Origin of the sequence: Staphylococcus sp. EG-SA-10, assembly GCF_017151945.1 — a bacterium.
Taxonomy (GTDB): domain Bacteria; phylum Bacillota; class Bacilli; order Staphylococcales; family Staphylococcaceae; genus Staphylococcus; species Staphylococcus aureus.
Genome location: NZ_JACVZJ010000015.1, coordinates 1 through 46,544 on the forward strand (window position 1 = coordinate 1; position 46,544 = coordinate 46,544).

41 protein-coding genes, 1 tRNA gene and 3 pseudogenes are annotated in these 46,544 nt (G+C 32.8%); 37 read left to right on the forward strand and 8 right to left on the reverse strand.

All coding sequences use genetic code 11. From position 1 onward, the window contains the following. Positions 1-614: 614 nt before the first annotated feature. From IDG45_RS10065 to IDG45_RS10075, 3 genes are all read right to left on the reverse strand, one after another. Positions 615-1,331: a superantigen-like protein SSL12 gene (locus IDG45_RS10065; protein WP_001038852.1), complete on the reverse strand. Its 717-nt coding sequence runs from the start codon at positions 1,329-1,331 to the stop codon at positions 615-617. Positions 1,332-1,438: 107 nt separating this feature from the next. Beyond that, positions 1,439-2,164 (reverse strand): superantigen-like protein SSL13, encoded by a 726-nt coding sequence (locus IDG45_RS10070; protein WP_001063562.1) that lies wholly within the window; start codon positions 2,162-2,164, stop codon positions 1,439-1,441. 95 nt (positions 2,165-2,259) lie between these two features. Next, positions 2,260-2,985 carry a superantigen-like protein SSL14 gene (locus IDG45_RS10075; protein ID WP_000739531.1) on the reverse strand — a complete coding sequence of 242 codons (726 nt, stop codon included), beginning with the start codon at positions 2,983-2,985 and terminating at the stop codon, positions 2,260-2,262. A gap of 437 nt (positions 2,986-3,422) precedes the next feature. Here IDG45_RS10075 and argF point away from each other — a divergent pair, with 437 nt between their 5' ends. The 4 genes and pseudogenes from argF to elxI1 all read left to right on the forward strand — a co-directional run bounded on the left by argF (position 3,423) and on the right by elxI1 (position 7,642). Continuing rightward, the gene (argF, locus tag IDG45_RS10080; RefSeq protein WP_000793607.1) at positions 3,423-4,424 is read left to right on the forward strand and encodes an ornithine carbamoyltransferase; all 1,002 of its coding nucleotides are present in this window, start codon (positions 3,423-3,425) and stop codon (positions 4,422-4,424) included. A gap of 22 nt (positions 4,425-4,446) precedes the next feature. Continuing rightward, positions 4,447-5,379, forward strand: coding sequence for a carbamate kinase (gene arcC, locus IDG45_RS10085; RefSeq protein ID WP_001074342.1), 933 nt, complete (start codon positions 4,447-4,449; stop codon positions 5,377-5,379). A 170-nt stretch (positions 5,380-5,549) separates the two neighbouring features. Beyond that, entirely contained in the window at positions 5,550-7,106 is a 1,557-nt protein-coding gene (locus IDG45_RS10090; protein ID WP_000432070.1) for a YfcC family protein, read from the forward strand. Positions 7,107-7,414: 308 nt separating this feature from the next. Then, positions 7,415-7,642, forward strand: a pseudogene (elxI1, locus tag IDG45_RS10095) (epilancin biosynthesis-related protein ElxI1). A 315-nt stretch (positions 7,643-7,957) separates the two neighbouring features. Here elxI1 and IDG45_RS10100 read toward each other — a convergent pair. Next, positions 7,958-8,905, reverse strand: coding sequence for a TDT family transporter (locus IDG45_RS10100; protein ID WP_001239290.1), 948 nt, complete (start codon positions 8,903-8,905; stop codon positions 7,958-7,960). A 247-nt stretch (positions 8,906-9,152) separates the two neighbouring features. Here IDG45_RS10100 and IDG45_RS10105 point away from each other — a divergent pair, with 247 nt between their 5' ends. After that, the gene (locus IDG45_RS10105) at positions 9,153-9,341 is read left to right on the forward strand and encodes a DNA-binding protein (RefSeq protein ID WP_001245805.1); all 189 of its coding nucleotides are present in this window, start codon (positions 9,153-9,155) and stop codon (positions 9,339-9,341) included. A 472-nt stretch (positions 9,342-9,813) separates the two neighbouring features. Here the strand turns inward: IDG45_RS10105 and IDG45_RS10110 are convergent. Beyond that, positions 9,814-9,887, reverse strand: a tRNA-Arg gene (locus IDG45_RS10110). 363 nt (positions 9,888-10,250) lie between these two features. Between IDG45_RS10110 and IDG45_RS10115 the strand changes: the two genes are divergently transcribed. The 3 genes from IDG45_RS10115 (at position 10,251) to IDG45_RS10125 (ending at position 11,393) form a co-directional block, all read left to right on the forward strand. Further along, positions 10,251-10,385: a beta-class phenol-soluble modulin gene (locus IDG45_RS10115; RefSeq protein ID WP_000398672.1), complete on the forward strand. Its 135-nt coding sequence runs from the start codon at positions 10,251-10,253 to the stop codon at positions 10,383-10,385. Positions 10,386-10,441: 56 nt separating this feature from the next. Continuing rightward, complete coding sequence (locus IDG45_RS10120) at positions 10,442-10,576, forward strand: beta-class phenol-soluble modulin (protein ID WP_000579635.1); 135 nt, start codon at positions 10,442-10,444, stop codon at positions 10,574-10,576. A gap of 121 nt (positions 10,577-10,697) precedes the next feature. Further along, positions 10,698-11,393: a YjjG family noncanonical pyrimidine nucleotidase gene (locus IDG45_RS10125; RefSeq protein ID WP_072357871.1), complete on the forward strand. Its 696-nt coding sequence runs from the start codon at positions 10,698-10,700 to the stop codon at positions 11,391-11,393. Between the two features lie 107 nt (positions 11,394-11,500). Here the strand turns inward: IDG45_RS10125 and IDG45_RS10130 are convergent, their stop codons facing one another. Then, a complete protein-coding gene (locus IDG45_RS10130; RefSeq protein WP_001289711.1) occupies positions 11,501-11,941 on the reverse strand; it encodes an N-acetyltransferase in 441 nt (146 codons plus the stop codon). A 194-nt stretch (positions 11,942-12,135) separates the two neighbouring features. On the opposite strand from IDG45_RS10130, the gene bshC reads away from it, so the two are divergent. The 18 genes from bshC to IDG45_RS10220 all read left to right on the forward strand — a co-directional run bounded on the left by bshC (position 12,136) and on the right by IDG45_RS10220 (position 32,761). Then, positions 12,136-13,749, forward strand: coding sequence for a bacillithiol biosynthesis cysteine-adding enzyme BshC (gene bshC, locus IDG45_RS10135; protein ID WP_000340484.1), 1,614 nt, complete (start codon positions 12,136-12,138; stop codon positions 13,747-13,749). Positions 13,750-13,892: 143 nt separating this feature from the next. Beyond that, positions 13,893-14,324, forward strand: coding sequence for a division/cell wall cluster transcriptional repressor MraZ (mraZ, locus tag IDG45_RS10140; protein ID WP_000480800.1), 432 nt, complete (start codon positions 13,893-13,895; stop codon positions 14,322-14,324). A gap of 15 nt (positions 14,325-14,339) precedes the next feature. Then, positions 14,340-15,275, forward strand: coding sequence for a 16S rRNA (cytosine(1402)-N(4))-methyltransferase RsmH (rsmH, locus tag IDG45_RS10145; RefSeq protein WP_000468384.1), 936 nt, complete (start codon positions 14,340-14,342; stop codon positions 15,273-15,275). A 13-nt stretch (positions 15,276-15,288) separates the two neighbouring features. Then, positions 15,289-15,690, forward strand: coding sequence for a cell division protein FtsL (ftsL, locus tag IDG45_RS10150; RefSeq protein WP_000257598.1), 402 nt, complete (start codon positions 15,289-15,291; stop codon positions 15,688-15,690). Beyond that, a complete protein-coding gene (locus IDG45_RS10155) occupies positions 15,671-17,905 on the forward strand; it encodes a penicillin-binding protein (RefSeq protein WP_206171615.1) in 2,235 nt (744 codons plus the stop codon). The genes ftsL and IDG45_RS10155 overlap by 20 nt, the downstream gene beginning before the upstream one ends. Before the next feature lie 291 nt (positions 17,906-18,196). Then, positions 18,197-19,162 (forward strand): phospho-N-acetylmuramoyl-pentapeptide-transferase, encoded by a 966-nt coding sequence (gene mraY, locus IDG45_RS10160; protein ID WP_000578466.1) that lies wholly within the window; start codon positions 18,197-18,199, stop codon positions 19,160-19,162. A gap of 1 nt (position 19,163) precedes the next feature. After that, positions 19,164-20,513, forward strand: a complete 1,350-nt coding sequence (gene murD, locus IDG45_RS10165; protein WP_000935988.1) for a UDP-N-acetylmuramoyl-L-alanine--D-glutamate ligase — start codon at positions 19,164-19,166, stop codon at positions 20,511-20,513. 15 nt (positions 20,514-20,528) lie between these two features. Beyond that, positions 20,529-21,848 (forward strand): cell division protein FtsQ/DivIB, encoded by a 1,320-nt coding sequence (locus IDG45_RS10170; protein ID WP_000342196.1) that lies wholly within the window; start codon positions 20,529-20,531, stop codon positions 21,846-21,848. Between the two features lie 104 nt (positions 21,849-21,952). After that, positions 21,953-23,359, forward strand: a complete 1,407-nt coding sequence (gene ftsA, locus IDG45_RS10175; protein ID WP_000391032.1) for a cell division protein FtsA — start codon at positions 21,953-21,955, stop codon at positions 23,357-23,359. Positions 23,360-23,391: 32 nt separating this feature from the next. Further along, entirely contained in the window at positions 23,392-24,564 is a 1,173-nt protein-coding gene (gene ftsZ, locus IDG45_RS10180) for a cell division protein FtsZ (RefSeq protein WP_000888997.1), read from the forward strand. Between the two features lie 259 nt (positions 24,565-24,823). Next, positions 24,824-25,615 (forward strand): peptidoglycan editing factor PgeF, encoded by a 792-nt coding sequence (gene pgeF / locus IDG45_RS10185; RefSeq protein WP_000999337.1) that lies wholly within the window; start codon positions 24,824-24,826, stop codon positions 25,613-25,615. A gap of 23 nt (positions 25,616-25,638) precedes the next feature. After that, a complete protein-coding gene (locus tag IDG45_RS10190; protein WP_014937021.1) occupies positions 25,639-26,307 on the forward strand; it encodes a YggS family pyridoxal phosphate-dependent enzyme in 669 nt (222 codons plus the stop codon). Beyond that, positions 26,304-26,867: a cell division protein SepF gene (locus IDG45_RS10195; RefSeq protein ID WP_000018608.1), complete on the forward strand. Its 564-nt coding sequence runs from the start codon at positions 26,304-26,306 to the stop codon at positions 26,865-26,867. The genes IDG45_RS10190 and IDG45_RS10195 overlap by 4 nt, the downstream gene beginning before the upstream one ends. An 11-nt stretch (positions 26,868-26,878) precedes the next feature. Beyond that, entirely contained in the window at positions 26,879-27,169 is a 291-nt protein-coding gene (locus IDG45_RS10200) for a YggT family protein (RefSeq protein WP_000354112.1), read from the forward strand. A gap of 82 nt (positions 27,170-27,251) precedes the next feature. After that, positions 27,252-28,058: a YlmH family RNA-binding protein gene (locus tag IDG45_RS10205; RefSeq protein WP_000232497.1), complete on the forward strand. Its 807-nt coding sequence runs from the start codon at positions 27,252-27,254 to the stop codon at positions 28,056-28,058. A 23-nt stretch (positions 28,059-28,081) separates the two neighbouring features. Beyond that, entirely contained in the window at positions 28,082-28,699 is a 618-nt protein-coding gene (locus IDG45_RS10210) for a DivIVA domain-containing protein (protein WP_001117066.1), read from the forward strand. 220 nt (positions 28,700-28,919) lie between these two features. Beyond that, on the forward strand, positions 28,920-31,673 hold the full coding sequence (gene ileS, locus IDG45_RS10215) for an isoleucine--tRNA ligase (RefSeq protein ID WP_000384695.1): 2,754 nt from the start codon (positions 28,920-28,922) through the stop codon (positions 31,671-31,673). A 290-nt stretch (positions 31,674-31,963) separates the two neighbouring features. Then, positions 31,964-32,761, forward strand: coding sequence for a VOC family protein (locus IDG45_RS10220; protein WP_000274850.1), 798 nt, complete (start codon positions 31,964-31,966; stop codon positions 32,759-32,761). Between the two features lie 60 nt (positions 32,762-32,821). Here the strand turns inward: IDG45_RS10220 and IDG45_RS10225 are convergent. Both IDG45_RS10225 and IDG45_RS10235 read right to left on the reverse strand, forming a co-directional pair. Further along, positions 32,822-33,531: pseudogene (locus IDG45_RS10225) on the reverse strand (transposase); the annotation flags it as partial. A gap of 2 nt (positions 33,532-33,533) precedes the next feature. After that, positions 33,534-33,785: pseudogene (locus tag IDG45_RS10235) on the reverse strand (IS3 family transposase); the annotation flags it as partial. 558 nt (positions 33,786-34,343) lie between these two features. On the opposite strand from IDG45_RS10235, the gene lspA reads away from it, so the two are divergent. The 11 genes from lspA (at position 34,344) to IDG45_RS10290 (ending at position 46,329) form a co-directional block, all read left to right on the forward strand. Continuing rightward, complete coding sequence (lspA, locus tag IDG45_RS10240; protein ID WP_000549208.1) at positions 34,344-34,835, forward strand: signal peptidase II; 492 nt, start codon at positions 34,344-34,346, stop codon at positions 34,833-34,835. Next, the gene (locus IDG45_RS10245; protein ID WP_000451299.1) at positions 34,835-35,752 is read left to right on the forward strand and encodes an RluA family pseudouridine synthase; all 918 of its coding nucleotides are present in this window, start codon (positions 34,835-34,837) and stop codon (positions 35,750-35,752) included. The genes lspA and IDG45_RS10245 overlap by 1 nt, the downstream gene beginning before the upstream one ends. A gap of 400 nt (positions 35,753-36,152) precedes the next feature. Beyond that, positions 36,153-36,680 carry a bifunctional pyr operon transcriptional regulator/uracil phosphoribosyltransferase PyrR gene (gene pyrR, locus IDG45_RS10250; RefSeq protein WP_000003870.1) on the forward strand — a complete coding sequence of 176 codons (528 nt, stop codon included), beginning with the start codon at positions 36,153-36,155 and terminating at the stop codon, positions 36,678-36,680. Between the two features lie 217 nt (positions 36,681-36,897). Further along, on the forward strand, positions 36,898-38,205 hold the full coding sequence (locus tag IDG45_RS10255; RefSeq protein WP_001178613.1) for a uracil-xanthine permease family protein: 1,308 nt from the start codon (positions 36,898-36,900) through the stop codon (positions 38,203-38,205). A gap of 27 nt (positions 38,206-38,232) precedes the next feature. Continuing rightward, positions 38,233-39,114 carry an aspartate carbamoyltransferase catalytic subunit gene (locus tag IDG45_RS10260; protein WP_001016169.1) on the forward strand — a complete coding sequence of 294 codons (882 nt, stop codon included), beginning with the start codon at positions 38,233-38,235 and terminating at the stop codon, positions 39,112-39,114. Positions 39,115-39,131: 17 nt separating this feature from the next. Beyond that, on the forward strand, positions 39,132-40,406 hold the full coding sequence (gene pyrC / locus IDG45_RS10265; RefSeq protein ID WP_000767035.1) for a dihydroorotase: 1,275 nt from the start codon (positions 39,132-39,134) through the stop codon (positions 40,404-40,406). A gap of 1 nt (position 40,407) precedes the next feature. Then, the gene (locus IDG45_RS10270; RefSeq protein ID WP_001190913.1) at positions 40,408-41,508 is read left to right on the forward strand and encodes a carbamoyl phosphate synthase small subunit; all 1,101 of its coding nucleotides are present in this window, start codon (positions 40,408-40,410) and stop codon (positions 41,506-41,508) included. Continuing rightward, positions 41,501-44,674 carry a carbamoyl-phosphate synthase large subunit gene (carB, locus tag IDG45_RS10275; RefSeq protein ID WP_001126255.1) on the forward strand — a complete coding sequence of 1,058 codons (3,174 nt, stop codon included), beginning with the start codon at positions 41,501-41,503 and terminating at the stop codon, positions 44,672-44,674. Before IDG45_RS10270 ends, carB begins: the two co-directional genes overlap by 8 nt. 109 nt (positions 44,675-44,783) lie before the next feature. Next, positions 44,784-45,476, forward strand: coding sequence for an orotidine-5'-phosphate decarboxylase (pyrF, locus tag IDG45_RS10280; protein WP_000654063.1), 693 nt, complete (start codon positions 44,784-44,786; stop codon positions 45,474-45,476). Then, positions 45,476-46,087 (forward strand): orotate phosphoribosyltransferase, encoded by a 612-nt coding sequence (pyrE, locus tag IDG45_RS10285; RefSeq protein WP_001040248.1) that lies wholly within the window; start codon positions 45,476-45,478, stop codon positions 46,085-46,087. Before pyrF ends, pyrE begins: the two co-directional genes overlap by 1 nt. 29 nt (positions 46,088-46,116) lie before the next feature. After that, positions 46,117-46,329: a hypothetical protein gene (locus IDG45_RS10290; protein ID WP_000998559.1), complete on the forward strand. Its 213-nt coding sequence runs from the start codon at positions 46,117-46,119 to the stop codon at positions 46,327-46,329. Positions 46,330-46,544 lie beyond the last annotated feature (215 nt).

A 46,544-nucleotide genomic window follows, 5' to 3' on the forward strand; every position in this document is an offset into this window, starting at 1 on the left:
CGCCTTTTTCATATTCTTGAAACATATATAGCAGTACATCTATGTCTACTTTAGGTTTTATTGACATAAATAAAGCTCCCTTCAAAGTTTTCATTTTTTCAATGTCTACTTTGAAGGGAGCATTTCACAATGTCTTAGGCTCTACAATATTATATTGATAGTAGTTGACCGAATGAAAATGCCCATGTAACAAGCATTTTTCAATTATAGGCGGGGCCCCCAACATAGAGAATTTCAAAAAGAAATTCTACAGACAAAGCAAGTTGGGGTGGGGCCCCAACACAGAAGCTGACGAAAAGTCAGCTTACAAGAATGTGCAAGTTGGGGATGGGCCCCAACATAGTGAAATTGGATTTCCAATTTCTACAAGCAATGCAAGTTGGCGGGGCCCCAACATAGAAGCTGGCGGAAAGTCAGCTTACAATAATGTGCAAGTTGGGGAGTGACAACGAAATAAATTTTATAAAATATCATTTCTGTCACATTCCTTCTCCCAATTCCATTTAAATATATAGAAAATTCTACCTATTATATACATCATACACTTTGAAAATTATCATTTAAATAATCTGATTTGGAATTAAAGTGCATGAAGTATAAGTCACCTTCATATACTAATCAAAGAGGACGTCAACAGTTATTTTATTAGGATTTTTAACATAAACATTTGCTAGATCTGAATGTAATCTTTTGCTTAAATCAATAGTGAAGTTATTACCGCCACCGGTGATCTTAAGCTTACCTTTATTACGATTTTCGTTATATAATATTTTATTTTTTATTAACGCTTCTCGTGCACGGAAATCGATTTCTTTCAATGTTAATACTGGTTTATTGCCTTGGTATATTTTATGTGCACCAATAATCGTTTGTAGTTTATCTTTGTATTGCACAAAAAGATTATAAGTTTTATCAGAAGGTTTTGCGACTGGTGTAACGCCACCTGTAAATGTCTCTCTATAAGACCACCATAACTGATCAGTATCTTTGTCTTTTAGTCCAAACACATCTACGTAACGATCTTTTAACTGATTAATATTTCCCCAACTTTCAGCGCCCCATAAAGAAATATGTGCTGACCATGAATATCTCTTAAGTTCAACATAAATGTTTCCATTATCATATTGATATAGCCATTTATTTGAAAATGAAAAATGAGGCTGTGTGTAATATTTAATTAATTCATTGATGTTAGTTTCATCTTGAGCAATGCTATAAGCTTTAGCTTCAGAGTAAAAACTAAATACTGGTTTTTGATTTTGAGGTAATACTGTACCTAATAGTAATAATGTTGTCGTTAAAATTATATTTTTCGTGATGTTCTTATTCATTAGAACATCTCCTTTCAGAGGAATCATGATACGAGGAATAACAAAATTATATGTGAGCGAAGTCAATATAGCATTTGCGATTATTTTTATTAACTTCGTTATTATTGTTAGTTTGATTTTTCGAGGATAACTTCAATTTTTGCATTTTGAGGTTTTTTAACATATCTATTTGCATCAGTTGATGGCAACCTTTTACTTAAATCTATTGTGTAGTTATTGTCTGCACCTGTTATTTTAATTTGTCCTTTGTTATAAGAATTATTATATAATTTTTTACTTTTAATTAATGTTTGACGAATACGAAAATCTAATTCTTTTAAAGTTAAAACAGGCTTATTACCTTCATAAACTGGAAAGCCGCCAGTAAACGTTTCTGCTTTATCTTTATATGTTACATTCAGTTTATAGTGTTTATCGTTAGATGTTGCTGCAGGAGTAACACCACCAGTAAACGTTTCTTGAGATAATGCAAAAGAATCAATGGTTTCTTGGTCTTTTATGCCAAAAATATCAACGTTTTTATTTCTTAATTGGTTGATATTACCCCAACTTTCAGGTCCATAAACTTGAATATGACTATACCAAGAAAACTGTAACAACGTTGCATGAATCGTACCGTTATCTTTTTGCCATAACGTTTTGTTAGAGAAGGTTAAATGTTTTTGCGAGTAATATTTAGTTAACTCATTAACGTTAGTTTCATTTTGATTTATATAATAAGCTTTCGCTTCAGTTGAAGAACTGATAGGTGTATTAGGAAATTGTGTTGATGCTGTACCTAATAGTAACAATGTTGTTGATAAAATAATTTTTTTCGTGATGTTATTGTTCATTCGAATTTCTCCTTTGAGTATTGTTGGAATGTTTAATTATAAAAGGGGGGTTAATTAGATAATTGAAATTATCCGCATTTTCAAAAGGTAATAGGTTAGTTAGATTTTTCGAGTATGACTTCAATTTGTGCATTTTTAGGATTTTTAACATAACGGTTTGTATCAGTTAATTTTAATTTTTTACTTAAATCAATCGTGTAATTATTTCCATCAGCAGTTATCTTAATTTGACCTTTATTAAATTCTCCGTTATATAACTTTTTATTCTTTATTAATGTTTGACGAATACGGAAATCTAATTCTTTTAAAGTTAATACTGGTTTATTTCCTTTGTAAAATTCATGTCCACCGATGATAGTTTGTTGTTTATCACTATATTTTAAAAATAGTCTATAAGGCTTATCAGATGAAGTAGCTGCTGGCGTAACACCACCAGTAAATGTTTCATCATAAGTCCAGTAACCTTCAACTGTGTCCTCATCTTTAGTTCCAAATATATCAACGTATTTATTTCTCAACTGATTAATGTTTCCCCAACTCTCGGAACCAAACACTTGAATATGACTATACCAAACCCACGTTTGCAATGTTGCATGAATGCTACCATTGGGCTTTTGCCATAACCATTTTCCAGATAATGAAAAATGCGGCTGAGTGTAATATTTGATTAGTTCATTGATATTAGTCTCGTTTTCACTGATATTATAGGCTTTTGCTTCAGATGAAAAACTGATTGGTGTTTTAGGAAGTTGTGTTGATGTGGTTCCTAAAAGTAACAATGCTGTTGATAAAACTAATTTATTCATGATGTTCTTTTTCATATGAAAATCTCCTTTGCGTGAATTACCCAAAGTATATAAGCTATTACACCGATTCGGAATTAAATAAAAGCTAAAACTATGTTAAATAAACTTAAACAGTTAGTAGTGTTATTTAAGCAAAACTTATCATTTTTAAGTTTTGGACAGAAACAGTACCTAATAAAGTAGGATGGAGTTATATATTAAAAACGACACATTAGAATTATTCTCTAATCAATTGCATTAAATTGTTTGATAATTGAATTTTCTAACTACTTGAAAAATAGTTATACTTTAAATGTAGTACTTATTTTAATAATTTCCTACTACTTAAATTTAATATTAATAAAATGTTCATTTAATTATTGATAAAATATTACAAATTTTAATAGTAGGTTGTATTTATTTTGTATGCGCTTACAATTTAGGTGTAACTAAAATAAAAGGAGTTGTTATTAATGAAAAATTTACGAAACAGAAGTTTTTTAACTTTATTAGACTTTTCAAGACAAGAGGTAGAATTCTTATTAACACTCTCCGAGGATTTAAAACGTGCTAAATATATTGGCACTGAAAAGCCTATGTTAAAAAATAAAAATATTGCACTGTTGTTTGAAAAAGATTCTACAAGAACGCGATGTGCATTTGAAGTTGCAGCGCATGATCAAGGTGCAAATGTAACTTATTTAGGCCCAACTGGATCACAAATGGGTAAAAAAGAAACAACTAAAGATACTGCACGTGTGCTTGGTGGAATGTATGATGGCATTGAATACCGTGGTTTTTCACAAAGAACAGTAGAAACTTTAGCTGAATATTCAGGCGTACCAGTGTGGAATGGTTTAACTGATGAAGATCATCCTACTCAAGTTCTTGCTGATTTCTTAACAGCAAAAGAAGTCTTAAAAAAAGATTATGCAGATATTAACTTTACATATGTTGGAGATGGTCGTAATAACGTTGCAAATGCATTAATGCAAGGCGCTGCCATTATGGGTATGAACTTCCATTTAGTTTGTCCAAAAGAATTAAATCCAACTGATGAATTATTAAATCGCTGTAAAAATATTGCCGCTGAAAATGGTGGCAACATATTAATCACAGATGATATTGACCAAGGTGTAAAGGGTTCGGATGTAATTTACACTGACGTTTGGGTATCAATGGGTGAACCTGATGAAGTATGGAAAGAACGACTCGAATTATTGAAACCGTATCAAGTGAATAAAGAAATGATGGATAAAACTGGTAATCCTAATGTTATTTTTGAGCATTGCTTACCATCTTTCCACAATGCTGATACTAAAATTGGACAACAAATTTTTGAAAAATATGGAATTCGAGAAATGGAAGTTACAGATGAAGTATTCGAAAGTAAAGCTTCAGTTGTATTCCAAGAAGCTGAGAACAGAATGCATACAATAAAAGCAGTCATGGTTGCTACATTGGGTGAATTTTAGATGATATAAGGAAGTGAATTTGATGGCGAAAATAGTAGTAGCATTAGGTGGTAATGCTTTAGGAAAATCACCTCAAGAACAACTCGAACTTGTTAAAAATACTGCGAAATCATTAGTAGGATTAATAACAAAAGGACATGAGATTGTTATTAGTCATGGTAATGGACCACAGGTTGGAAGCATTAATTTGGGACTTAACTATGCTGCAGAACATAACCAAGGTCCGGCATTTCCATTTGCTGAATGTGGCGCAATGAGTCAAGCTTACATCGGCTATCAATTACAAGAAAGCTTACAAAACGAATTGCATTCTATTGGAATGGATAAACAAGTGGTAACACTAGTGACACAAGTTGAAGTTGATGAAAATGATCCGGCATTTAACAATCCTTCAAAACCAATTGGGTTATTTTACAACAAAGAAGAAGCTGAACAAATTCAAAAAGAAAAAGGATTTATATTTGTTGAAGATGCTGGAAGAGGGTATAGACGTGTTGTTCCTTCACCACAACCCATCTCTATTATTGAATTAGAGAGTATTAAAACACTTATTAAAAATGATACACTCGTTATTGCTGCTGGTGGTGGAGGTATACCAGTAATTAGAGAGCAACATGATGGTTTTAAAGGTATTGATGCAGTTATAGACAAAGATAAAACAAGTGCGTTGTTGGGTGCTAATATTCAATGCGATCAATTGATTATTTTAACAGCAATTGATTATGTATATATTAATTTTAACACTGAAAACCAACAGCCTTTGAAAACAACAAATGTTGATGAATTAAAACGATATATAGACGAAAATCAATTTGCAAAAGGAAGTATGTTACCAAAAATTGAAGCAGCCATATCATTTATTGAAAACAATCCAAAAGGAAGTGTGCTTATAACATCATTAAATGAATTAGATGCTGCCTTAGAGGGTAAAGTAGGTACTGTGATTAAAAAGTAATTGAATTGAAACGCTTTTCAATTACTATATGTCAAACGCATGATTTTTATTATTTATGTGCACCCCTGAAAATAATGCCTCTATTTTGATGCGGGGTGCACTTTCTTAATTTATATTTATAAAATCTTTAAGGTAGAAATGCTAGGTTAAATGTCGAAGGAGATGAAACCGTGGAAAATACAATTAATGAAAGTGAAAAGAAAAAACGATTTAAATTAAAAATGCCAGGTGCATTTATGATTTTATTCATTTTAACGGTTGTTGCAGTTATAGCAACATGGGTTATTCCTGCTGGTGCATATTCTAAACTTTCTTACGAACCTTCATCCCAAGAACTAAAGATAGTTAACCCTCATAACCAAGTGAAAAAGGTTCCAGGTACGCAACAGGAACTAGACAAAATGGGGGTAAAAATTAAGATTGAACAATTTAAATCAGGTGCAATTAATAAGCCGGTATCAATTCCGAATACTTATGAAAGATTAAAGCAACATCCAGCTGGACCAGAACAAATAACAAGTAGCATGGTTGAAGGTACGATAGAAGCGGTCGATATCATGGTATTCATTCTTGTATTAGGGGGGCTTATTGGCGTAGTTCAAGCCAGTGGTTCTTTTGAATCGGGATTGTTAGCTTTAACGAAGAAAACAAAAGGGCATGAATTTATGCTAATTGTGTTTGTATCAATACTAATGATTATCGGCGGGACGTTATGTGGTATTGAAGAAGAAGCTGTAGCATTCTATCCGATTTTAGTCCCTATATTTATAGCGTTAGGATACGATTCTATCGTTTCAGTTGGTGCCATATTCCTTGCCAGTTCTGTCGGTAGTACATTTTCAACTATTAACCCGTTCTCGGTTGTAATTGCCTCTAATGCCGCTGGTACAACTTTCACGGATGGTTTGTATTGGAGAATAGGTGCTTGTATTGTCGGTGCGATTTTTGTTATTAGTTATTTATATTGGTACTGTAAAAAAATTAAAAAAGATCCTAAAGCGTCATATTCTTATGAAGACAAAGATGCTTTTGAACAGCAATGGTCTGTATTAAAAGATGACGATAGTGCCCATTTTACTTTGCGTAAGAAGATAATCCTTACATTATTTGTACTACCATTTCCAATTATGGTGTGGGGAGTTATGACGCAAGGTTGGTGGTTCCCAGTTATGGCTTCAGCATTTTTAATATTTACAATTATAATAATGTTTATTGCTGGGACAGGTAAATCTGGATTGGGAGAAAAAGGAACTGTAGATGCATTTGTCAATGGCGCATCAAGTTTAGTAGGTGTATCTTTAATTATTGGCTTAGCTCGAGGTATTAATTTAGTGTTGAATGAAGGTATGATTTCAGATACAATCTTACACTTTTCATCATCTTTAGTTCAACATATGAGTGGACCATTATTTATCATCGTATTACTATTTATTTTCTTCTGTTTAGGTTTTATCGTGCCATCATCTTCTGGATTAGCGGTATTATCAATGCCTATCTTTGCACCACTAGCTGATACAGTAGGTATACCAAGATTCGTCATCGTTACGACATATCAATTTGGTCAATATGCGATGTTATTCTTAGCGCCGACTGGACTTGTTATGGCCACACTACAAATGTTAAACATGCGATATTCACATTGGTTCCGATTTGTATGGCCGGTAGTTGCTTTTGTATTGATTTTCGGTGGCGGAGTACTAATTACGCAGGTACTAATTTATTCCTAATTTGAAATGCTATATTATAAAAAAATACTAATTGGGTTTTATGCATCTCGTAGGTTTGTAGAAATACTAAACTAAGCGAGGTGCATTATTATTTTTGATTAAGAAAATAATGACGGTAATGATAACACTAGTAAGTAATTGATACAATGTTCTATTTAATAATGATATTTTTAAAATATGTTTTTAATGTAATGTTAGATCTATGGTATATTATATTTATCGTGGTAAATATGTATTTGCTGTAAACAGTTTTTGTAACACATGATACATATGGTTGTGAAAATAGCATAAATAAAGGATGGCTATAAATGACACATTTGACAAAGGTTTTAGATACACTAACTGGAATATGCGTAGTATTATTATTTAGTAAATATTTTGTGGCGTATGCAAATATGGTATTTGATTGGAATTTAAGATAGTATATGCTAGAAAACATACCACATTTGCCAATTATATTATTTATTCTGATGTTTATTTTCGGAGTTCCTTCTGAAATGATAAAAGATAGGCAAAGGAAAAATAACGGCGTTTAATTTATCGATATTTAGAGGTGATAAAACTTGTCAACTATTACAAAAACTAAAATAAAAATCTTTATTAATTATTTTATTGGTATATTAGCTTTGGCGTTTGCTGCTTATATATTATTTAAATAAAGAATAGAGTGAAACGTGTTTATGAATTAGACGTTCTAGTATAGTTACTACAGCTTTAGTCAGAAGGTATCATTGTTGTTCATACATTAGATCATATTAAATCAAAGAGGTATTGATACACACCAAAAAGAGGCAAGATTACCTGCCTCTTTTTTAGTTATTAAATATGCGTGGTAATTCTGGGTAATAGTGTTACTGAGACGCATTACGAAGAAATTTATCTTGATTTTCCTTTTTTAAAAAGAAGTGAAGATATCCTATAAAGACTCTAAGTACTATTACAGTGGCTAATAACACTTCGATAAACAAAAGGCCTTTCCAAATGACTGGAAACATAAGTACAGGCAAACTGTTCTTTAAAGCAGTTGCAGAGATTACTAAAGGGAATGTGAAAGCTGAAAATACGGGCGAAAAAGGTTCTTTTAGTAATTTAGGCAATTGTATAATGATATAAAAATAAAATATTTGAGCTAATAGTAAAAGTATAATTACGATAAAAGCATTCGCCTTAGGAAAGGCTATAACATATGCTGCAGCGACTAAAGAAAATGGTGCACAAATTGTCGATGTGTTCGGTTTGATTGACGTCTGCAATGGAAATGCTTTTAATCGCTTGAAAACTATAGGTAAGACAATACAAGTAGCTACAAAGCCATATATTACTGTTAATTGACCTATGAAAAAATATCCGCTAACGGGTGCCGTCAATCCTGCGATAGCAATACCAATAAAAAGTACAGTCCACGAAGGATAAACATTCGCAAGTGAAAAATCTTTTAAATATTTAATTGAAAAAATAATCATATGTGTCATAATTCCCACAAGGCATAAAATCCAAATAGGCGTTATTAAATTATTGATAAATGTTATATTACTAAAAAATGTATTTAAATAAGTAGTACCTAAAAAGCCAGACATGAAAAATGTTGTGAACACTGATGAAACTAGAGGGCTGTTTAATTGTTCTTTCACATTATTAAAATATTTGAGCATAGTACATAAAAGGTGAATCCAAATCAAGAAAGCAAAAATTCCGCAAACAGCGTTTAAAGTAAGAGATAAGTCTTTTAATAGATTACCCAGGCCTAATAATCCTAAGACTAGTCCTGACGTTACTAGAGGTGCTTTTTGAAGTCTCATGATTTACAACCTTTCTTATGTGATTTTCTTCACTAATTATATCATGATAGCTATGGCCTATTAATAAGAAGAGTGTGTACTATTACGTTTTTAGAGTATGTATATTGGGTTGATAGACACATAATTGACATTTAAATCTCAATATTAATGATATTTGAGGTATGCTTTGCAACCTAAATATTGGAATATGGGAAAAGTAATTATTTAATTTAAATGATGATTGAAGATTTAAAAGGGGGTGTACAAAATGAGAAATCAAATTCAAAAACTATTAGACAGTGATTTGAGCAGTTTACAAATATCGAAACAAACAGGAGTGCCACAAAGCACAATACACAGAATGAGAAAAAAAGAAAGATCATTAGACAATATGTCATTGAAAAACGCTGAACTACTTTATAAATTTGCCAATGGTATATTTAGTGATGAAAATTAAGAAGAATAATTAGTGAGTTAAATAATTAGAAAACCACGTCTCGATGGACGTGGTTATTTTTTAGATGCATATAATTATAATTATAGGATTTCGGGTCCCTGAAAAGTCCCTAAAATTTTGAATAGTATCAAAATCTATAGGAATAATATAATAATAAAAATCTCTAAGCATGCAAATGGTGAGTGTTAAAAATCTTGGTGTAGTTTTGGTGTAGTTCAGGTGCAGTATAGATGAAATTTTGGCGTAAAATTACTTAATTAAAAATGTGTAAACATGTATCAACCACGTGTCAATTGTGTGTCAAAAAATTCTATAACGAATAATCATGCGCGTTTTAATTACTGTATTTTTGGGGCTTATGCGGGGGACGTTTTGGTGACGCATCATACTATATTACTGAAATTCAAAACAAAAAGAGCCCCGTAATCACGGAACTCTTTTGTTTGGTAATGCGTATAAAAATACCTATAAACGTCCTGGGAGGGATTCGAACCCCCGACCGATGGCTTAGAAGGCCATTGCTCTATCCAGCTGAGCTACCAGGACACGTTTAACAACACAAGAATTATTATATCTAAATGAACTTAAATTAGCAATACCTTGTAAATAAAAAATGTTTATATTTTTCACTATTATAGAGCTATTTATCTAAAAAGGTTCAATAAGACTTAAATACGAATTCAGGCAACTTAATTGTGTTAAATACAGTTTTGAATGCCTAACTGTATATCTTTTCTCTTTAAAATACAGTTAAGTACATTATAAGATGTTGTGCGGATAAACAAACTAATTGCATCAAATTTATTTTAAAATAACAACAACAAAACGTTAAGCGAATAACATTTCGGTGATTTAAAAGCTACGCACGTTTTTGTTATCTTCAAATTTAAATTTTAAGGAGTGTTTTCAATGGAAGGTTTATTTAACGCAATTAAAGATACCGTAACTGCAGCAATTAATAATGACGGCGCAAAATTAGGCACAAGCATTGTGAGCATCGTTGAAAATGGCGTAGGTTTACTAGGTAAATTATTCGGATTCTAATTTCAATATGTTATGTAAGTAATAAGTATTATTTCAAAGGTGAGGGAGAGATTTAAATGATTGGACTAGCAGAAGCAATCGCAAATACTGTGCAAGCTGCACAACAACATGATAGTGTGAAATTAGGCACAAGTATCGTAGACATCGTTGCTAACGGTGTGGGTTTACTAGGTAAATTATTCGGATTCTAATTTAATAACTAATATTCTTTAAAATAAACTGGGTGGGCATACTTATGTTATGCACTCAGTTTATTTTATTTGCAGAAATTTGAGCCTCTGTTAAGATTTAGATACATAGACAATATAGGAGATGGGGAAATTGGGATATAAAAATATTTTGATAGACTTTGATGATACAATTGTTGATTTTTATGATGCGGAAGAATGGGCGTTTCATTATATGGCGAATGTTTTTAATCATAAAGCAACAAAGGATGATTTTTTAACATTTAAAAAAATCAATCACCAACATTGGGAAGCTTTTCAACAAAATAAATTAACGAAGTCTGAAGTATTATCAGAACGATTTGTGAATTACTTTAAACATCATCAAATGGAAGTTGATGGGCATCGTGCAGATGTGTTATTTAGAAATGGATTAGCAGAAGCTAAAGTTAAATACTTTGATCAAACATTAGAAACAATTATTGAGTTATCGAAACGACATGATCTATATATTGTTACTAACGGTGTAACCGAAACGCAAAAGAGAAGGTTAAATCAGACGCCGTTGCATAAATATATTAAAAAGATATTTATATCTGAGGAAACAGGATATCAAAAACCTAATCCGGAATTTTTTAATTATGTTTTTAATGATATTGGTGAGGATGAGAGACAGCGCTCGATTATAGTTGGAGATTCTTTAACATCTGACATTCTAGGTGGAATCAATGCGGGTATAGCTACTTGCTGGTTTAATTTTAGAGGATTTGATCATAATCCAGGAATTATACCTGATTATGAAATTAATTCATGGAAACAACTAAATGATATTGTACGTTAAGACAAATAATTTGAAAATGATTTACTTATATTAGCTAAGAAAGTAATTGTAAAAAAGACACTACGAAAAGATGCATTTTCATGCTCGTAGTGTCGAATATTATTATCTTATGGTTTCCACAATAAGACATCATGTCCCTCTATATTTTTAGCTTCCACATCTGTAAATCCATGATGTAAAAAGAAATCCTTAGAATCATTTCTGCCAATGGCTTTAATTGGCATATTGAAACTCTTTGCAAAATCAATCAATTCTGAAGCGTACCCTCTGTTTTGATATTTTGGTAATACTTCTAACTTCCATAATAATATATAATCTTCAAAATCTGGGAAGTAGATTTCTTCGACATCACCTTTTTTTAGTAATGCCATTCTAGCTCCTAATTGATCTCCGACAAATATGCCATAAAATGGTGAATCTGAACTTGCATCAATCATTTGACCGTTTAACTCATTGACCATGTATAAGTCTTTGTTGCCAAACGCTCTAAAGTTTTCGAATAATTCGTCAGTTTTGTAATTAATTTCAAGACGTTTGATTTCACTCATATTTATCTACCCCTTATTTGTTTACTACTATTATTATACATTAAACCACTTGTGTTTTTCATTAATTTGAAAATGGAAAACAATGAATATTATAAATTTTCCATGATTAAATTGATTTTCAAGCCGTAAAATTGTCAATCACCGGTATAGACTTTATACTATAGTTTGTAATCGCGTACTTAAGGAGAAAAAACATGGACTGTAAAGTAGTTAGTTTAAATGAAAAAGATCAGTTTATACCAAAAATAAAGAGCAGTGACCCTGTAATAACAGGATTATTTCAATATGATGCAGCTCAACAAACTAGTTTTGAAAAAAGGATGTCTAAAGAAAATAATGGAAGAGAAGCGGCATTAGCGAATGTTATTCGTGAATATATGAGTGATTTAAAGCTTTCAAGTGAACAAGAATTAAACATACAATATTTAGCTAATGGTTCAAAAGTTGTGATTGGTGGACAACAAGCAGGGCTTTTCGGAGGACCATTGTATACATTCCATAAAATATTTTCAATCATTACTTTATCTAAGGAATTAACGGATACACATAAGCAACAAGTAGTACCAGTTTTTTGGATTGCAGGAGAAGATCATGATTTCGATGAAGTGAATCATACATTTGTTTATAACGAAAATCATGGGTCACTGCATAAGGTTAAATATCATACAATGGAGATGCCAGAGACGACTGTCTCTAGATATTATCCTGATAAGGCTGAGTTGAAACAAACTTTAAAAACGATGTTCATTCATATGAATGAAACTGTTCATACACAAGGTCTACTGGAGATTTGTGACAGAATTATTGACCAATATGACTCGTGGACTGATATGTTTAAAGCACTACTGCATGAGACATTTAAAGCATATGGCGTTCTATTTATAGATGCGCAGTTTGAGCCGTTAAGAAAAATGGAAGCGCCTATGTTTAAAAAGATTTTGAAAAAACATCAGTTGCTTGATGATGCTTTTAGAGCAACACAACAACGTACTCAAAATCAAGGCTTGAAGGCGATGATACAAACAGATACAAATGTTCATTTATTCTTACATGATGAAAATATGCGTCAATTAGTTTCGTATGATGGTAAGCATTTTAAATTAAATAAAACAGATAAGACATATATAAAGGAAGAAATTATAAATATTGCGGAAAATCAACCTGAATTATTTTCTAATAATGTAGTGACAAGACCATTAATGGAAGAATGGCTATTTAACACGGTGGCATTTATTGGAGGACCGAGTGAAATTAAGTACTGGGCTGAACTAAAAGATGTATTTGAACTATTTGATGTTGAAATGCCTATCGTGATGCCAAGGCTTAGAATTACTTATTTAAATGACCGTATTGAAAAATTACTTTCGAAATACAATATTCCATTAGAAAAAGTGTTAGTCGATGGTGTTGAAGGAGAAAGAAGTAAGTTTATTAGAGAACAAGCATCACATCAATTTATTGAAAAGGTAGAAGGTATGATTGAACAACAGCGTCGTCTAAACCAAGACTTATTAGATGAAGTGTCGGGGAATCAAAATAATATTAACCTTGTGAATAAAAATAATGAAATTCATATACAACAGTATGATTATTTGTTAAAACGTTATCTTTTAAACATTGAAAGAGAAAACGACATCAGTATGAAGCAATTTAGAGAAATTCAAGAAACACTCCATCCAATGGGAGGATTACAAGAAAGAATATGGAATCCACTTCAAATTTTGAATGATTTTGGGACAGATGTGTTCAAGCCCTCCACCTATCCACCACTTTCTTACACTTTTGATCATATTATTATAAAACCTTAATATACCAAGGGTTTAGCCCGATTTATCTTAATGATAAATCGGGCATTTTTTTGTTTTTTAAAATAAATTTCACAAATTTTGTATAAATAGTGGTGGATAGTGGGGAGATGTGGTAAATTATATATAAGGTGAGGTGATAAAAAATGTTCATGGGAGAATACGATCATCAATTAGATACAAAAGGACGTATGATTATACCGTCCAAGTTTCGTTATGACTTAAATGAGCGTTTTATTATCACAAGAGGCCTTGATAAATGTTTATTCGGTTACACTCTAGACGAATGGCAACAGATTGAAGAGAAAATGAAAACCTTACCTATGACAAAAAAAGACGCACGTAAGTTTATGCGTATGTTCTTCTCTGGTGCTGTTGAAGTAGAACTTGATAAGCAAGGGCGTATTAACATCCCTCAAAACTTGAGGAAATACGCTAATTTAACTAAAGAATGTACAGTAATCGGTGTTTCAAATCGTATTGAGATTTGGGATAGAGAAACTTGGAATGATTTCTATGAAGAATCTGAAGAAAGTTTCGAAGATATTGCTGAAGATTTAATAGATTTTGATTTTTAAAATGGAGGAATTGAAGTGTTTCATCATATCAGCGTTATGTTAAACGAAACCATTGATTATTTAAATGTAAAAGAAAATGGTGTGTACATTGACTGTACGCTAGGTGGAGCGGGACATGCCCTTTATTTACTAAATCAATTAAATGACGACGGAAGATTAATAGCAATCGATCAAGACCAAACTGCAATTGATAATGCTAAAGAAGTATTAAAGGATCATTTGCATAAGGTGACTTTTGTTCATAGCAACTTCCGTGAATTAACTCAAATATTAAAAGACTTAAACATTGAAAAAGTAGATGGAATCTATTACGACTTGGGTGTTTCAAGCCCACAACTCGACATTCCAGAACGAGGATTCAGTTATCACCATGACGCAACATTAGACATGCGTATGGACCAAACACAAGAACTAACAGCATATGAAATTGTTAACAATTGGTCATATGAAGCGTTAGTGAAGATTTTTTATCGCTATGGCGAGGAGAAATTTTCAAAACAGATAGCTCGAAGAATCGAAGCACATCGCGAACAACAACCAATAACAACAACATTAGAATTAGTTGACATTATAAAAGAAGGTATTCCTGCAAAAGCAAGAAGAAAAGGCGGACATCCTGCAAAACGAGTATTTCAAGCACTACGAATTGCAGTAAACGATGAATTGTCAGCTTTTGAAGATTCAATAGAACAAGCGATTGAATTAGTGAAAGTAGACGGCAGGATTTCGGTAATCACTTTCCATTCTTTAGAAGATCGTTTATGTAAACAGGTGTTCCAAGAATATGAAAAAGGTCCAGAAGTACCAAGAGGATTACCAGTTATACCAGAAGCATATACACCTAAGTTAAAGCGTGTTAATCGTAAACCGATTACCGCTACAGAAGAAGATTTAGATGACAATAACAGAGCACGAAGCGCGAAATTACGTGTAGCTGAAATACTTAAATAAGGAGCAATTTATAATGGCTGTAGAAAAAGTGTACCAACCATATGACGAACAAGTTTATAATAGTATACCGAAGCAACAACCACAAACTAAGCCCGAAAAGAAGACTGTTTCGAGAAAAGTGGTTGTACAATTAACTAAATTTGAAAAAGTTTTATACATAACTTTGATTACTGTAATTGCTATGTTAAGTATTTATATGCTATCTTTAAAAATGGATGCGTATGATACGCGAGGAAAGATTGCAGATTTAGATTATAAAATAGATAAACAATCAAGTGAAAACAGTGCTTTACAATCTGAAATCAAAAAGAATTCTTCTTATGAACGCATATACGAAAAGGCTAAGAAACAGGGGATGAGCCTTGAGAACGATAATGTAAAGGTAGTGCGTAGTAATGGCGAAGCAAAAAATTAAAATTAAAAAAAATAAAATAGGGGCAGTCCTACTTGTTGGTTTATTCGGACTGCTCTTTTTTATATTGGTTTTAAGAATTTCATATATCATGATTACTGGACATTCTAATGGTCAAGATTTAGTCATGAAGGCAAATGAAAAGTATTTAGTTAAGAATGCACAACAACCAGAACGAGGAAAGATATATGATCGTAATGGTAAAGTGCTAGCAGAAGATGTAGAAAGATATAAACTTGTTGCAGTAATAGATAAAAAGGCGAGTGCCAATTCTAAAAAACCTAGGCATGTAGTTGATAAAAAAGAGACTGCAAAGAAATTATCTACAGTCATTGATATGAAGCCAGAGGAAATTGAAAAGAGACTTAGTCAAAAGAAAGCCTTCCAAATTGAATTTGGACGCAAAGGAACAAATTTAACGTATCAGGACAAATTGAAAATAGAGAAAATGAATTTGCCTGGTATTTCTTTATTGCCTGAAACAGAACGCTTTTATTCAAATGGCAATTTTGCATCACACTTAATTGGTAGAGCTCAGAAAAATCCGGATACTGGTGAACTTAAAGGTGCGCTTGGAGTTGAAAAGATTTTTGATAGTTATTTAAGTGGATCTAAAGGATCATTGAGATATATTCATGATATTTGGGGATATATTGCACCAAATACTAAAAAAGAGAAGCAGCCTAAACGTGGTGATGATGTCCATTTAACAATCGATTCAAATATTCAAGTATTTGTTGAAGAAGCTTTAGATGGCATGGTTGAAAGATACCAGCCGAAAGATTTATTTGCGGTTGTCATGGATGCCAAAACTGGAGAAATTTTAGCATACAGTCAGCGACCAACATTTAATCCTGAAACTGGTAAAGACTTTGGTAAAAAGTGGGCAAATGACCTATATCAAAACACATACGAGCCTGGATCAACATTTAAATCATATGGGTTAGCAGCTGCTATTCAAGAAGGTGCTTTTGATCCTGATAAGAAATATAAATCTGGACATAGAGATATTATGGGTTCACGTATTTCAGACTGGAATAGAGTCGGTTGGGGTGAAATCCCAATGTCACTCGGATTTACTTATTCATCTAATACATTGATGATGCATTTACAAGATTTAGTTGGTGCAGACAAAATGAAATCTTGGTATGAACGATTTGGATTTGGAAAATCAACTAAAGGTATGTTTGATGGAGAAGCACCTGGTCAAATTGGATGGAGTAATGAGTTGCAACAAAAAACGTCATCATTTGGTCAATCGACAACAGTAACACCTGTTCAAATGTTACAAGCGCAATCAGCGTTCTTTAATGATGGTAATATGTTAAAACCATGGTTTGTGAATAGCGTTGAAAATCCTGTTAGTAAAAGACAATTTTATAAAGGTCAAAAACAAATCGCAGGCAAACCAATAACAAAAGATACTGCTGAAAAAGTTGAAAAGCAATTGGATTTAGTTGTGAATAGTAAGAAGAGTCACGCTGCAAACTATCGTATTGATGGTTATGAGGTCGAAGGTAAGACTGGTACAGCACAAGTCGCTGCACCTAATGGTGGTGGATACGTTAAAGGTCCAAACCCATATTTTGTAAGTTTTATGGGTGACGCGCCGAAGAAAAATCCTAAAGTTATTGTATACGCTGGTATGAGCTTGGCACAAAAAAATGACCAAGAAGCTTATGAATTAGGTGTTAGTAAAGCGTTTAAACCAATAATGGAAAATACTTTGAAATATTTAAATGTAGGTAAATCAAAAGATGACACATCTAATGCAGAGTATAGTAAAGTGCCAGATGTTGAAGGTCAAGACAAACAAAAAGCTATTGATAATGTGAGTGCAAAATCATTAGAACCAGTTACTATCGGTTCTGGCACACAAATAAAAGCACAATCTATAAAAGCAGGGAATAAAGTCTTACCTCATAGTAAAGTACTGTTATTAACAGATGGAGACTTAACTATGCCTGACATGTCAGGATGGACGAAAGAAGATGTCATTGCTTTTGAAAACCTAACAAATATTAAAGTAAATTTAAAAGGTAGCGGTTTTGTGTCCCACCAATCAATTAGTAAGGGACAAAAACTTACTGAAAAAGATAAAATAGACGTAGAATTTTCATCAGAGAATGTAGACAGCAATTCGACGAATAATTCTGATTCAAATTCAGATGATAAGAAGAAATCTGACAGTAAAACTGACAAGGATAAGTCGGACTAACAAGAATGGCTACATTAAATAAGGGTGTATTGTCACTATTTGTTTTTACTAAAGTAATGCTGTGATAGAAAACAACATCTTCATTTAATCTTTATAAATAAGTGTTGATAGAGAATTTTAAGGTAGACGAGGTCAGATTAACTTGTTTGTTATAGGCAAACTTTTTATACTGGCCTCTTATGCCGTAAAAAAGAAAAATTATAAATTTTGATTACAACTTTGTTTATTTAATTGAAAAATTGATAATATATTAGTGGTTAAAAAAGTCTGGATTAAGAAGAGGAGATAGTTATGATTTTTGTATATGCGTTATTAGCGCTAGTGATTACATTTGTTTTGGTACCTGTTTTAATACCTACATTAAAAAGGATGAAATTTGGTCAAAGTATTCGAGAAGAAGGTCCACAAAGCCATATGAAGAAGACTGGTACACCAACGATGGGTGGACTAACATTTCTATTAAGTATTGTGATAACGTCTTTGGTGGCTATTATATTTGTAGAACAAGCTAATCCGATCATACTGTTATTATTTGTGACGATTGGTTTTGGGTTAATTGGTTTTATAGATGATTATATTATTGTTGTTAAAAAGAATAACCAAGGTTTAACAAGTAAACAGAAGTTTTTGGCGCAAATTGGTATTGCGATTATTTTCTTTGTTTTAAGTAATGTGTTTCATTTGGTGAATTTTTCTACGAGCATACATATTCCATTTACGAATGTAGCAATCCCACTATCATTTGCATATGTTATTTTCATTGTTTTTTGGCAAGTAGGTTTTTCTAATGCGGTAAATTTAACAGATGGTTTAGATGGATTAGCAACTGGACTGTCAATTATCGGATTTACAATGTATGCCATCATGAGCTTTGTGTTAGGAGAAACGGCGATTGGTATTTTCTGTATCATTATGTTGTTTGCACTTTTAGGATTTTTACCATATAACATTAACCCTGCTAAAGTGTTTATGGGAGATACAGGTAGCTTAGCTTTAGGTGGTATATTTGCTACGATTTCAATCATGCTTAATCAGGAATTATCATTAATTTTTATAGGTTTAGTATTCGTAATTGAAACATTATCTGTTATGTTACAAGTCGCTAGCTTTAAATTGACTGGAAAGCGTATATTTAAAATGAGTCCGATACATCATCATTTTGAATTGATAGGATGGAGCGAATGGAAAGTAGTTACAGTATTTTGGGCTGTTGGTCTGATTTCAGGTTTAATCGGTTTATGGATTGGAGTGCATTAAGATGCTTAATTACACAGGGTTAGAAAATAAAAATGTATTAGTTGTCGGTTTGGCAAAAAGTGGTTATGAAGCAGCTAAATTATTAAGTAAATTAGGTGCGAATGTGACTGTCAATGATGGGAAAGACTTATCGCAAGATGCTCATGCAAAAGATTTAGAATCTATGGGCATTTCTGTTGTAAGTGGAAGTCATCCATTAACATTGCTTGATAATAATCCAATAATTGTTAAAAATCCTGGAATACCTTATACAGTATCTATTATTGATGAAGCAGTGAAACGAGGTTTGAAAATTTTAACAGAAGTTGAGTTAAGTTATCTAATCTCTGAAGCACCAATCATAGCTGTAACGGGTACAAATGGTAAAACGACAGTTACTTCTCTAATTGGAGATATGTTTAAAAAAAGTCGCTTAATTGGAAGACTATCCGGCAATATTGGTTATGTTGCATCTAAAGTAGCACAAGAAGTAAAGCCTACAGATTATTTAGTTACAGAGTTGTCGTCATTCCAGTTACTTGGAATCGAAAAGTATAAACCACACATTGCTATAATTACTAACATTTATTCAGCGCATCTAGATTACCATGAAAATTTAGAAAACTATCAAAATGCTAAAAAGCAAATATATAAAAATCAAACGGAAGAAGATTATTTGATTTGTAATTATCATCAAAGACAAGTGATAGAGTCGGAAGAATTAAAAGCTAAGACATTGTATTTCTCAACTCAACAAGAAGTTGATGGTATTTATATTAAAGATGGTTTTATCGTTTATAAAGGTGTTCGTATTATTAACACTGAAGATCTAGTATTGCCAGGTGAACATAATTTAGAAAATATATTAGCAGCTGTGCTTGCTTGTATTTTAGCTGGTGTGCCTATTAAAGCAATTATTGATAGTTTAACTACATTTTCAGGAATAGAGCATAGATTGCAATATGTTGGTACTAATAGAACTAATAAATATTACAATGATTCCAAAGCAACAAACACGCTAGCAACACAGTTTGCCTTAAATTCATTTAATCAACCAATCATTTGGTTATGTGGTGGTTTGGATCGAGGGAATGAATTTGACGAACTCATTCCTTATATGGAAAATGTTCGCGCGATGGTTGTATTCGGACAAACGAAAGCTAAGTTTGCTAAACTAGGTAATAGTCAAGGGAAATCGGTCATTGAAGCGAACAATGTCGAAGACGCTGTTGATAAAGTACAAGATATTATAGAAACAAATGATGTTGTATTATTGTCACCTGCTTGTGCGAGTTGGGATCAATATAGTACTTTTGAAGAGCGTGGAGAGAAATTTATTGAAAGATTCCGTGCCCATTTACCATCTTATTAAAGGGTGTGAGTATTGATGGATGATAAAACGAAGAACGATCAACAAGAATCAAATGAAGATAAAGATGAATTAGAATTATTTACGAGGAATACATCTAAGAAAAGACGGCAAAGAAAAAGATCAAAGGCTACACATTTTTCTAATCAAAATAAAGATGATACATCTCAACAAGCTGAGTTTGATGAAGAAATTTACTTGATAAATAAAGACTTCAAAAAAGAAGAAAGCAAAGATGAAAATAATGATTCTGCTTCTAGTCATGCGAATGATAATAATATCGATGATTCTACAGACTCTAATATTGAAATTGAGGATTATAGATATAATCAAGAAATTGACGACCAAAATGAATCGAATGGAATTGCAGTCGACAACGAACAATCTCAATCAGCTCCTAAAGAACAAAATAGCGACTCGAATGATGAGGAAACAGTAACGAAAAAAGAACGAAAAAGTAAAGTAACACAATTAAAGCCATTAACACTTGAAGAAAAGCGGAAGTTAAGACGTAAGCGACAAAAACGGATCCAATACAGTGTTATTACAATATTGGTATTGTTGATTGCTGTTATATTAATTTACATGTTTTCACCACTTAGTAAAATTGCGCATGTAAATATAAATGGAAATAATCACGTTAGTACTTCAAAGATAAACAAAGTGTTAGGTGTTAAAAATGATTCGAGGATGTATACGTTTAGTAAAAAAAATGCTATTAATGATCTCGAAGAGGATCCATTAATCAAAAGTGTTGAGATACACAAGCAATTACCAAACACATTAAACGTAGATATCACAGAAAATGAAATTATTGCTTTAGTGAAATATAAAGGTAAATATTTACCTTTATTAGAAAATGGTAAATTGCTTAAAGGTTCAAATGATGTCAAAATTAATGATGCACCTGTCATGGATGGTTTCAAAGGTACAAAAGAAGATGATATGATTAAGGCGTTATCTGAAATGACACCTGAAGTTAGACGATATATTGCCGAAGTGACATACGCCCCAAGTAAAAACAAACAAAGCAGAATTGAATTGTTTACGACGGATGGACTTCAAGTAATCGGTGATATTTCGACGATATCTAAGAAAATGAAATATTATCCGCAGATGTCACAATCATTATCAAGAGATAGTTCGGGTAAACTAAAAACACGAGGCTATATTGATTTATCAGTCGGTGCTTCATTTATCCCATACCGTGGAAACACGTCTACTCAATCAGAAAGCGATAAAAATGTGACTAAATCATCTCAAGAGGAAAATCAAGCAAAAGAAGAATTACAAAGCGTTTTAAACAAAATTAACAAACAATCAAGTAAGAATAATTAAAAAATTTTGATATTGTCTATGTTTATAGTTCACAAGCCATTCAACGTATTGTAAACTAAAGATAGTGTATTTTTTAATAGTAATTTGTCAGGAGGTGCCTATCTATGGAAGAACATTACTACGTAAGTATTGATATTGGATCATCAAGCGTAAAAACAATAGTAGGCGAGAAATTTCACAATGGTATAAATGTGATAGGTACAGGACAAACCTACACGAGCGGTATAAAAAATGGTTTAATTGATGATTTTGATATTGCGCGTCAAGCAATCAAAGACACAATTAAAAAGGCATCAATCGCTTCGGGTGTTGATATTAAAGAAGTTTTCCTGAAATTACCTATCATTGGAACGGAAGTTTATGATGAATCAAATGAAATCGACTTTTATGAGGATACAGAAATCAACGGTTCACATATCGAAAAAGTATTAGAAGGTATTAGAGAAAAAAATGATGTGCAAGAAACAGAAGTAATTAATGTGTTCCCGATTCGTTTTATAGTCGATAAAGAAAATGAGGTTTCAGACCCTAAAGAATTAATTGCCAGACATTCATTAAAGGTTGAAGCAGGCGTAATTGCTATTCAAAAATCGATTTTAATTAATATGATTAAATGCGTTGAAGCATGTGGTGTTGATGTATTAGATGTTTATTCTGATGCATATAACTACGGTTCAATCCTAACAGCTACTGAAAAAGAGTTAGGTGCATGTGTCATTGATATTGGTGAAGACGTTACGCAAGTTGCTTTTTATGAACGCGGTGAATTAGTAGATGCTGATTCTATCGAAATGGCAGGGCGTGATATTACAGACGATATTGCACAAGGGTTAAACACTTCTTATGAAACTGCTGAAAAAGTTAAACACCAATATGGTCATGCATTCTATGATTCTGCTTCAGATCAAGATATCTTCACTGTTGAACAGGTTGATAGTGATGAAACAGTACAGTATACTCAAAAAGATTTGAGTGACTTTATTGAAGCGCGTGTAGAAGAAATATTCTTCGAAGTATTTGATGTTTTACAAGATTTAGGATTAACAAAAGTAAATGGTGGGTTTATTGTAACTGGTGGATCTGCAAACTTACTTGGCGTAAAAGAATTATTATCAGATATGGTAAGTGAAAAAGTTAGAATTCACACGCCATCACAAATGGGAATTAGAAAACCTGAATTTTCTTCAGCAATTTCTACAATTTCTAGTAGTATCGCTTTTGATGAGTTATTAGATTATGTTACAATTAATTATCATGATAATGAAGAAACTGAAGAAGATGTTATTGATGTGAAAGACAAAGATAACGAATCTAAATTAGGCGGATTTGATTGGTTTAAACGTAAAACAAACAAAAAAGATACTCATGAAAATGAAGTAGAGTCAACAGATGAAGAAATTTATCAATCAGAAGATAATCATCAGGAACATAAACAAAATCATGAACATGTTCAAGACAAAGATAAAGAAGAAAGTAAATTCAAAAAACTAATGAAATCTCTATTTGAATGATTATTGGCCAATAAAACTAGGAGGAAATTTAAATGTTAGAATTTGAACAAGGATTTAATCATTTAGCGACTTTAAAGGTCATTGGTGTAGGTGGTGGCGGTAACAACGCCGTAAACCGAATGATTGACCACGGAATGAATAATGTTGAATTTATCGCTATCAACACAGACGGTCAAGCTTTAAACTTATCTAAAGCTGAATCTAAAATCCAAATCGGTGAAAAATTAACACGTGGTTTAGGAGCAGGAGCTAATCCTGAAATCGGTAAAAAAGCTGCAGAGGAATCTCGTGAACAAATTGAAGATGCAATCCAAGGTGCAGACATGGTATTTGTTACTTCTGGTATGGGTGGCGGAACTGGTACTGGTGCAGCACCAGTCGTTGCTAAAATTGCAAAAGAAATGGGCGCATTAACTGTTGGTGTTGTAACTCGTCCATTTAGTTTTGAAGGACGTAAACGTCAAACTCAAGCTGCTGCTGGAGTAGAAGCTATGAAAGCTGCAGTAGATACATTAATCGTTATACCAAATGACCGTTTATTAGATATCGTTGACAAATCTACGCCAATGATGGAAGCATTTAAAGAAGCTGATAACGTGTTACGCCAAGGTGTACAAGGTATCTCAGACTTAATCGCTGTTTCTGGTGAAGTAAACTTAGACTTTGCAGATGTTAAGACAATTATGTCTAACCAAGGTTCTGCATTAATGGGTATTGGTGTTTCTTCTGGTGAAAATAGAGCGGTAGAAGCTGCTAAAAAAGCAATCTCTTCTCCATTACTTGAAACATCTATCGTTGGTGCACAAGGTGTGCTTATGAATATTACTGGTGGCGAGTCATTGTCATTATTTGAAGCACAAGAGGCTGCTGATATTGTCCAAGATGCTGCAGATGAAGACGTTAATATGATTTTCGGTACAGTTATTAATCCTGAATTACAAGATGAGATTGTTGTAACAGTTATTGCAACTGGTTTTGATGACAAACCAACATCACATGGTCGTAAATCTGGTAGCACTGGATTCGGAACAAGCGTAAATACTTCTAGCAATGCAACTTCTAAAGATGAATCATTCACTTCAAATTCATCAAATGCACAAGCAACTGATAGTGTAAGTGAAAGAACACATACAACTAAAGAAGATGATATTCCTAGCTTCATTAGAAATAGAGAAGAAAGACGTTCAAGAAGAACAAGACGTTAATCGGTTAATATATATACACAAATAATTCAACACAAATCATCAGATAACATATCTGATGATTTTTTTACTAATTTTTAGAACATGTAGAAGGACATTTAAGTTTTTCGAAGTCATTAAAAGTGTTTAAGTATCGTGTCAAAATTAAGTCAAAAATTATTTGCGCAACATTTTAACTTTAAACATAAATGTTATATTATATAATTATTAACTTTGTACAGTTAGACGAAGATAATTTAAATGAAATGATGGTGACGATCGAGTGAATGATAATTTTAAAAAGCAACCGCATCATTTAATATATGAAGAATTATTACAACAAGGTATTACTCTAGGTATTACAACTAGAGGCGATGGTTTAAGTGACTATCCTAAAAATGCTTTTAATATGGCGAGATATATTGATGATCGCCCATATAATATTACTCAACATCAATTGCAATTAGCTGAAGAAATTGCATTTGATAGAAAAAATTGGGTGTTTCCCATCCAAACACATGAAAATAAAGTCGCTTGTATTACAAAGGATGATATAGGCACAAATATAGACACTTTAACTGATGCGCTTCATGGTATTGATGCGATGTACACATATGATAGTAATGTCTTATTAACGATGTGTTATGCAGACTGTGTACCAGTATATTTTTATAGTACAAAACATCATTTTATTGCATTGGCCCATGCAGGGTGGCGTGGTACCTATACTGAAATTGTAAAAGAAGTGCTAAAACATGTGAACTTTGATTTGAAAGACTTACATGTCGTTATTGGACCATCTACATCATCAAGTTATGAAATTAATGATGATATTAAAAATAAATTTGAAACATTGCCAATTGATAGTGCAAACTATATTGAAACTAGAGGACTAGATCGTCATGGTATTGATTTGAAAAAAGCCAATGCTGCATTATTAAATTATTATGGTGTTCCTAAAGAAAATATTTATACGACAGCGTATGCTACATCTGAACATTTAGAGTTATTTTTCTCTTATCGATTAGAAAAAGGTCAAACAGGACGCATGTTAGCATTCATTGGTCAACAGTAAACAAGGAGGAGATATGCTTGCGTGTGAAAGATAATTTACAACAAATCTCAACACAAATTAATGACAAAAGTAAAAAAAATAATTTTTCAACAAAACCAAACGTGATTGCAGTTACAAAATATGTTACAATAGAGCGAGCTAAAGAAGCGTATGAGGCTGGAATAAGACATTTTGGTGAGAATAGATTGGAAGGCTTTTTTCAAAAGAAAGAAGCATTACCATCAGATGCGGTGATCCATTTTATAGGATCATTACAATCTCGAAAAGTTAAGGACGTTATAAACGACGTAGATTATTTCCATGCTTTAGATCGATTGAGCTTAGCCAAAGAAATTAACAAACGTGCAGAACATAAAATTAAATGTTTCTTGCAAGTGAACGTTTCGGGAGAAGCTTCTAAACATGGTATTGCTTTAGAAGATGTTGATCAGTTTATAGATGATCTTAAAAAATATGACAAAATCGAAATTGTAGGTTTAATGACGATGGCACCATTGACAGATGATGAAGCATATATTAGATCGTTATTTAAACAGTTACGTTTGAAAAAAGAAGAAATACAGCGACTCAATTTAGAATATGCGCCTTGTGATGAATTATCAATGGGAATGAGTAATGACTATCTTATTGCAGTTGAAGAAGGTGCAACGTTTGTTAGAATTGGGACTAAACTTGTAGGAGAAGAGGAGTGAGCCACTTGGCTTTAAAAGATTTATTTAGTGGATTTTTTGTAATAGATGATGAAGAGGAAGTAGAAGTACCTGACAAACAACAACAGGTAAATGAAGCGCCAGCAAAAGAGCAGTCACAACAAACAACAAAACAAAACGCAATCAAATCAGTCCCTCAAAAATCTGCATCAAGATATACAACAACGTCAGAAGAAAGGAATAACCGTATGTCTAATTATTCAAAAAATAATTCACGTAATGTTGTAACTATGAACAATGCTACACCAAACAATGCATCACAAGAAAGTTCAAAAATGTGTTTATTCGAACCACGTGTTTTTTCAGATACACAAGATATTGCTGATGAGCTTAAAAACCGCCGAGCGACACTTGTCAATTTACAACGTATTGATAAAGTATCAGCGAAAAGAATTATTGATTTTTTAAGCGGTACTGTTTATGCAATCGGTGGAGATATCCAACGTGTAGGTACTGATATTTTCTTATGTACGCCTGATAATGTGGAAGTAGCTGGAAGCATTACAGACCATATTGAAAATATGGAACATTCATTCGACTAAGGAGTTAACATATGGATATAAATGTGCTAGCTACAATATTTAAATTTATCCTTTTTGTTGTTGAAATTTATTATTTCGGCATGATTATATATTTCTTTACATCTTGGGTACCAAGTATTAGAGAAACTAAGGTAGGTTATTTTTTAGCGAAAATATATGAACCTTTCTTACAACCATTTAGAAAAGTAATTCCACCTATTGGAATTATCGACATATCATCAATCGCTGCAATTTTCGTTTTAGTATTATTCCAAAAAGGGTTACTCCAAATCTTTAATTGGATTTTAATTCAATTACAATAAATTAAGCGACATAACGAGGCAAGGGTACATGATACTTTAGCCTCGTTTTTGATATGTATTTTTCTGAATATAAGGGCAATAGATGGTATTTTATAATTTTTTTAAGGTAGGGATTAACATAGATATTTATCAACACTTTAGACAGGAAGAATACGAATTAATTGATCAGCTAACGGATAAATGTGATCAAGCGGAACAGCATTATGCACCAGTATTAACGCATTTTTTAGATCCAAGAGGACAATATATATTGGAAGTGATTTGTGGCAGTTATGAAGATTTAAACGTATCTTTTTATGGCGGGCCAAATGCTGAAAGAAAAAGAGCAATCATTTCGCCGAACTATTATGAACCTAAAGAAAGTGACTTTGATTTAACTTTAATGGAAATAGATTATCCTGAAAAATTCGTCACTTTAAAACATCAACATATTTTAGGGACATTAATGTCTTTAGGTATCGAACGCGAACAAGTTGGAGACATAATTGTGAATGAACGAATTCAATTTGTTTTGACAAGTAGATTGGAATCATTTATTATGTTAGAATTACAACGTATTAAAGGCGCATCAGTTAAACTTTATACTATTCCAGTAACAGATATGATACAATCTAATGAGAATTGGAAAATTGAAAGTGCAACAGTTAGTTCTTTAAGGTTAGATGTTGTTATTAAAGAAATGATACGTAAATCACGTACGATTGCGAAACAACTAATCGAAAAAAAACGTGTTAAAGTGAATCACACTATTGTTGATTCAGCAGATTTTCAATTACAAGCAAATGATTTAATATCCATCCAAGGTTTTGGTAGAGCACACATTACTGACTTAGGTGGTAAAACTAAAAAAGATAAAACGCACATTACCTATAGAACATTATTCAAATAGTAATGATTTAAGGAGGATAACAAATGCCTTTTACACCAAATGAAATTAAGAATAAAGAGTTTTCACGTGTAAAGAATGGTTTAGAACCTACTGAAGTTGCTAATTTTTTGGAGCAACTAAGCACTGAAATTGAACGTCTTAAAGAAGATAAAAAACAACTTGAAAAAGTAATCGAAGAGAGAGATACTAATATTAAGTCTTATCAAGACGTGCATCAATCTGTAAGTGATGCTTTGATACAAGCTCAAAAAGCTGGTGAAGAAACTAAGCAAGCTGCAGAGAAACAAGCTGAAGCGATTATAGCTAAGGCAGAAGCGCAAGCTAATCAAATGGTTGGTGACGCGGTAGAAAAAGCACGCCGTTTAGCATTCCAGACTGAAGATATGAAACGTCAATCAAAAGTATTTAGATCGCGTTTCCGTATGTTAGTTGAAGCGCAATTAGACTTATTAAAAAACGAAGATTGGGATTACTTGTTGAATTATGATTTAGACGCTGAACAAGTGACGCTTGAAAATATTCATCATTTGCATGAAAATGATTTAAAGCCAGATGAAGTTGCAGCAAATGCACAAAATAATGCATCAAATACATCAGACAATAATCAACAATCCAATGATTCAGAAACAACTAAGAAGTAAGAAATAAATAAAGACAGACGCGTAATATACATTTAACTTTTCACAGCGAATTAGGTAATGGTGAGAGCCTAGTAAAAGCATGTATGTTATATCACTGACTTTTTAATATTTAAATAATGTAATGAGAGAACTCTAAGTTGAGTTAATAAGGGTGGTACCGCGAGCAATCGTCCCTTTTAATTTAACTTAGAGTTTTTTAAATTTTTAAGGAGTGAAAAAAATGGATTACAAAGAAACGTTATTAATGCCTAAAACAGATTTCCCAATGCGAGGTGGTTTACCAAACAAGGAACCGCAAATTCAAGAAAAATGGGATGCAGAAGATCAATACCATAAAGCGTTAGAAAAAAATAAAGGTAACGAAACATTCATTTTACATGATGGCCCACCATACGCGAATGGTAACTTACATATGGGACATGCCTTGAACAAAATTTTAAAAGACTTTATTGTACGTTATAAAACTATGCAAGGGTTCTATGCACCATACGTACCAGGTTGGGATACACATGGTTTACCAATTGAACAAGCATTAACGAAAAAAGGTGTTGACCGTAAGAAAATGTCAACAGCTGAATTCCGTGAGAAATGTAAAGAATTTGCTTTAGAACAAATTGAATTACAGAAAAAAGATTTTAGACGTTTAGGTGTTCGTGGTGACTTTAATGATCCATATATTACATTAAAACCTGAATACGAAGCTGCACAAATTCGTATTTTTGGAGAAATGGCAGATAAAGGTTTAATTTATAAAGGTAAAAAGCCAGTTTATTGGTCTCCTTCAAGTGAGTCTTCATTAGCAGAAGCAGAAATTGAATATCACGATAAACGTTCAGCATCAATTTACGTTGCATTTGACGTTAAAGATGACAAAGGTGTCGTTGATGCAGATGCTAAATTTATTATCTGGACAACAACGCCATGGACAATTCCATCAAATGTTGCGATTACCGTTCATCCTGAATTAAAATATGGTCAATACAATGTAAATGGCGAAAAATATATTATTGCAGAAGCCTTATCTGACGCTGTAGCAGAAGCACTGGATTGGGATAAAGCATCAATCAAATTAGAAAAAGAATACACAGGTAAAGAATTGGAGTATGTTGTAGCACAACATCCATTCTTAGATAGAGAATCGTTAGTGATTAATGGTGATCATGTTACTACAGATGCTGGTACAGGTTGTGTACATACAGCACCAGGTCACGGGGAAGATGACTATATTGTTGGTCAAAAATATGAATTACCAGTAATTAGTCCAATCGATGATAAAGGTGTATTTACTGAAGAAGGCGGCCAGTTTGAAGGAATGTTCTATGATAAAGCTAATAAAGCCGTTACTGATTTATTAACAGAAAAAGGTGCACTATTAAAATTAGACTTTATTACACATAGCTATCCACACGACTGGAGAACAAAAAAACCTGTAATCTTCCGTGCTACTCCACAATGGTTTGCTTCAATCAGTAAAGTAAGACAAGATATTTTAGATGCAATCGAAAATACAAACTTCAAAGTAAATTGGGGTAAAACACGTATTTACAATATGGTTCGTGACCGTGGCGAATGGGTTATTTCTCGTCAACGTGTTTGGGGTGTACCGTTACCAGTATTTTATGCTGAAAATGGCGAAATTATCATGACGAAAGAAACAGTGAATCATGTTGCTGATTTATTTGCAGAACACGGTTCAAATATTTGGTTTGAAAGAGAAGCGAAAGACTTACTACCAGAAGGATTTACACATCCAGGCAGCCCTAACGGTACATTTACTAAAGAAACAGACATTATGGACGTTTGGTTTGATTCTGGTTCATCACACCGTGGCGTGTTGGAAACAAGACCGGAATTAAGTTTCCCAGCAGATATGTATTTAGAAGGTAGTGACCAATATCGTGGTTGGTTCAACTCTTCTATTACAACTTCAGTTGCTACAAGAGGAGTATCACCTTATAAATTCTTACTTTCTCATGGTTTTGTTATGGACGGTGAAGGTAAGAAAATGAGTAAATCTTTAGGTAATGTCATTGTACCTGACCAAGTGGTTAAACAAAAAGGTGCTGATATTGCGAGACTTTGGGTAAGTAGTACGGACTATTTAGCTGATGTTAGAATTTCTGATGAAATTTTAAAACAAACATCTGATGTTTATCGTAAAATCAGAAATACATTAAGATTTATGTTAGGTAATATTAATGATTTCAATCCTGATACAGATAGCGTTCCTGAATCAGAGTTATTAGAAGTGGATCGTTACTTGCTAAATCGTTTACGTGAATTTACTGCAAGTACAATTAACAACTATGAAAACTTTGACTACTTAAATATTTATCAAGAAGTTCAAAACTTTATCAATGTTGAGTTAAGTAATTTCTATTTGGATTACGGTAAAGATATTTTATATATTGAACAACGTGATTCTCATATCCGTCGTAGTATGCAAACAGTGTTATATCAAATTTTAGTTGATATGACGAAGTTGTTAGCACCAATCTTAGTGCATACAGCTGAAGAAGTTTGGTCTCATACACCACATGTTAAAGAAGAAAGTGTTCACTTAGCAGACATGCCTAAAGTTGTAGAAGTAGATCAAGCTTTATTGGATAAATGGCGTACATTTATGAATTTACGTAATGATGTGAACCGTGCATTAGAAACTGCTCGTAATGAAAAAGTTATTGGTAAATCATTAGAAGCTAAAGTTACGATTGCTAGTAACGATAAATTTAATGCATCTGAATTCTTAACTTCATTTGATGCATTACATCAATTATTTATCGTGTCACAAGTTAAAGTTGTAGATAAGTTAGATGATCAGGCAACAGCTTATGAACATGGTGATATTGTCATCGAACATGCAGATGGTGAAAAATGTGAAAGATGTTGGAACTATTCAGAGGATCTTGGTGCTGTTGATGAATTGACGCATCTATGTCCACGATGCCAACAAGTTGTAAAATCACTTGTATAATTGAAATTGTATAAAGTACTCATACAGATGATATAAATTAAAGCTCTCTTCATAATCATGTTGTAGTTTTTGTTGACATGATGAAGAGAGTTTTTTTGCGAATAAAAAAATGACCAAGTTACTGGTTATATGTGTTAAAAAATGTGTAATTTACTAAAATAAAAATTATTCAGGAATGGTACAAATTCTCTGCAGCTTATAAATGCGTTATAGTTGCTATTCTCAATTATGTTCGCGATAATTTTAAGTAAAAGTAAGCACAGATATTGAATTTGATAGGAGTTAATTGAATGTATCATAACAGTAACGCAAACTTTGTAAATGGTATCACTTTAAATGTAAGAGATAAGAATGAATTAAAGCCATTTTATGAGGACGTATTAGGATTAAATATTATAAATGAGACATTAACATCGATACAATATGAAGTAGGTCAAAATAATCATGTCATTACACTTGTTGAATTACAAAATGGACGTGAACCTTTAATGTCAGAAGCGGGACTGTTTCATATCGCAATTAAACTACCTCAAATTAGTGATTTAGCTAATTTACTAATTCATTTAAGCGAATATGATATTCCAGTTAACGGAGGTATACAGCCTGCTTCGTTATCATTATTTTTTGAAGACCCGGAAGGAAACGGTTTTAAATTTTATGTTGATAAAGACGAAGCGCAATGGACGAGGCAAAATGATTTAGTAAAAATTGATATTAGACCATTAAATGTACCGAGATTAGTGAGTCATGCAACAAAATTGTTATGGTTAGGTATTCCAGATGACGCTATTATAGGTGCGTTGCATATTAAGACAATTCATTTATCAGAGGTAAAAGACTACTACCTCGATTATTTTGGATTAGAGCAATCGGCATATATGGATGATTATTCAATATTTTTAGCATCGAATGGCTATTATCAACATTTGGCCATGAATGATTGGGTATCAGCAACGAAACGTGTAGAAAATTTTGATACGTATGGATTAGCAATTGTTGACTTTCATTATCCTGAAACAACACATTTAAATTTACAAGGTCCGGATGGTATCTATTATCGCTTTAATCATATCGAAGTTGAAGATTAGTATATACTTTGAATGGACGAACCATATAATGAATCGTTTTTAATGATCTTTTTATACAAGCTATGAAGGAGCTTGAGACATTAAGTTCTTAGGCAATGTAAAAAGCTGATTTCTATTAATTATTTGATAGAAATCAGCTTTTTTGATATGTATTTTATAATGTACAGCTCGTTGAGCTGTTATTTTCCTTATATTAAGTGCCATTAATACAAAACCTAGCTCTCGTTTAACTTTATTTATTCCTCGAACTGACATTCGAGTGAAACCCAAAATAGCCTTCATAAATCCAAAAACAGGCTCTACATCAATTTTTCTTTGACTATAGATTTTTTTCGTTTCTGGTTCAGAAAGCTTTTGATTAATTTGGGCTTTAAAGAATTCCCAATTATAATTCTTCATAATTTTCTTATTGGATTTCGAATTTGGCTTCATGCATTGATGTCTCAAAGAACATGATGAACAGTCATCACATTCATATAGTTTGAAGTCACGTTTAAAACCATATCTATCATTACGGTATGCATATCCTTTAAAACCTATTCTTTTGTTATTAGGACATATAAATTCATCATTAAGTTCGTCATATTTTCAATTTTGAGTGTTAAAAATGGAATTAAAGTTCTAGTATCTGTCGGGTTTTGAAATAGGTCATAGGATAAAACAAATTGAGAATTTGTCGCTATTTGTAAATTGTATCCTGGCTTAAGTTGGCCATTTTTCATATGGTCTTCCTTCATTCTCATAAAAGTTGCATCATGATCAGCGCTGCTTACTTTAAAATATCGTTCTCCATTTTTAAATGTTGAACTTCTTTACGTAATTTAATCAGCTCTTTTTCTTCATCTGATAAGTTATCTTGTTGATTGAATGTACCCGTGTTTTGATGTTGCTTTATCCATTTTCCTAATGCCGAAGGTGTTAAATCATACTCGTGTATAATTTCATTCCTAGGCTTACCATTTTCATATAATCTAACCATTTGTAACTTAAACTCTGAACTAAATGATCCTTTTTCTCTTGTCATAATAAAATAGCCTACTTTCTTAAATTAACAATATCTATTCTCATAGAATTTGTCCAATTAAGTGTAGATGATTCATGTCTTATTTTTTTAAAGTATTTAAAAGTAAAATTACATGTTAATACGTAGTATTAATGGCGAGACTCCTGAGGGAGCAGTGCCAGTCGAAGACCGAGGCTGAGACGGCACCCTAGGAAGGGACCCATCATCAAAAATTCTATTTATAGAATTTTACAGTAATGTGCCAGATGGGCATAGCGAAGCCATTCAATACGAAGTATTGTATAAATAGAGAACAGCAGTAAGATAATTTTTAATTAGAAAATATCTTACTGCTGTTTTTTTAGGGATTTATGTCCCAGGCTGCTTTCATAATTTTTAATGTCATCTTAAATATGATAAATGAATAATTAAGTTCATATTTAATGTCAAAACATAGTAGTTTATCAAGTATTGAGTTAGTAACATTAGATTTAATGTAATATGCTTACTTTTTTTATTAGCAGGTGTAAGCTATAATATAAAGAGTTGTCTTATGGACGATTGATTGGAGGAACGAAAATGCACAAAAAATATTTTATTGGCACTTCCATTTTAATAGCAGTATTTGTCGTTATATTTGACCAAGTTACTAAATATATTATAGCTACTACAATGAAAATTGGAGATTCATTTGAAGTGATACCGCACTTTTTAAACATAACATCACATCGAAATAATGGTGCTGCATGGGGAATATTGAGTGGAAAAATGACATTTTTCTTTATTATTACCATTATTATATTAATAGCCTTAGTATATTTCTTTATTAAAGATGCTCAATATAATTTGTTTATGCAAGTTGCTATTAGTTTACTTTTTGCAGGTGCACTTGGAAACTTTATTGATAGAGTTTTAACAGGAGAAGTTGTTGACTTTATTGATACAAATATTTTTGGTTATGATTTTCCAATATTTAATATCGCAGATTCAAGTTTAACAATTGGTGTAATATTAATTATTATTGCCTTATTAAAGGATACTTCCAATAAAAAGGAGAAGGAGGTTAAGTAATGGAGACTTATGAATTTAACATTACAGATAAAGAACAAACAGGTATGCGTGTAGATAAGTTGCTGCCTGAATTAAATAGTGATTGGTCTCGTAACCAGATACAAGATTGGATTAAAGCAGGTTTAGTCGTTGCAAACGATAAAGTTGTTAAATCTAATTATAAAGTGAAACTTAATGATCATATAGTTGTCACTGAAAAAGAAGTGGTTGAAGCTGACATTCTACCTGAAAATTTAAATTTAGATATTTATTATGAAGATGATGACGTTGCAGTTGTATATAAACCGAAAGGCATGGTAGTTCATCCATCACCAGGTCATTATACCAATACATTAGTTAATGGTTTAATGTATCAAATTAAAGATTTATCGGGTATTAATGGAGAAATTCGTCCAGGTATTGTTCACCGTATAGATATGGATACTTCTGGTTTATTAATGGTTGCTAAAAATGATATTGCTCATCGTGGGCTTGTAGAACAATTAATGGATAAATCTGTTAAAAGAAAATATATCGCTTTAGTTCACGGGAATATTCCTCATGATTACGGTACAATCGATGCGCCAATTGGTAGAAACAAAAATGATCGTCAATCTATGGCTGTTGTTGATGATGGTAAGGAAGCAGTGACACATTTTAACGTACTAGAACATTTTAAAGATTATACGCTTGTTGAATGTCAACTTGAAACAGGACGTACGCATCAAATCCGTGTGCACATGAAATATATTGGCTTCCCATTAGTTGGTGATCCAAAGTATGGACCGAAAAAGACATTGGATATTGGTGGTCAAGCTCTACATGCTGGACTTATTGGATTCGAACATCCAGTAACAGGTGAATATATTGAAAGACATGCTGAATTACCACAAGACTTTGAAGATTTATTAGATACAATTCGAAAAAGAGATGCATAATTGTGTCGTGCTATAATTACGATAACATTATTATGTAAACTATAAGTATTTATCGTTTTCTTTTTTTAAAAATGAAAACACATTATAAAATAGATTAAGGTTAACATTTTTACTGAGAATGGTTAATTTTTCAATATAGATTGACAAAGCGCCTGATTAGTATTATCCTTATAACAGTTTAAGTACAACATAAAGAGTCTTTAATTGAGCGTCCAGAGAGACGTCAAAGACATGAAAATATAGATATATACTAAAATGAATCATAACACTTTCACATATGCAAGAATAAGTAGTAATACTACGATTCTTCTATGTAAATAGGCTGATTGTATATACTAAACCTCATGTCGATATTAAAGACATGAGGTTTTTTGTTTCTAAATTTTGAAAGGGTGAGAATATGTCTGAACGTATCATAATGGATGATGCCGCAATACAACGTACAGTAACGAGAATCGCTCATGAAATTTTGGAGTATAACAAAGGTACTGATAATTTAATTCTTTTAGGTATCAAAACAAGAGGTGAATATTTAGCAAATCGTATACAAGATAAAATTCATCAAATTGAGCAACAACGTATACCTACAGGAACAATTGATATTACATACTTTAGAGATGATATAGAGCACATGTCATCACTTACGACAAAAGACGCAATAGACATTGACACAGATATTACAGATAAAGTAGTCATCATTATTGACGATGTGCTGTATACTGGTCGAACGGTTCGTGCTTCACTTGATGCTATTTTGCTAAATGCTAGACCTATTAAAATTGGTTTAGCTGCTTTGGTTGATCGAGGACATCGTGAGTTACCAATTCGAGCAGATTTTGTTGGTAAAAATATACCTACTTCTAAAGAGGAAACGGTAAGTGTCTATTTAGAAGAAATGGATCAAAGAAATGCAGTTATAATTAAATAATACCCCTTTTAATTCAGTACGAGAGACTGAAAAAGGTGGGGGAGTTGAATGATAAATAAGTTTTCATATGCTTGTTTATCTAATAATACCCTCATGTTCGACAACTATAAGTCAATTTCTACGGACGAAAATGACTTGTAGCAACTTGTCACACTTTTTGTCTCTTTACATATACTGATGTAAAGAGATTTTTTTATTATCGGAGGAAATGAATATTATGCAAAATGATGAAATGTTTGAACGAACAGTAAAACCTGTACTAGATGTAAATGAAAAACCACAACCAGCGCAATGGGCATTTTTAAGCTTACAACATTTATTTGCGATGTTTGGCGCAACAGTACTAGTACCATTCTTAACAGGATTACCAATATCCGCAGCGTTACTAGCTTCGGGAATCGGTACATTACTTTATATCTTAATAACGAAGGCGCAAATACCAGCATACTTGGGATCTAGCTTTGCATTTATCACACCAATTATCACGGGATTAAGTACGCATAGCTTAGGAGACATGCTTGTAGCATTATTCATGAGTGGTGTTATGTACGTCATCATTGGGATTCTAATCAAATTAAGTGGGACAGCATGGTTAATGAAATTATTACCACCAGTTGTTGTAGGACCAGTCATCATGGTAATTGGTTTAAGCTTAGCGCCTACTGCAGTCAATATGGCAATGTATGAAAATCCTGGAGATATGAAAGGTTACAATATCAGTTTCTTAATTGTTGCAATGATAACCTTGCTTGTAACAATAGCCGTTCAAGGATTTTTTAAAGGATTCCTATCTTTAATTCCAGTACTTGTAGGTATTATCGTAGGTTATGTGGTAGCGATTTTTATGGGGATTGTGAAATTTGATGCAATTATGTCAGCAAAATGGATAGATTTCCCTCATATTTATCTGCCATTTAAAGATTATGTACCTTCATTTCACTTAGGACTTGTACTTGTAATGATTCCGATTGTGTTTGTAACAGTAAGTGAACATATTGGGCACCAAATGGTACTGAATAAAATCGTAGGTAGAAACTTCTTTGAAAAGCCAGGACTTGATAAATCAATCATTGGTGATGGTGTTTCTACAATGTTTGCCAGTATTATTGGTGGACCACCAAGTACAACATATGGTGAAAATATCGGTGTATTAGCGATTACCAGAATATACAGTATTTACGTCATTGGTGGTGCGGCAGTTATAGCAATTGTTTTAGCATTCATTGGTAAGTTCACTGCATTAATTTCTTCTATACCTACACCAGTTATGGGAGGAGTATCTATATTACTTTTCGGTATTATTGCAGCAAGTGGCTTAAGAATGTTAGTTGAAAGCAAAGTAGATTTTGCGAATAATCGAAATTTAGTTATAGCTTCAGTAATTTTAGTTGTAGGTATCGGTAATTTAGTATTTAACTTAAAAGAAATTGGTATCAACCTTCAAATTGAGGGGATGGCATTAGCTGCACTTTCAGGAATTATTTTGAACTTAATCTTACCTAAAGAGAAAAAACAAAACAATTAAGATTTACAAATTAAGGAGGGCGCTTTTATGAATCATTTATTATCAATGGAACATTTATCTACAGATCAAATATACAAACTTATCCAAAAGGCAAGTCAATTTAAATCTGGTGAACGTCAACTACCAAACTTTGAAGGGAAATATGTCGCAAATTTATTCTTTGAAAATTCTACTCGAACAAAATGTAGTTTTGAAATGGCAGAACTTAAGCTAGGGTTAAAAACGATTAGCTTTGAAACATCAACATCATCTGTTTCAAAAGGTGAATCTTTATATGACACATGTAAAACTTTAGAAAGTATTGGCTGTGATTTATTAGTCATTAGACATCCGTTTAATAACTACTATGAAAAATTAGAGAATATTAACATCCCAATTGCGAATGCTGGTGATGGTAGTGGACAACATCCAACACAAAGTTTGCTTGATTTAATGACGATATATGAAGAATATGGATATTTTGAAGGCTTGAATGTATTGATTTGTGGAGACATTAAAAATTCACGTGTCGCACGTAGTAATTACCATAGTTTAAAAGCATTAGGTGCAAATGTAATGTTTAATAGCCCAAATGCTTGGATTGATGATTCTTTAGAAGCACCTTATGTAAATATAGATGATGTTATAGAAACAGTAGATATAGTTATGTTATTAAGAATTCAACATGAAAGACATGGGCTTGCAGAAGAAACTAGATTTGCAGCAGATGATTATCATCAAAAGCATGGCTTAAATGAAGTGCGCTATAACAAATTACAAGAACATGCTATTGTTATGCATCCGGCACCTGTGAATAGAGGAGTAGAAATACAAAGCGATTTAGTAGAAGCTTCAAAATCAAGAATTTTTAAGCAAATGGAAAATGGCGTTTACTTAAGAATGGCAGTCATTGATGAATTATTAAAATAGGTAAGGGGACGAAAATGATGAAATTAATTAAAAACGGTAAAGTATTACAAAATGGCGAATTACAACAAGCAGATATTTTAATTGATGGTAAGGTAATTAAACAAATTGCACCTACAATTGAACCAAGCAATGGTGTTGACATCATAGATGCGAAAGGTCACTTTGTGTCACCTGGATTTGTCGATGTTCATGTTCATTTACGCGAACCTGGTGGTGAATATAAAGAGACAATTGAAACTGGTACTAAAGCTGCTGCTAGAGGTGGATTTACAACTGTATGTCCAATGCCTAATACAAGACCGGTACCAGATTCTGTAGAACATTTTGAAGCTTTACAAAAATTAATCGATGACAATGCTCAAGTACGTGTATTACCTTATGCTTCAATTACAACACGTCAATTAGGTAAAGAATTGGTTGATTTCCCAGCACTAGTAAAAGAAGGTGCCTTTGCGTTTACAGATGACGGTGTAGGAGTACAAACTGCAAGCATGATGTATGAAGGCATGATTGAAGCTGCAAAAGTAAACAAAGCCATCGTAGCACACTGTGAAGATAACTCATTAATCTATGGTGGTGCAATGCATGAAGGGAAACGCAGTAAAGAGTTAGGTATACCGGGTATTCCAAACATTTGTGAATCTGTTCAAATCGCAAGAGATGTACTATTAGCTGAAGCAGCAGGTTGTCATTATCATGTGTGTCATGTTTCTACTAAAGAAAGTGTTAGAGTCATTCGTGATGCTAAACGCGCAGGCATTCATGTTACAGCTGAAGTTACACCACACCATTTATTGTTAACAGAAGATGATATTCCTGGTAACAATGCCATTTATAAAATGAATCCACCATTGAGAAGTACTGAAGATAGAGAGGCTTTGTTAGAAGGGTTACTAGACGGTACAATTGACTGTATCGCAACAGACCATGCACCACATGCACGTGATGAAAAAGCACAACCAATGGAAAAAGCACCATTCGGAATTGTTGGTAGTGAAACAGCATTCCCATTATTATATACGCATTTTGTAAAAAATGGTGATTGGACATTACAACAATTAGTAGATTACTTAACAATTAAACCATGTGAGACATTTAATTTAGAATACGGCACATTAAAAGAAAATGGTTATGCAGATTTAACAATCATTGATTTAGATAGTGAACAAGAAATTAAAGGTGAAGATTTCTTATCAAAAGCAGATAATACACCATTTATCGGCTATAAAGTTTATGGAAATCCAATCTTAACAATGGTTGAAGGCGAAGTTAAATTTGAGGGGGATAAATAATATGCAAAGCAAACGTTATCTAGTGTTAGAAGACGGTTCTTTTTACGAAGGCTACCGTTTAGGATCTGATAACTTAACTGTAGGAGAAATTGTATTTAATACAGCGATGACAGGTTATCAAGAAACTATTTCAGATCCATCATATACAGGTCAGATCATTACTTTTACGTATCCATTAATCGGTAATTATGGTATCAATAGAGACGATTTTGAATCATTAGTACCTACATTAAACGGTATTGTAGTGAAAGAAGCGAGTGCGCATCCAAGTAATTTTAGACAACAAAAGACACTTCATGACGTTTTAGAATTGCATCAAATTCCAGGGATTGCAGGTGTTGATACAAGAAGTATTACGCGTAAAATTCGACAACACGGTGTGTTAAAAGCTGGTTTTACTGATCGAAAAGAAGATATTGATCAACTTGTCAAACATTTACAACAAGTAGAATTACCTAAAAACGAAGTAGAAATCGTTTCGACTAAAACACCGTATGTTTCGACAGGTAAGGATCTAAGTGTCGTACTTGTAGACTTTGGTAAGAAGCAAAATATTGTTCGAGAATTAAACGTCAGAGGTTGTAACGTCACAGTTGTACCATATACAACTACTGCCGAAGAAATTTTAGCAATGGCTCCAGATGGCGTTATGCTATCAAACGGACCAGGTAATCCTGAAGTTGTAGAATGTGCGATTCCAATGATTCAAGGAATTTTAGGGAAAATTCCGTTCTTTGGTATCTGTCTAGGACATCAACTTTTTGCATTATCTCAAGGAGCAAGCTCATTTAAAATGAAGTTTGGTCATCGTGGTGCGAACCATCCAGTTAAAAATTTAGAGACTGGAAAAGTTGATATTACGAGTCAAAACCATGGATATGCAATAGATATAGATTCGTTAAAAAGTACTGATTTAGAAGTTACTCATCTTGCATTAAATGATGGTACTGTAGAAGGTTTAAAACATAAAACATTACCAGCATTTTCTGTTCAATACCATCCTGAAGCAAATCCAGGACCGTCAGATTCAAACTATCTATTTGATGATTTTGTAGCAATGATGACTAATTTTAAGGAAAAGGAGCGTCATATCAATGCCTAAACGTAATGATATCAAAACAATATTAGTAATAGGGTCTGGGCCAATTATCATAGGTCAAGCAGCTGAATTTGATTATGCTGGAACACAAGCATGTCTAGCTTTAAAAGAAGAGGGATACCGAGTTATTCTTGTAAATTCAAATCCAGCGACAATCATGACTGATAAGGAAATTGCGGATAAAGTATATATCGAACCGTTAACTCATGATTTTATAGCGCGAATTATACGTAAAGAGCAACCTGACGCTTTACTTCCAACTTTAGGTGGTCAAACAGGTTTAAACATGGCGATTCAACTACACGAAAGTGGTGTGCTTCAAGATAATAACGTCCAATTATTAGGAACTGAGCTAACATCAATTCAACAAGCAGAAGACCGTGAAATGTTTAGAACATTAATGAATGATTTAAACGTTCCTGTGCCAGAGAGTGACATTGTAAATACAGTAGAGCAAGCCTTTAAATTCAAAGAGCAAGTGGGATACCCGCTAATTGTTAGACCAGCATTTACGATGGGTGGTACCGGAGGCGGTATTTGTCATAATGATGAAGAATTACATGAAATCGTCTCAAATGGTCTTCATTATAGTCCAGCAACGCAATGTTTATTAGAAAAATCTATCGCAGGTTTTAAAGAAATCGAATACGAAGTAATGCGTGATAAAAACGATAATGCCATCGTTGTATGTAACATGGAAAATATTGATCCAGTTGGTATTCATACAGGCGATTCAATTGTTGTAGCTCCTAGCCAAACATTATCAGATGTTGAGTATCAAATGTTACGTGATGTTTCATTAAAAGTTATTCGAGCTTTAGGTATCGAAGGTGGTTGTAATGTTCAATTAGCATTAGATCCGCATTCATTCGATTATTATATTATAGAAGTAAATCCGCGTGTATCACGTTCATCAGCGTTAGCTTCAAAAGCAACAGGATATCCTATTGCAAAATTAGCAGCTAAAATCGCGGTTGGTCTAACATTAGATGAAATGTTAAATCCAATTACAGGAACATCTTATGCAGCGTTTGAACCAACTTTAGACTATGTGATTTCAAAAATACCAAGATTTCCTTTTGATAAATTTGAAAAAGGAGAACGAGAGCTTGGCACACAAATGAAAGCAACAGGTGAAGTTATGGCCATTGGTCGAACTTACGAAGAATCATTGTTAAAAGCAATTCGATCACTTGAGTATGGTGTGCATCACTTAGGATTACCAAATGGTGAAAGCTTCGATCTTGATTATATTAAAGAACGTATTTCACACCAAGATGATGAACGATTATTTTTCATCGGCGAAGCAATTAGAAGAGGCACAACATTAGAAGAAATTCATAATATGACTCAGATAGATTACTTCTTCTTACACAAGTTCCAAAACATTATTGATATTGAGCATCAATTAAAAGAGCATCAAGGTGATTTAGAATATCTTAAATATGCAAAAGATTATGGATTTAGTGATAAAACAATAGCGCATCGCTTTAATATGACGGAGGAAGAAGTATATCAATTGCGTATGGAAAATGATATTAAACCTGTTTACAAGATGGTTGATACTTGCGCAGCTGAATTTGAATCTTCAACACCATATTATTATGGTACATATGAAACTGAAAATGAATCCATAATTACTGACAAAGAAAAAATCTTAGTATTAGGCTCTGGACCAATTCGAATCGGCCAAGGTGTAGAATTTGACTATGCGACAGTTCACGCCGTTTGGGCAATTCAAAAAGCAGGGTACGAAGCGATAATTGTGAATAACAATCCAGAAACAGTATCAACAGACTTCTCAATTTCTGACAAATTATACTTTGAACCTTTAACTGAAGAAGATGTGATGAATATCATTAATTTAGAAAAACCTAAAGGTGTCGTTGTACAATTTGGAGGACAAACAGCGATTAATTTAGCAGACAAATTGGCTAAACATGGTGTTAAAATACTTGGTACTTCACTAGAAAATCTAAATCGTGCTGAAGATAGAAAAGAATTTGAAGCACTATTAAGAAAAATTAACGTACCACAGCCACAAGGGAAAACAGCTACATCACCTGAGGAAGCATTAGCGAATGCTGCAGAAATCGGATATCCGGTTGTAGTCAGACCTTCTTATGTATTAGGTGGTCGCGCAATGGAAATTGTAGACAATGACAAAGAGTTAGAAAACTATATGACCCAGGCTGTAAAAGCGAGTCCGGAACATCCGGTATTAGTCGATAGATATTTAACTGGTAAAGAAATTGAAGTTGATGCGATTTGTGATGGAGAAACGGTCATTATTCCAGGAATTATGGAACATATTGAACGTGCTGGTGTGCATAGTGGTGACTCAATCGCTGTATATCCGCCACAAACTTTGACAGAAGACGAGTTAGCAACGCTTGAGGACTATACTATAAAATTAGCTAAAGGTTTAAACATCATTGGCTTAATCAACATTCAATTCGTTATAGCTCACGATGGTGTGTATGTTTTAGAAGTAAATCCACGTTCTAGTAGAACGGTACCATTCTTAAGTAAAATTACTGATATTCCAATGGCACAATTAGCTATGCGAGCAATCATTGGGGAAAAACTAACAGATATGGGTTATCAAGAAGGGGTTCAACCATATGCTGAGGGTGTATTTGTGAAAGCACCGGTATTTAGTTTTAATAAATTGAAAAATGTTGATATTACTTTAGGACCTGAAATGAAGTCTACAGGTGAAGTAATGGGGAAAGATACAACATTAGAAAAGGCGTTATTCAAAGGGTTAACAGGTAGTGGTGTTGAAGTTAAAGATCACGGTACAGTATTAATGACCGTCAGTGACAAAGATAAAGAGGAAGTTGTTAAATTGGCACAACGCTTAAATGAAGTTGGCTATAAAATTTTAGCAACGTCTGGAACAGCTAATAAATTAGCTGAGTATGACATACCTGCAGAAGTAGTAGGCAAAATTGGTGGCGAAAATGATTTATTAACACGTATTCAAAATGGTGATGTTCAAATCGTTATAAATACAATGACTAAAGGTAAAGAAGTAGAAAGAGATGGCTTCCAAATTAGACGTACTACAGTTGAAAATGGTATTCCATGTTTGACATCTTTAGATACAGCTAATGCCTTAACGAATGTAATTGAAAGTATGACATTTACAATGCGTCAAATGTAAATCAATCAAACTGTATCGGTGGGGCTGTAATTAACCATTTACTTAAAGAAGTTTATATTACAGCCTCATTATTTTAATGAATTTCTTAACGTAAAGGGAGACATATATGATGAAAGATTTACCAATTATTGCATTAGATTTTGAATCAAAAGAAAAAGTAAATCAATTTTTAGATTTATTTGATGAATCATTATTCGTAAAAGTAGGTATGGAACTTTTTTATCAAGAAGGTCCTCAATTAATTAATGAGATAAAAGAAAGAGGCCATGATGTATTTTTAGATTTAAAACTGCATGATATTCCTAATACAGTTGGTAAGGCGATGGAAGGACTAGCTAAATTGAATGTTGATCTGGTAAATGTTCATGCTGCTGGTGGCGTAAAAATGATGTCTGAGGCCATTAAAGGATTAAGAAAACATAATCAACATACAAAAATTATTGCAGTAACACAGCTTACGTCAACAACAGAAGACATGTTACGACACGAACAAAATATACAAACATCGATTGAAGAGGCCGTTTTAAATTATGCCAAGTTAGCAAATGCAGCTGGTTTAGATGGCGTTGTTTGTTCACCTCTTGAAAGTCGTATGTTGACTGAAAAGTTAGGTGCATCATTTTTAAAAGTAACACCAGGCATTAGACCTAAAGGGGCATCTCAAGATGACCAACACCGTATTACGACACCGGAAGAAGCAAGACAGCTTGGTTCGACGCATATTGTAGTCGGTAGACCGATTACACAAAGTGACAATCCAGTCGAAAGTTATCATAAAATTAAAGAAAGTTGGTTAGTATAATGGCTAAAGAAATTGCAAAATCATTATTAGATATTGAAGCTGTAACATTATCACCAAATGATTTATATACATGGAGTTCAGGTATTAAATCACCGATTTACTGTGATAACCGTGTTACGTTAGGTTATCCTTTAGTTCGAGGCGCAATCCGCGATGGTTTAATTAACTTAATTAAAGAACACTTTCCTGAAGTAGAAGTTATTTCTGGTACTGCAACAGCTGGTATTCCACATGCAGCTTTTATTGCTGAAAAATTAAAATTACCAATGAATTATGTTCGTTCATCAAATAAGAGTCATGGTAAGCAAAATCAAATTGAAGGTGCTAAAAGTGAAGGTAAAAAAGTAGTTGTGATAGAAGATTTAATTTCGACAGGGGGATCTTCAGTCACAGCAGTTGAAGCCTTAAAACAAGCAGGTGCAGAAGTATTAGGTGTTGTAGCTATCTTTACTTACGGTTTGAAAAAAGCAGATGATACATTTAGCAATATTCAACTACCTTTTTACACTTTAAGTGATTATAATGAATTAATTGAAGTGGCTGAAAATGAAGGTAAAATTTCTAGTGAAGATATCCAAACATTAGTTGAATGGAGAGACAACTTAGCATAATATAGACACTAGAAGGAGGAATTCAACAAATGAATGACAAAACATCTAATGATTTATATGGGAAGATAAAACATTGTAACGAATTTATCAATCATTCAAATGATTCCAATCTATCTAGTAGTCACGATGTCGACGAAAGTTCAACGAAGCAAAAACATATAAAAAATAAAACAACTATAAATCATAATGATGATTTATTTAAACATGTAAAGGATATATTACGTAAACAAGGACAAATTTAAAAACAAAAAAGCTATAGTGTTTAATATCAGGGGCTGCTTAACCGCATCCGAATATTACAAACACTATAGCTTTTATTATATAAAAAATGGTTCTTCATCTTTTATGGTGGGAAGGTAAAACTTCCTGCTTTTTTTAATACACAAAAAGCGCAATTGCCTCTATAATTTAAAGTGACCAAACCCAAACTAAAGGAGACAAGTGCGCCTATGTGTAA

Bases quoted from the DNA above. Each gene is read 5' to 3' on its own strand.
- IDG45_RS10270 (WP_001190913.1), top strand. From the start codon at position 40,408: ATGCAAAGCAAACGTTATCTAGTGTTAGAAGACGGTTCTTTTTACGAA.
- ftsZ (WP_000888997.1), top strand. From the start codon at position 23,392: ATGTTAGAATTTGAACAAGGATTTAATCATTTAGCGACTTTAAAGGTC.
- ftsA (WP_000391032.1), top strand. From the start codon at position 21,953: ATGGAAGAACATTACTACGTAAGTATTGATATTGGATCATCAAGCGTA.
- IDG45_RS10115 (WP_000398672.1), top strand. From the start codon at position 10,251: ATGGAAGGTTTATTTAACGCAATTAAAGATACCGTAACTGCAGCAATT.
- pyrR (WP_000003870.1), top strand. From the start codon at position 36,153: ATGTCTGAACGTATCATAATGGATGATGCCGCAATACAACGTACAGTA.
- bshC (WP_000340484.1), top strand. From the start codon at position 12,136: ATGGACTGTAAAGTAGTTAGTTTAAATGAAAAAGATCAGTTTATACCA.
- pyrE (WP_001040248.1), top strand. From the start codon at position 45,476: ATGGCTAAAGAAATTGCAAAATCATTATTAGATATTGAAGCTGTAACA.
- IDG45_RS10290 (WP_000998559.1), top strand. From the start codon at position 46,117: ATGAATGACAAAACATCTAATGATTTATATGGGAAGATAAAACATTGT.
- mraY (WP_000578466.1), top strand. From the start codon at position 18,197: ATGATTTTTGTATATGCGTTATTAGCGCTAGTGATTACATTTGTTTTG.
- lspA (WP_000549208.1), top strand. From the start codon at position 34,344: ATGCACAAAAAATATTTTATTGGCACTTCCATTTTAATAGCAGTATTT.
- ileS (WP_000384695.1), top strand. From the start codon at position 28,920: ATGGATTACAAAGAAACGTTATTAATGCCTAAAACAGATTTCCCAATG.
- IDG45_RS10105 (WP_001245805.1), top strand. From the start codon at position 9,153: ATGAGAAATCAAATTCAAAAACTATTAGACAGTGATTTGAGCAGTTTA.
- IDG45_RS10260 (WP_001016169.1), top strand. From the start codon at position 38,233: ATGAATCATTTATTATCAATGGAACATTTATCTACAGATCAAATATAC.
- IDG45_RS10255 (WP_001178613.1), top strand. From the start codon at position 36,898: ATGCAAAATGATGAAATGTTTGAACGAACAGTAAAACCTGTACTAGAT.
- IDG45_RS10065 (WP_001038852.1), bottom strand. From the start codon at position 1,331: ATGAATAAGAACATCACGAAAAATATAATTTTAACGACAACATTATTA.
- IDG45_RS10220 (WP_000274850.1), top strand. From the start codon at position 31,964: ATGTATCATAACAGTAACGCAAACTTTGTAAATGGTATCACTTTAAAT.
- pyrC (WP_000767035.1), top strand. From the start codon at position 39,132: ATGAAATTAATTAAAAACGGTAAAGTATTACAAAATGGCGAATTACAA.
- IDG45_RS10170 (WP_000342196.1), top strand. From the start codon at position 20,529: ATGGATGATAAAACGAAGAACGATCAACAAGAATCAAATGAAGATAAA.
- IDG45_RS10210 (WP_001117066.1), top strand. From the start codon at position 28,082: ATGCCTTTTACACCAAATGAAATTAAGAATAAAGAGTTTTCACGTGTA.
- IDG45_RS10205 (WP_000232497.1), top strand. From the start codon at position 27,252: ATGGTATTTTATAATTTTTTTAAGGTAGGGATTAACATAGATATTTAT.
- argF (WP_000793607.1), top strand. From the start codon at position 3,423: ATGAAAAATTTACGAAACAGAAGTTTTTTAACTTTATTAGACTTTTCA.
- IDG45_RS10125 (WP_072357871.1), top strand. From the start codon at position 10,698: ATGGGGAAATTGGGATATAAAAATATTTTGATAGACTTTGATGATACA.
- IDG45_RS10200 (WP_000354112.1), top strand. From the start codon at position 26,879: ATGGATATAAATGTGCTAGCTACAATATTTAAATTTATCCTTTTTGTT.
- IDG45_RS10100 (WP_001239290.1), bottom strand. From the start codon at position 8,905: ATGAGACTTCAAAAAGCACCTCTAGTAACGTCAGGACTAGTCTTAGGA.
- pyrF (WP_000654063.1), top strand. From the start codon at position 44,784: ATGAAAGATTTACCAATTATTGCATTAGATTTTGAATCAAAAGAAAAA.
- IDG45_RS10120 (WP_000579635.1), top strand. From the start codon at position 10,442: ATGATTGGACTAGCAGAAGCAATCGCAAATACTGTGCAAGCTGCACAA.
- carB (WP_001126255.1), top strand. From the start codon at position 41,501: ATGCCTAAACGTAATGATATCAAAACAATATTAGTAATAGGGTCTGGG.
- IDG45_RS10155 (WP_206171615.1), top strand. From the start codon at position 15,671: ATGGCGAAGCAAAAAATTAAAATTAAAAAAAATAAAATAGGGGCAGTC.
- IDG45_RS10130 (WP_001289711.1), bottom strand. From the start codon at position 11,941: ATGAGTGAAATCAAACGTCTTGAAATTAATTACAAAACTGACGAATTA.
- murD (WP_000935988.1), top strand. From the start codon at position 19,164: ATGCTTAATTACACAGGGTTAGAAAATAAAAATGTATTAGTTGTCGGT.
- ftsL (WP_000257598.1), top strand. From the start codon at position 15,289: ATGGCTGTAGAAAAAGTGTACCAACCATATGACGAACAAGTTTATAAT.
- IDG45_RS10075 (WP_000739531.1), bottom strand. From the start codon at position 2,985: ATGAAAAAGAACATCATGAATAAATTAGTTTTATCAACAGCATTGTTA.
- mraZ (WP_000480800.1), top strand. From the start codon at position 13,893: ATGTTCATGGGAGAATACGATCATCAATTAGATACAAAAGGACGTATG.
- IDG45_RS10245 (WP_000451299.1), top strand. From the start codon at position 34,835: ATGGAGACTTATGAATTTAACATTACAGATAAAGAACAAACAGGTATG.
- IDG45_RS10070 (WP_001063562.1), bottom strand. From the start codon at position 2,164: ATGAACAATAACATCACGAAAAAAATTATTTTATCAACAACATTGTTA.
- arcC (WP_001074342.1), top strand. From the start codon at position 4,447: ATGGCGAAAATAGTAGTAGCATTAGGTGGTAATGCTTTAGGAAAATCA.